The 55,463-nt window shown below is 58.1% G+C and carries 58 protein-coding genes (2 of these 58 running past the window's edge); 37 read left to right on the top strand and 21 right to left on the bottom strand.

The features are described from left to right. The 4 genes in view from WNY39_RS07085 to WNY39_RS07070 are tightly spaced (each overlapping or abutting the next) and all read right to left on the bottom strand, a layout consistent with a single transcriptional unit that may run on beyond the window. On the bottom strand, positions 1-179 hold the 5' portion of the coding sequence (locus WNY39_RS07085; RefSeq protein ID WP_342844904.1) for a hypothetical protein. 358 nt of this gene lie to the left of the window's left edge; the window shows 179 of its 537 coding nt (coding positions 1-179); the start codon lies at positions 177-179; its stop codon lies off the left edge, out of view. Next, on the bottom strand, positions 176-691 hold the full coding sequence (locus tag WNY39_RS07080) for a hypothetical protein (RefSeq protein WP_342844903.1): 516 nt from the start codon (positions 689-691) through the stop codon (positions 176-178). Before WNY39_RS07080 ends, WNY39_RS07085 begins: the two co-directional genes overlap by 4 nt. Further along, complete coding sequence (locus WNY39_RS07075) at positions 688-1,128, bottom strand: hypothetical protein (protein ID WP_342844902.1); 441 nt, start codon at positions 1,126-1,128, stop codon at positions 688-690. Before WNY39_RS07075 ends, WNY39_RS07080 begins: the two co-directional genes overlap by 4 nt. After that, entirely contained in the window at positions 1,125-2,072 is a 948-nt protein-coding gene (locus WNY39_RS07070; protein WP_342844901.1) for an aspartate carbamoyltransferase catalytic subunit, read from the bottom strand. Before WNY39_RS07070 ends, WNY39_RS07075 begins: the two co-directional genes overlap by 4 nt. 152 nt (positions 2,073-2,224) lie before the next feature. Here WNY39_RS07070 and WNY39_RS07065 point away from each other — a divergent pair, with 152 nt between their 5' ends. The 5 genes from WNY39_RS07065 (at position 2,225) to WNY39_RS07045 (ending at position 9,118) form a co-directional block, all read left to right on the top strand. Continuing rightward, on the top strand, positions 2,225-2,998 hold the full coding sequence (locus WNY39_RS07065; protein WP_342844900.1) for a uracil-DNA glycosylase: 774 nt from the start codon (positions 2,225-2,227) through the stop codon (positions 2,996-2,998). Next, entirely contained in the window at positions 2,991-3,596 is a 606-nt protein-coding gene (locus WNY39_RS07060) for a LysE family translocator (protein ID WP_342844899.1), read from the top strand. Before WNY39_RS07065 ends, WNY39_RS07060 begins: the two co-directional genes overlap by 8 nt. Continuing rightward, positions 3,593-4,135, top strand: coding sequence for a molybdenum cofactor biosynthesis protein B (gene moaB, locus WNY39_RS07055; RefSeq protein WP_342844898.1), 543 nt, complete (start codon positions 3,593-3,595; stop codon positions 4,133-4,135). The genes WNY39_RS07060 and moaB overlap by 4 nt, the downstream gene beginning before the upstream one ends. Before the next feature lie 126 nt (positions 4,136-4,261). Next, positions 4,262-5,713 carry an efflux RND transporter periplasmic adaptor subunit gene (locus WNY39_RS07050; protein WP_342844897.1) on the top strand — a complete coding sequence of 484 codons (1,452 nt, stop codon included), beginning with the start codon at positions 4,262-4,264 and terminating at the stop codon, positions 5,711-5,713. A gap of 3 nt (positions 5,714-5,716) precedes the next feature. Then, positions 5,717-9,118 (top strand): efflux RND transporter permease subunit, encoded by a 3,402-nt coding sequence (locus WNY39_RS07045; RefSeq protein ID WP_342844896.1) that lies wholly within the window; start codon positions 5,717-5,719, stop codon positions 9,116-9,118. Here WNY39_RS07045 and WNY39_RS07040 read toward each other — a convergent pair whose 3' ends face one another. Next, a complete protein-coding gene (locus WNY39_RS07040) occupies positions 9,119-9,916 on the bottom strand; it encodes a protein-disulfide reductase DsbD domain-containing protein (protein WP_342844895.1) in 798 nt (265 codons plus the stop codon). A gap of 141 nt (positions 9,917-10,057) precedes the next feature. On the opposite strand from WNY39_RS07040, the gene WNY39_RS07035 reads away from it, so the two are divergent. Further along, on the top strand, positions 10,058-10,612 hold the full coding sequence (locus WNY39_RS07035; RefSeq protein ID WP_342844894.1) for a YqgE/AlgH family protein: 555 nt from the start codon (positions 10,058-10,060) through the stop codon (positions 10,610-10,612). Here the strand turns inward: WNY39_RS07035 and WNY39_RS07030 are convergent, their stop codons facing one another. After that, positions 10,613-11,545: an L-threonylcarbamoyladenylate synthase gene (locus WNY39_RS07030; protein WP_342844893.1), complete on the bottom strand. Its 933-nt coding sequence runs from the start codon at positions 11,543-11,545 to the stop codon at positions 10,613-10,615. 156 nt (positions 11,546-11,701) lie between these two features. Between WNY39_RS07030 and WNY39_RS07025 the strand changes: the two genes are divergently transcribed. The 5 genes from WNY39_RS07025 (at position 11,702) to WNY39_RS07005 (ending at position 15,817) form a co-directional block, all read left to right on the top strand. Further along, positions 11,702-13,417: an acyl-CoA dehydrogenase gene (locus tag WNY39_RS07025; protein WP_342844892.1), complete on the top strand. Its 1,716-nt coding sequence runs from the start codon at positions 11,702-11,704 to the stop codon at positions 13,415-13,417. Next, positions 13,417-14,478, top strand: a complete 1,062-nt coding sequence (locus WNY39_RS07020) for an MBL fold metallo-hydrolase (RefSeq protein WP_342844891.1) — start codon at positions 13,417-13,419, stop codon at positions 14,476-14,478. Before WNY39_RS07025 ends, WNY39_RS07020 begins: the two co-directional genes overlap by 1 nt. After that, complete coding sequence (locus WNY39_RS07015) at positions 14,471-14,956, top strand: DUF6173 family protein (RefSeq protein WP_341233906.1); 486 nt, start codon at positions 14,471-14,473, stop codon at positions 14,954-14,956. Before WNY39_RS07020 ends, WNY39_RS07015 begins: the two co-directional genes overlap by 8 nt. A 90-nt stretch (positions 14,957-15,046) precedes the next feature. Then, a complete protein-coding gene (locus WNY39_RS07010) occupies positions 15,047-15,181 on the top strand; it encodes an aa3-type cytochrome c oxidase subunit IV (protein ID WP_341233907.1) in 135 nt (44 codons plus the stop codon). Between the two features lie 33 nt (positions 15,182-15,214). Beyond that, the gene (locus tag WNY39_RS07005) at positions 15,215-15,817 is read left to right on the top strand and encodes a hypothetical protein (protein ID WP_342844890.1); all 603 of its coding nucleotides are present in this window, start codon (positions 15,215-15,217) and stop codon (positions 15,815-15,817) included. Here WNY39_RS07005 and WNY39_RS07000 read toward each other — a convergent pair. Together WNY39_RS07000 and WNY39_RS06995 are read right to left on the bottom strand one after the other, a co-directional pair. Continuing rightward, complete coding sequence (locus tag WNY39_RS07000; protein ID WP_341234472.1) at positions 15,806-16,132, bottom strand: AzlD domain-containing protein; 327 nt, start codon at positions 16,130-16,132, stop codon at positions 15,806-15,808. The genes WNY39_RS07005 and WNY39_RS07000 overlap by 12 nt on opposite strands. Next, positions 16,132-16,851, bottom strand: a complete 720-nt coding sequence (locus tag WNY39_RS06995) for an AzlC family ABC transporter permease (protein ID WP_341233909.1) — start codon at positions 16,849-16,851, stop codon at positions 16,132-16,134. Before WNY39_RS06995 ends, WNY39_RS07000 begins: the two co-directional genes overlap by 1 nt. Positions 16,852-16,899: 48 nt before the next feature. Here WNY39_RS06995 and WNY39_RS06990 point away from each other — a divergent pair, with 48 nt between their 5' ends. The 4 genes from WNY39_RS06990 to glp are packed head-to-tail and all read left to right on the top strand — an operon-like array spanning position 16,900 to position 20,943. After that, positions 16,900-17,787, top strand: a complete 888-nt coding sequence (locus WNY39_RS06990) for a formate dehydrogenase accessory sulfurtransferase FdhD (RefSeq protein WP_342844889.1) — start codon at positions 16,900-16,902, stop codon at positions 17,785-17,787. After that, the gene (gene mobA, locus WNY39_RS06985) at positions 17,784-18,386 is read left to right on the top strand and encodes a molybdenum cofactor guanylyltransferase MobA (protein ID WP_342844888.1); all 603 of its coding nucleotides are present in this window, start codon (positions 17,784-17,786) and stop codon (positions 18,384-18,386) included. The genes WNY39_RS06990 and mobA overlap by 4 nt, the downstream gene beginning before the upstream one ends. Next, positions 18,383-18,874, top strand: a complete 492-nt coding sequence (gene mobB / locus WNY39_RS06980) for a molybdopterin-guanine dinucleotide biosynthesis protein B (protein WP_342844887.1) — start codon at positions 18,383-18,385, stop codon at positions 18,872-18,874. Before mobA ends, mobB begins: the two co-directional genes overlap by 4 nt. Further along, on the top strand, positions 18,871-20,943 hold the full coding sequence (gene glp, locus WNY39_RS06975) for a gephyrin-like molybdotransferase Glp (RefSeq protein WP_342844886.1): 2,073 nt from the start codon (positions 18,871-18,873) through the stop codon (positions 20,941-20,943). Before mobB ends, glp begins: the two co-directional genes overlap by 4 nt. A 4-nt stretch (positions 20,944-20,947) precedes the next feature. Here the strand turns inward: glp and WNY39_RS06970 are convergent, their stop codons facing one another. The 3 genes from WNY39_RS06970 to WNY39_RS06960 form a co-directional block, all read right to left on the bottom strand. Further along, positions 20,948-21,991 carry a hypothetical protein gene (locus tag WNY39_RS06970; protein ID WP_342844885.1) on the bottom strand — a complete coding sequence of 348 codons (1,044 nt, stop codon included), beginning with the start codon at positions 21,989-21,991 and terminating at the stop codon, positions 20,948-20,950. A gap of 15 nt (positions 21,992-22,006) precedes the next feature. Then, positions 22,007-22,477 (bottom strand): transcription elongation factor GreA, encoded by a 471-nt coding sequence (greA, locus tag WNY39_RS06965; RefSeq protein ID WP_341233915.1) that lies wholly within the window; start codon positions 22,475-22,477, stop codon positions 22,007-22,009. A gap of 135 nt (positions 22,478-22,612) precedes the next feature. Next, on the bottom strand, positions 22,613-22,996 hold the full coding sequence (locus WNY39_RS06960) for a VOC family protein (RefSeq protein ID WP_342844884.1): 384 nt from the start codon (positions 22,994-22,996) through the stop codon (positions 22,613-22,615). An 89-nt stretch (positions 22,997-23,085) separates the two neighbouring features. Between WNY39_RS06960 and soxR the strand changes: the two genes are divergently transcribed. From soxR to WNY39_RS06940, 4 genes are all read left to right on the top strand, one after another. Then, the gene (gene soxR, locus WNY39_RS06955) at positions 23,086-23,538 is read left to right on the top strand and encodes a redox-sensitive transcriptional activator SoxR (protein ID WP_342844883.1); all 453 of its coding nucleotides are present in this window, start codon (positions 23,086-23,088) and stop codon (positions 23,536-23,538) included. Between the two features lie 155 nt (positions 23,539-23,693). Next, positions 23,694-25,343 (top strand): electron transfer flavoprotein-ubiquinone oxidoreductase, encoded by a 1,650-nt coding sequence (locus WNY39_RS06950; RefSeq protein WP_342844882.1) that lies wholly within the window; start codon positions 23,694-23,696, stop codon positions 25,341-25,343. 160 nt (positions 25,344-25,503) lie between these two features. Then, complete coding sequence (locus WNY39_RS06945; protein WP_342844881.1) at positions 25,504-27,219, top strand: tetratricopeptide repeat protein; 1,716 nt, start codon at positions 25,504-25,506, stop codon at positions 27,217-27,219. Beyond that, positions 27,219-28,076, top strand: coding sequence for a 4-(cytidine 5'-diphospho)-2-C-methyl-D-erythritol kinase (locus WNY39_RS06940; protein WP_342844880.1), 858 nt, complete (start codon positions 27,219-27,221; stop codon positions 28,074-28,076). The genes WNY39_RS06945 and WNY39_RS06940 overlap by 1 nt, the downstream gene beginning before the upstream one ends. Here the strand turns inward: WNY39_RS06940 and WNY39_RS06935 are convergent. Continuing rightward, positions 28,069-29,067 carry a polyprenyl synthetase family protein gene (locus tag WNY39_RS06935; RefSeq protein ID WP_342844879.1) on the bottom strand — a complete coding sequence of 333 codons (999 nt, stop codon included), beginning with the start codon at positions 29,065-29,067 and terminating at the stop codon, positions 28,069-28,071. The two genes, WNY39_RS06940 and WNY39_RS06935, sit on opposite strands and share 8 nt — an antisense overlap. A 58-nt stretch (positions 29,068-29,125) precedes the next feature. Here WNY39_RS06935 and WNY39_RS06930 point away from each other — a divergent pair, with 58 nt between their 5' ends. From WNY39_RS06930 to WNY39_RS06920, 3 genes are all read left to right on the top strand, one after another. Next, positions 29,126-29,347 carry a DUF2007 domain-containing protein gene (locus WNY39_RS06930; RefSeq protein ID WP_093916049.1) on the top strand — a complete coding sequence of 74 codons (222 nt, stop codon included), beginning with the start codon at positions 29,126-29,128 and terminating at the stop codon, positions 29,345-29,347. A 4-nt stretch (positions 29,348-29,351) separates the two neighbouring features. Next, positions 29,352-30,101: a methyltransferase domain-containing protein gene (locus tag WNY39_RS06925; RefSeq protein WP_342844878.1), complete on the top strand. Its 750-nt coding sequence runs from the start codon at positions 29,352-29,354 to the stop codon at positions 30,099-30,101. Between the two features lie 111 nt (positions 30,102-30,212). Beyond that, positions 30,213-30,377, top strand: a complete 165-nt coding sequence (locus WNY39_RS06920) for a DUF465 domain-containing protein (protein WP_341233923.1) — start codon at positions 30,213-30,215, stop codon at positions 30,375-30,377. Positions 30,378-30,569: 192 nt separating this feature from the next. Here the strand turns inward: WNY39_RS06920 and WNY39_RS06915 are convergent, their stop codons facing one another. Next, entirely contained in the window at positions 30,570-31,508 is a 939-nt protein-coding gene (locus WNY39_RS06915; protein WP_342844877.1) for a transcriptional regulator GcvA, read from the bottom strand. Positions 31,509-31,617: 109 nt separating this feature from the next. Here WNY39_RS06915 and WNY39_RS06910 point away from each other — a divergent pair, with 109 nt between their 5' ends. Next, positions 31,618-31,746, top strand: coding sequence for a hypothetical protein (locus WNY39_RS06910; protein ID WP_342844876.1), 129 nt, complete (start codon positions 31,618-31,620; stop codon positions 31,744-31,746). Positions 31,747-31,810: 64 nt separating this feature from the next. Here the strand turns inward: WNY39_RS06910 and phbB are convergent, their stop codons facing one another. The 3 genes from phbB to WNY39_RS06895 form a co-directional block, all read right to left on the bottom strand. After that, positions 31,811-32,533, bottom strand: coding sequence for an acetoacetyl-CoA reductase (phbB, locus tag WNY39_RS06905; RefSeq protein ID WP_341233925.1), 723 nt, complete (start codon positions 32,531-32,533; stop codon positions 31,811-31,813). A gap of 177 nt (positions 32,534-32,710) precedes the next feature. Next, positions 32,711-33,886 carry an acetyl-CoA C-acetyltransferase gene (locus WNY39_RS06900; RefSeq protein ID WP_342844875.1) on the bottom strand — a complete coding sequence of 392 codons (1,176 nt, stop codon included), beginning with the start codon at positions 33,884-33,886 and terminating at the stop codon, positions 32,711-32,713. A 115-nt stretch (positions 33,887-34,001) separates the two neighbouring features. Next, on the bottom strand, positions 34,002-34,844 hold the full coding sequence (locus WNY39_RS06895; RefSeq protein WP_342844874.1) for an EAL domain-containing protein: 843 nt from the start codon (positions 34,842-34,844) through the stop codon (positions 34,002-34,004). 134 nt (positions 34,845-34,978) lie between these two features. On the opposite strand from WNY39_RS06895, the gene WNY39_RS06890 reads away from it, so the two are divergent. Further along, positions 34,979-35,551 (top strand): DNA-3-methyladenine glycosylase I, encoded by a 573-nt coding sequence (locus WNY39_RS06890; RefSeq protein WP_342844873.1) that lies wholly within the window; start codon positions 34,979-34,981, stop codon positions 35,549-35,551. A gap of 18 nt (positions 35,552-35,569) precedes the next feature. Here WNY39_RS06890 and WNY39_RS06885 read toward each other — a convergent pair whose 3' ends face one another. Further along, positions 35,570-36,601 (bottom strand): fatty acid desaturase, encoded by a 1,032-nt coding sequence (locus WNY39_RS06885; RefSeq protein ID WP_341233929.1) that lies wholly within the window; start codon positions 36,599-36,601, stop codon positions 35,570-35,572. Between the two features lie 397 nt (positions 36,602-36,998). On the opposite strand from WNY39_RS06885, the gene rpsD reads away from it, so the two are divergent. From rpsD to WNY39_RS06865, 4 genes are all read left to right on the top strand, one after another. After that, on the top strand, positions 36,999-37,619 hold the full coding sequence (gene rpsD, locus WNY39_RS06880) for a 30S ribosomal protein S4 (protein WP_341233930.1): 621 nt from the start codon (positions 36,999-37,001) through the stop codon (positions 37,617-37,619). A 172-nt stretch (positions 37,620-37,791) separates the two neighbouring features. Continuing rightward, positions 37,792-38,874 (top strand): histidinol-phosphate transaminase, encoded by a 1,083-nt coding sequence (gene hisC / locus WNY39_RS06875; protein ID WP_342844872.1) that lies wholly within the window; start codon positions 37,792-37,794, stop codon positions 38,872-38,874. Between the two features lies 1 nt (position 38,875). Then, a complete protein-coding gene (locus WNY39_RS06870) occupies positions 38,876-39,796 on the top strand; it encodes a prephenate/arogenate dehydrogenase family protein (RefSeq protein WP_342844871.1) in 921 nt (306 codons plus the stop codon). Continuing rightward, positions 39,793-40,566 (top strand): extensin family protein, encoded by a 774-nt coding sequence (locus WNY39_RS06865; RefSeq protein WP_342844870.1) that lies wholly within the window; start codon positions 39,793-39,795, stop codon positions 40,564-40,566. Before WNY39_RS06870 ends, WNY39_RS06865 begins: the two co-directional genes overlap by 4 nt. Before the next feature lie 2 nt (positions 40,567-40,568). Here the strand turns inward: WNY39_RS06865 and WNY39_RS06860 are convergent, their stop codons facing one another. Next, positions 40,569-41,573 (bottom strand): DUF2125 domain-containing protein, encoded by a 1,005-nt coding sequence (locus WNY39_RS06860; protein WP_342844869.1) that lies wholly within the window; start codon positions 41,571-41,573, stop codon positions 40,569-40,571. Between the two features lie 70 nt (positions 41,574-41,643). Between WNY39_RS06860 and WNY39_RS06855 the strand changes: the two genes are divergently transcribed. The 3 genes from WNY39_RS06855 (at position 41,644) to WNY39_RS06845 (ending at position 45,171) form a co-directional block, all read left to right on the top strand. Further along, positions 41,644-42,174, top strand: a complete 531-nt coding sequence (locus WNY39_RS06855) for a gamma-glutamylcyclotransferase (protein ID WP_342844868.1) — start codon at positions 41,644-41,646, stop codon at positions 42,172-42,174. Positions 42,175-42,248: 74 nt separating this feature from the next. Continuing rightward, a complete protein-coding gene (locus tag WNY39_RS06850) occupies positions 42,249-43,451 on the top strand; it encodes a biopolymer transporter ExbB (RefSeq protein ID WP_342844867.1) in 1,203 nt (400 codons plus the stop codon). 1 nt (position 43,452) lies between these two features. Next, complete coding sequence (locus WNY39_RS06845; protein ID WP_342844866.1) at positions 43,453-45,171, top strand: peptidoglycan -binding protein; 1,719 nt, start codon at positions 43,453-43,455, stop codon at positions 45,169-45,171. Between the two features lie 2 nt (positions 45,172-45,173). Here the strand turns inward: WNY39_RS06845 and WNY39_RS06840 are convergent, their stop codons facing one another. From WNY39_RS06840 to gloB, 3 genes are all read right to left on the bottom strand, one after another. After that, complete coding sequence (locus WNY39_RS06840; protein ID WP_342844865.1) at positions 45,174-46,145, bottom strand: M23 family metallopeptidase; 972 nt, start codon at positions 46,143-46,145, stop codon at positions 45,174-45,176. After that, positions 46,142-48,463: an ATP-dependent Clp protease ATP-binding subunit ClpA gene (gene clpA, locus WNY39_RS06835; protein WP_341233939.1), complete on the bottom strand. Its 2,322-nt coding sequence runs from the start codon at positions 48,461-48,463 to the stop codon at positions 46,142-46,144. Before clpA ends, WNY39_RS06840 begins: the two co-directional genes overlap by 4 nt. Positions 48,464-48,638: 175 nt before the next feature. Next, the gene (gloB, locus tag WNY39_RS06830) at positions 48,639-49,406 is read right to left on the bottom strand and encodes a hydroxyacylglutathione hydrolase (RefSeq protein ID WP_342844864.1); all 768 of its coding nucleotides are present in this window, start codon (positions 49,404-49,406) and stop codon (positions 48,639-48,641) included. 196 nt (positions 49,407-49,602) lie between these two features. Here gloB and WNY39_RS06825 point away from each other — a divergent pair, with 196 nt between their 5' ends. The 6 genes from WNY39_RS06825 to WNY39_RS06800 form a co-directional block, all read left to right on the top strand. Next, entirely contained in the window at positions 49,603-50,349 is a 747-nt protein-coding gene (locus WNY39_RS06825; RefSeq protein WP_341233941.1) for a hypothetical protein, read from the top strand. 289 nt (positions 50,350-50,638) lie between these two features. Then, positions 50,639-51,199, top strand: a complete 561-nt coding sequence (locus tag WNY39_RS06820; RefSeq protein ID WP_342844863.1) for a F0F1 ATP synthase subunit delta — start codon at positions 50,639-50,641, stop codon at positions 51,197-51,199. Continuing rightward, on the top strand, positions 51,200-52,738 hold the full coding sequence (gene atpA / locus WNY39_RS06815) for a F0F1 ATP synthase subunit alpha (RefSeq protein WP_341233943.1): 1,539 nt from the start codon (positions 51,200-51,202) through the stop codon (positions 52,736-52,738). Positions 52,739-52,752: 14 nt separating this feature from the next. After that, positions 52,753-53,631: a F0F1 ATP synthase subunit gamma gene (locus tag WNY39_RS06810; RefSeq protein WP_342844862.1), complete on the top strand. Its 879-nt coding sequence runs from the start codon at positions 52,753-52,755 to the stop codon at positions 53,629-53,631. Between the two features lie 19 nt (positions 53,632-53,650). Next, positions 53,651-55,075, top strand: a complete 1,425-nt coding sequence (gene atpD, locus WNY39_RS06805) for a F0F1 ATP synthase subunit beta (RefSeq protein WP_342844861.1) — start codon at positions 53,651-53,653, stop codon at positions 55,073-55,075. A gap of 12 nt (positions 55,076-55,087) precedes the next feature. Continuing rightward, positions 55,088-55,463: the 5' portion of a F0F1 ATP synthase subunit epsilon gene (locus tag WNY39_RS06800; protein WP_342844860.1), read on the top strand. Its footprint extends 62 nt past the window's final position; the window shows 376 of its 438 coding nt (coding positions 1-376); the start codon lies at positions 55,088-55,090; the stop codon falls past the right edge of the window.

The following is a 55,463-nucleotide window of genomic DNA, read 5'->3' as shown; positions in this document are numbered from 1 at the left end:
AGATCGGACACGGCGAACAGTTCAGCCGCGCCGGACTGCACGTCAAAGCCGACGAGATCGGAAATAACGGCCGATTTGTCATTCTCTTGCAACGTGCGGGCCATGGCATCGATAGGCCGGTTCACGGCGAACAGCCTGATCTGGCCATGCTCATGTGGGGGGATGATAAGTGTTGTCATTGTTTTGCACCTTTGTACGCGGTTGCCATCAGACTACATAAACTGGCGCTGTCCTGAACATATTCAAACCCTAGATGGGCGGCGAGGGCAGGATTGTCGTCGCGTTCCTGCCGGATAAAAAACACCGATGGCGGGCTGGTTGGTTTGACATCGGGGGCGGTCTCAAGGCGGCGGGAGAATGCTTTGACGCGGGTTTCGCCCTTTTGCAGACGAAAGAACAGCGCGCGGTGGTTTGTCAGCGCATAGCGCGTGCGCGTCAATTCAGCCCAGCGGTTTAACCCCTTAACCAGCGACAAGACGACCAAGCCAATCACAACCGCCAACACCACGGATTGCGAGACCGGAAGGCTGTTATACGTGAGTAGCGCCCCACCGGCGATCACGGTGCCCGCAGCGCCGATAAATGGTCCCAGCAATTGAAAGTTGCGCAGGGAAATACGCGGGGTGGGCCGACCGGTCCAAAGCAGCGTTTCGTCATCCTCAAGCACATTTTGCCAAAACTCATCGGTCATAGTGCTGCCTCTCGTGCGGCGGCGATCCGTGCTTTGGTCTCGCGCAGGTTCGGCACCAGCGGCAGGGTGATGCTTTGACGGTTGGGTAACCGCAAGGTGATCGACCAGAGCGACAGCTTGCCGATGGCCGCGATGTCGGTCAGCGCCAATTCCAACGGGTCGACGACATCGGGTTCATCGATGTAAAGCGCGCGGTTGGTCAGACGCCACACGGTTTTGCGGTTTGCGTACCAGATTTGAAACTCTTCAAAAATCCACATGTAAAATAGGGCGGTGATGGCCGATGCCACTGTCCAAGTCAGGACATCGAAATACGGCAGGATCGGAGAGCAGACCAGCATCGTTAAAAACATCAACACAGCTGTCCGCGACACAAATGCGCCCCACGAAATGCGCCAGCTTAGCAATTCACGCTCGTCCGAGGGCGCAGCGGTCACGCGGCCCCCTTGCGGCGGTCGCTTAGGTTTTGGGCCAAAAGATCCATTGCGGCCATGCGCACGGCGACGCCCATTTCGACCTGATCCTGAATAACGCTGCGGTTGATATCGTCAGCAAGCGTGCCGTCAATTTCAACGCCGCGGTTCATCGGGCCGGGGTGCATGACGATGGCATCTGACTTGGCGTGGGACAGCTTTTCGGCATCCAGCCCGAAGCGGTGGTAATATTCACGCTCAGACGGGATGAAACCGCCGTCCATGCGTTCTTTTTGTAGCCGGAGCATCATCACAACATCGACGTCTTTCAGACCCTCTTCCATGTCATCGAACACCTCGACGCCGAATTCGCCAATTTGCGAGGGCATCAGCGTGGGCGGGCCAATCAGACGAATGCGGTTTTCCATCTTGCCAAGCAGCATGATGTTGGACCGTGCCACGCGGCTGTGGGCGATGTCGCCACAGATGGCGATGGACAGACGGCGCAACCGGCCCTTGGCGCGGCGAATGGTCAGCGCGTCCAGCAGCGCTTGTGTGGGATGTTCGTGCCGCCCGTCGCCTGCGTTCAGCACGGCGCAGTTTACTTTTTGCGCGAGCAGATCAACGGCACCGGATTGCGGGTGGCGCACGACCAGCAGATCTGGGTGCATCGCATTCAGGGTCATCGCCGTGTCAATCAGGGTCTCGCCCTTTTTGATCGAAGACGCCTGCATCGCCATGTTCATTACATCCGCGCCAAGACGTTTGCCCGCGATCTCAAAACTCGCCTGCGTGCGGGTCGAGTTTTCAAAGAACATGTTGATCTGGGTCAGACCCTTAAGCGCATCGCTGTGCTTGTGAGGTTGTCGGTTCAGATCGGCATAAGTATCGGCCAGATCGAGCAGCGTTGTGATGTCATCTTGCGACAGCGGCTCAATACCAAGAAGATGTTGGTGTGCGAAACTCATAAGGCGACCCCACGCTATTTGTGGCGTTATAGGCGGCGGGGCGGGGCTGGGCAAGTCAACAGGCGGCCCATGTGATCGTGACCGATGAATGGATTTAAGACCATTTGGAAGTTGGGATTTTTATTAGCCACGGCAGCGCGTAAGTTGGGACCATGGAATCAGTGGAATATCATCAGGCGCTCGCGCTTTTGCATTGGCAGATCGAACTTGGCGCGACCGAGTCGATTTGTGATGCGCCCGTTAATCGCTACGAAGTGCCAGCCGCAGTGGAAAAACCGAAGGTTGCCAAGAAAGGCGATCCGCGCATTGTTCCAATGGCAGCGGGTGTTGATCCTGTAGCCGAGGCCACGCGTATCGCAGCGGCTGCCGGATCGCTGGAAGAACTGCGCGCCGCCATGGAGGGGTTCGAGCATTGCGAGTTGAAACGCGGCGCACGCAATATGGTATTCAGCGACGGGACACCGGGTGCGCGGGTGATGATTGTCGGCGAAGCACCGGGCCGTGACGAGGACCGCGAAGGCAGACCTTTTGTCGGGCGTGCTGGGCAGTTGCTGGACAAGATGCTGGCCGCGATTGACATGGGCCGGTCCCATGAAACGGCACCAGTGTATATCACCAACGTGTTGCCATGGCGGCCACCGCAGAACCGCGACCCAAAGCCAGACGAGATCGCGATGATGAAGCCGTTTCTGGCGCGGCACATCGCCTTGGCCAAGCCCGAGGTGCTGGTAATTGTCGGCAACTGGTCGGCGCAGGCCTTGCTGGGCAAGCGCGGCATCACACGGTTGCGCGGTCAATGGACCGAAGCGCTGGGCCTGCCTGCTTTGCCGATGTTTCACCCGGCATATTTGCTGCGCAGCCCTGAGTTTAAACGCGAGGCTTGGGCGGATTTGCTGGAGCTGAAGGCAAAGTTGAACCGTGGTTGATCCCCTGACGCTTTTGGCCTTCGTGCCTGCCGCCTTGGCGCTGAACCTGACGCCGGGGGCGGATATGATGTTTTGCCTCGGGCAAGGCATGCGTTTTGGCCCTAGGGCATCCGTCGCGGCGAGCGCGGGTATTTCGCTGGGCGGTATGGTGCATGTCACGCTTGCGGGGCTGGGGTTGGGCGCGCTGGTGGCTGCGGTACCTTGGGCCTTTGACGTGATCCGCTGGATTGGGGTCGCCTATCTGTTGTGGCTCGCGGCGCAGACGTTTCGCGGGGGGCGCAATACCGAAACCGGTGCCGTGCCCCCATCCGCATTTCGCGGGGCCTTGATCGTCAGCCTGACTAACCCAAAGGTGATTTTGTTCGTGTTGGCCTTTGTGCCACAATTCGTGGTGCCCGAGGCCGGACCCGTTTTGATGCAATTCCTGATCTTTGGGGCGGTGCTGTCGCTTGGCGGATTTGTGATCAACGCCTTGGTTGGTGTGTTCGCCGGTGGGGTGGGGCGCAAACTGGCCAAGGGTGGCCAAGCGCTGCGTTGGATCAGCAGTGGCATATTCGTCGCACTTGCCGCGCGGCTAGCAGTATTGGAGCGGGCATGAGCCGTATCGACGAGAGCAAAGAGTTTATCCCCGTGCGCATTGCGGTTTTAACCGTTTCAGACACGCGCGGCTTGGCGGAGGACCGGTCGGGTGATGTCTTGGCCGCGCGGATTGCCGAGGCGGGGCATGAGCTGGTACATCGCGCGATCATCCGCGATGAACGGGCCCAGATCGCGGATCAGCTGCGCGCGTGGTGCGCGGATGACTCGGTTGACGTGATTATCAGCACAGGTGGCACCGGATTGACGGGCCGCGATGTCACGGTCGAGGCGCACCGCGATGTTTACGAGAAAGAGATCGACGCGTTCGGGACAATCTTTACCATTGTGTCGATGCAAAAGATCGGCACCTCGGCGGTGCAAAGCCGCGCGACCGCCGGTGTGGCCCAAGGGACCTATCTGTTCGCGCTGCCCGGATCGCCGGGTGCGTGCAAGGACGCATGGGATGAGATCCTGCTGAAACAGTTGGATTACCGCCACAGGCCCTGCAATTTCGTCGAGATCATGCCCCGTCTGGACGAGCATCAACGGCGAAAATAGAAAAACGCCATTTTTTCTGCTCGCCGTGCGACGGAAAGCAATAGTGCATCCGTATCATAACTGTGATTTTGTATGTTTATTGGGTGGGTTACCATTGCGGCAAAGTGGTTTTGAGATCGGACAAAGATGCGTTTTCTAAGACAGAGTATGATTGGCCTGTTTCTGGCTGCGACGGCCTTGGGTCTGTTGGTGTTTGCTGCCGATATGATTGGTGGCGCTGTGCAAAAACGTATGGCCGACGCCCCGCCGCCCCAGGCCCCGCGCGAGCGGGTTTTTTCGGTTAACGTGGTCCGAGCAACGCCGAGCGATGAAATACCTGTTTTAGAGAGCTTTGGGTCGGTGCAAAGCCGTCGCCAGCTTGAGCTGAGGGCGGCTGTTGGCGGGCGTGTGGTTGAACTTGCGCCTGAATTCGAGGACGGCGGCAAGGTGCGCGCAGGTCAGGTTCTGGTCAGGCTAGACCGCGCCGATGCGCTGGCCGAGGTTGAGCGGGCCAAAAGCGATGTACAAGATGCCGAGGCAGAGGGGCGCGATGCCGCGCGGGCGTTGGAACTGGCCCGTGACGAACAAGCTGCCGCCGAGGAACAAGCAGCGTTGCGAACGCGCGCCTTTCAACGTCAAAGCGATTTGGCCGACCGCGGTGTAGGCACCGCGACTGCAACAGAAACGGCCGAGCTTGCAGCGTCCAGCGCGCGGCAGGCCGTCTTGGCGCGCCGTCAGGTCGTGACCCAGACTGAGGCGCGCATTGATCAAGCCGCCAGCCAGTTGTCGCGCAGCCGGATCGCGCTGGCCGATGCTCAGCGTCGTCTGGATGAGACAACAATTTCTGCGCCCTTTGATGGCACGTTAAGTGGTGCTTTGGTTGTGGAGGGGCGGTTGGTATCCGCCAATGAACGTCTGGCAGAGCTGATTGACCCGAATGATCTTGAGGTGTCCTTTCGTGTGTCCACCGCGCAATATGCGCGGCTGATTGATGTGGATGGTAACCTGATCAAGGCCGATCTGACCGCGACGTTGGATGTGGCCGGGCTGGACCTTGAGGCGATTGGTAAGATCACCCGCGCAAGTGCCGCAGCGGGCGAAGGGGCCAGCGGTCGGTTGATTTTTGCGACGTTGACGCAGGCACCGGGGTTCAAACCGGGTGATTTCGTGACGGTACGCATCAGCGAGCCCGAACTTCAAAACGTCATCCGGCTGCCCAGTTCGGCGCTGGATGCGCAGGCGCGTGTCTTGGTCGTGGATAGTGAAAACCGGCTTGAGGCTGTGAGTGTCGAGCTTTTGCGCCGCGTCGGGGACGAGGTATTGGTGCGCGGCGATATCGCAGGTCGTGACGTGGTCGAGGCCCGTTCGCCCTTGTTGGGCGCTGGTATCGCGGTCAAGCCGCTGCGCAAAGGGGCAGCCCCGCGCGAAGAAAACCCAATGGTCGCACTGACCGACGAACGCCGGGCCAAGCTGATTGCTTTTGTCGAGGGGAACACCCGTATGCCAGAGGCCGCCAAAGCACGTGTGCTGGCGCAACTGGCAGAGCCACAGGTGCCCGCGCAAATGGTCGAGCGTCTTGAAAGCCGGATAGGGGGATAGGCGATGGCCCGCAGCATGTCGCGTAGCACCGGGGGCATCCTGTCCTATTTTGTTCGTCACAAGACGGCGGCGAACCTGTTGCTCGTCATGCTTCTGGTGTGTGGTGCCGCTGCCGCGCCGAACATGCGGGCGCAGTTTTTTCCTGATGTGGTTATCGATAATGTCAGCGTGACCACGGTCTGGAGCGGGGCCGGGGCCGAAGACGTGGATGGGGCCATCATTCAGGTGCTGGAGCCCGCGCTTTTGACAATCGAAGGGATCGAAAGCTCTGCCGCGGCGTCGCGCGAGGGGAGCGGGACGATCACGCTGGATTTCGAGCCGGATTGGGATATGGCGCGTGCCGCTGCCGATGTGCAAACGGCCATCGACGCGATTACGACCTTGCCAGAAGACGCCGAAGACCCCGTTGTGCGCCGCGGCGTATGGCGGGACCGAGTGACCGACGTGGTTATTACCGGCCCGATCAGCCCCGAACAGCTGGGCCGTTTTGCAGATGAATTTGTCACGCGGCTGTTTGCCGAAGGGGTGACGCGCAGCACGATCCAAGGGGTCGCGTCACCGCAAACCTTGATCGAAGTGCCGTCCACCAAGCTGATCAGCTATGACATCACGATGTCGGAAATCGCCGCCGTCATCGCAGCCGAGGTTGATGCCGACCCTGCGGGCGACGTGACCGGCGCGAATGCACGGGTTCGAACGGGGACAGCCAAACGCAGCGCAGAGGCGCTTTCCGGTGTGGTTTTGCGGACGAATGCGGATGGGTCGGCCTTGACCGTTGGCGATGTCGCGCGGGTGATCGAAAAAGGGTCCGACCGCGACGTGGGATATTTCGTGGGGCAGGATCCTGCGATTTCGGTGCGTATTGACCGGTCGGATCGGGGCGATGCCATTGGCATTCAACGTAGCGTCGAAGACGTCGCTGCCGAGATGGCTGTGATGCTGCCCCAAGGTGTCACGATCGAGCTGATACGCACCCGCGCAGAGGCCATTACCGGCCGTCTTGATCTGTTGATCGACAATGGGCTGGTGGGCTTGGCGCTGGTGGTGGGGCTGCTGTTTTTGTTCCTGAACGCGCGCACGGCGTTTTGGGTCGCGGCGGGTATTCCTGCGTCGATGGCTGCCGCAATTGCGCTGATGTATGCGGGTGGGATCACGATCAATATGATCTCGCTTTTTGGGCTGATCATCACCTTGGGGATCGTCGTTGATGATGCCATCGTGGTCGGCGAACACGCCGATTACCGGCACAAGGAACTGGGCGAAAGCCCGTTGGTCGCGGCAGAAAACGCCGCGCGCCGCATGGCGCTGCCGGTGTTTGCGGCGACCATGACGACGATCATTGCGTTCTTTGGCCTGCTGGCCGTGGGGGGACGTTTCGGTAGTTTGATCGGCGATATCCCCTTAACCGTGATTGCGGTTTTGGCGGCGTCCTTGGTCGAATGCTTTTTGATCCTGCCCAACCACATGGCCCATGCCATGGCCGCCGGGGCCAAGGAACATTGGTACGATCTGCCCAGCCGCGTGGTAAACAAGGGCTTCCTGTGGGCGCGCAAAACCCTGTTCCGACCCTTTATGGCGGGGGTGATTGCTGCCCGCTATGTGGTGTTGGCGGGCGTGATGGCGGTGCTGGCCTCGCAAGTCGCGCTGTTCATCCAAGGCGATGTGCAATGGCGGTTCTTTAACGCACCGGAGCGCGGGTCGGTCACCGGTAACTTTGCCATGGTCGAAGGGGCCACCCGCGAAGACACCTTGGACATGATGCGCGAGATGCAGCGCGCGACAGAAAGCTTGGGCCAAGAATACGCCGAACGCTATGGCACGAACCCGATTGATTATGTGATTGCACAAGTTGGCGGGAATGCGGGCCGGGGGTTGGACGGGGCCGATAGCAAAGACGCCGATCTGCTGGGCGGTATTTCGATTGAATTGATTGACGCCGATCTGCGCCCATATTCCAGCTTTGCTTTTGTGGCCGAACTGCAAGACGCGGTTGTAAGCCACCCCTTGGCCGAAACGGTCAGCTTTCGTGGGTGGCGGTCTGGTCCCGGCGGTGATGCGCTGGATGTGCAGTTTTATGGGGCCGAGACGGATGTTTTAAAAGCCGCGTCAGAAGACCTGCAAAACGCCCTGCGCCGCTATCCCGAGGTGAGCGCGGTGCAAGATAATCTGGCATACGATAAAGAGGAGTTGATCCTTGATCTGACGGCGCAGGGGCAATCGCTTGGCTTTACCATCGACACCCTTGGCCGCGCGCTGCGCAACCGCTTGGGCGGGATCGAGGCGGCAACATATCCCGACGGGCCGCGGTCTGCGACGATCCGGGTCGAACTGCCCGAGGGCGAATTGACGGCTGATTTCCTCGACCGTACCCAGATGCGCACGCCGAACGGCCAATACGTGCCGCTTGCCGATATTGTGAGCGTGGAGCGGCGCACAGGGTTCAGCACAGTGCGCCGCGAAAACGGGATCAGATTGATTTCGGTAACGGGTGATATTTCCGAGGATGATCCAGCCCGCGCAACCGAGATTACGACTGCCTTGCAAGAAGAAATCCTGCCGACCATCGCGTCAGAGCGGCAGGTTGAATTCCGCATTAGCGGTCTGAGCGAGCAGGAAAACACATTTCTATCCGACGCTTTGACCGGGCTGATATTGGTGCTGACGGGCATTTATCTGGTGTTGTGCTGGGTGTTTGGCAGCTGGACACGCCCCTTGGTGGTGATGTCGATTATTCCCTTCGGACTGGTCGGCACCATCTATGGCCATGCGGTCTGGGATGTACCGCTGAGCATGTTCACCGTTGTGGGTTTGTTGGGGATGACGGGGATTATCATCAACGATTCCATCGTTTTGATCGGCACGATTGACGAATACGGCGAAACGCGCGGCGTGATCCCTTCGATCATCGATGGGGCGTCTGATCGGTTGCGGCCCGTGATGCTGACGACGCTGACCACCGTTTTGGGGATGGCCCCGCTGCTGTATGAGCAAAGCCAACAGGCGCAGTTCCTGAAACCGACGGTGATCACGCTGGTGTACGGATTGGGCTTCGGGATGTTCTTGGTGCTGCTTGTGGTGCCTGCGTTGATTGCTGCGCAGCATGACATTTCGCGGCAGGTGCGGGCGATGCGGCGCGGTCTGGGCGCGCGGGCTCCGGGTTTGCGCCTTGGTCTGATGGCGCTTTGGGCGGTGATGATTGGCTGGGCGGCGCTGACACTGGGCTGGGCCGGTTGGCAAGGCAGCTTGCATCCAGTGCTGTTGTCACTGGCACCGGGAATGGCTGCCATGTCACCGCTTACGGCCGCATTGATCCTGTTTATTGGGGGCGCAGCGGTATTGTCGTTGGGCGGGTATGTCGTTGGTGCTATCGTCTTTGCAGCGTCCCAGCGGAAACGCGCCGCCTGATCAGCCGGGCGTGCAGCCCTGAATATCGACCGCATGCTTGCTGCCCAAAACCGTCATGCGAATATGCGCGCGGTTCAGGGCAATTGGCCCACCGGTCGAGTGGGCGACATCAACCTTGGACGTAAGGGTGTTGCCGTGCCGTGTTGTGTCCGCTTCGCTGACCCATAAATCAGGGTGCCCGGTCTCAATCACGACCAGCTCTGGCCCGCCTGTGTTTGGCAGGGTAATAGTTGTTTCCAGCTCAAGATCGCCGTCAACAAAGCGGATTGCGCAGGTGGCTTTGGCCACGCGAGCCTCTTTCGCGGTGTAGGGACGCTGGGCAAGGGATGCGGCAATCGCAGGTTCTGCGCGGGTTGCGTCTGTGTCGATCACGCCGTCCAGATGTAATTGCGCTGGCACGCAGACATCAAGACACACACCCATATCGATTGTTGTCTTCAGGTGGACGGGCGCACCTTTCGTCGGAAGGGTGATAACCAGCGGAAGGACGACCTGATCCTTATACCCAATCGTTGTCAGGTTTTCCTCGCGAAACACGGTTGGGGTTGGCCATTCCACGGCGACGGCCGACAGGTTCTTTGATCCGGCCCAATCGAAATGCGGCGGAATGCCCATATCACCGGGCGCGCGCCAATAGGTTTTCCACCCCGGGGCCATCGTCATGCGGATTGCCGCAACGCGGTTGCCGTCGGGCCGGACCCAGCCTTGCAGGATCTCACCCTTGATAACATCCATGGCGGATGCCGGAAGCGGGGCAAGCAAAGCAGAGAGGATCAGCGGGATCAGTGTTCTTTTCATCCGCCTTTCATGGGCCAAAGGCGGATGCCTGCCAAGTCACTATTGTATTATGAAACGTTACAACGTGGCGGGGTTGAAAGGAACGGGACCACAGGCCATGCTGATCGGGCAGTATATTATGGGGGATGAAAGAGGATGGAAATGGACCTTACGGGGCAATTGCTGGTGGCGATGCCTGGTATGGGCGACCCACGGTTTGATCATTCTGTCATCTTTATTTGCTCCCATTCTGCCGAGGGGGCGATGGGGCTGATCGTCAACAAGCCTGCCCCTGATCTGAAACTTACAGATGTTTTGGACAAGCTTAGCGATGTTGAATTTAACGATACATCAGGGCTGGGCGTGCATTTTGGCGGCCCGGTCGAGACGTCGCGCGGTTTTGTTTTGCACAGCTCTGAATACCAATCGGTGTTGCACACCCTGAACGTCGCAGACGGGTTCGGGATGACGGCCACTTTGGACGTGCTAGAGGATATCGCCCGCGGCAAGGGACCTGCAAAGGCGTTGTTGATGTTGGGCTATGCCGGTTGGGGCGAAAACCAGCTTGAGAACGAGATCGCCCAAAATGGCTGGCTGACCTGCGATGCCAAGCGCGAGATCGTGTTCGATCTGCCGGACGCAGATAAATGGGCGGCGGCATTGTCTTCGCTGGGGATTGATCCGCTGGGCCTAAGTTCGGCAGCGGGCCGTGCATAGCTAGCGCGGTGCAGCGGCGCGGCGCAGGCGGTCATTGATGGCCCTGCCAAGCCCGTGATCGGGAATGGGGGCGACAGCGATGGGTTTGTCCATCGCATCCAGCGCATGCAAATAATCGAATAGATTGGCAGCCGCTTGGGTCAGGTCACCGCTGGGCGACAGGTTCAGGTCGCCGGAAACTTCGCCGAAACCCAGTAGAACCTCGCCGTCCACAGCCGTTTGCGCGTTCAGGCGGACGTGGGCGGCGGGGGCGTAATGCGATGTCATTTGCCCCGGTGCGATAATCTCTGCCCCATCGGCGACGTCAATCTGCATGCCAAGGGCGGCTTCGATCGCCTCAATAGGCAGGCCGCCCGCACGTAGCAGAATGGGTGTGTCTTGGGTCAGCCCGACGATGGTGCTTTCAAGCCCGACGGCACAAGGACCGTCATCAACAACAGCGTCAATAAGCCCGTCCAGGCCAGCCATCACATGGGCGGCGGTCGTTGCACTGATGCGTCCCGACGGGTTCGCGGATGGTGCCGCGATGGGCCCGTCAAACGCTTGCAAGATCGCATGGGATGTCGGGTGCGCGGGCACACGCAGGGCAACACTGTCGAGCCCCGCCGTGACGAGCGAGGACAATCCGTGATTGCCAGTCAATGGCAAAACCAGCGTCAGCGGGCCGGGCCAAAACGCGGTTGCAAGGATTTCAGCGTTGTCGGACCAGATGCCATAGCGCTGCGCGTCTTCAGCCCGTGCCAGATGCACGATCAGCGGGTTAAAGCTGGGTCTTCCTTTTGCCTCATAAATGCGGGCCACTGCGGTGCCATTGCGGGCGTCGGCGGCCAGCCCGTAAACCGTTTCGGTCGGCAGCGCGACCAATCCGCCAGCGGCCAGAATCGTGGCGGCGCGGACGATCCCTTGGGGGTCAGGCTGCAGTATATAGGTCATCTGTTCGCTCGAAGCCTTTGTGACGCTGTGTTTCGGGTTGCGGTGGCGGGCCAGTCACAGCATCCTTGCGTAACTGCCCCCGGTTTTATGTTTGAGGGCTTATCAGGTCGATGCTCTATTTGCCAAGCAGACGCGCACGCCCAAGGAGGAAATACGATGCCATACCGCGCCCCCGTCGAGGATTACAATTTTCTATTCAACCATATTGTCGGGCTTGAGGACGTGCGTGCCACCGACAAGTTTGCAGAGGCCACAGATGATGTGACCCGTGCGATTTTGGAAGAGGCGGGCAAGCTGTGCAACGATGTGATGGCCCCCTTGCAAACCCCTGGTGATTTGCACCCGGCCAAGCTGGAAAACGGCGTGGTGCGCACATCGCCCGGATATGGGGAAGGTTTCAAGGCCATCGCGGAAGGCGGTTGGATCGGTATAAGCGCAGATCCTGAATACGGTGGCATGGGCCTGCCGTTGACCATGGCCAGCGCGGTGAACGAGATGATGAGCGGTGCCTGTCTGTCGCTGCAATTGGCCCCGTTGATGAGCCAAGGGCAGATCGAAGCGCTAGAGCATCACGCCAGCGACGCGATCAAAGAGCTGTATTTGCCCAAGCTGATCAGCGGCGAATGGACGGGTACAATGAACCTGACCGAACCGCAGGCCGGATCGGACGTGGGGGCGCTATCCTCCAAGGCTGAAGACAACGGCGACGGGACATTCAGCATCTCGGGCCAAAAGATTTACATCAGCTGGGGCGACAATGATTTCGCCGAAAATATCTGCCATCTGGTGCTGGCGCGTCTGCCCGGTGCCCCAGCGGGCACCAAGGGGATCAGCCTGTTTTTGGTACCTAAGTTTCTGCCGAACGAAGATGGCAGTCTGGGCGCGCGAAACAGCCTCCAAGTCGTCAGTCTTGAGCACAAGATGGGCCTGCACGGATCGCCCACATGTGTGATGCAGTATGACAAGGCTGTCGGTTGGTTGGTTGGCCCGGAACAGGGCGGTATGGCGGCGATGTTTACCATGATGAACAACGCGCGGCTTGGTGTTGGTGAGCAAGGGATCGGCGTTGCCGAAGCGGCCTATCAACATGCGCTGTCCTATGCGCTGGACCGTAAGCAGGGCAAAAACATCCGGCCGGACGGGTCTGGCACCATCGTTGATCACGCGGACGTGCGCCGCATGCTGATGACGATGAAGGCCGAAACCTTTGCCGCGCGGGCCATCGCGGCCAGCTGTGCGGTGGCCATCGACATGACCAACGCCACCGGCGAGGCGGAGTGGAAGTCGCGCGCTGCCTTTCTGACCCCGATCACCAAAGCGTTCGGAACGGACGTCGGTATCGACGTGGCGCAGATGGGTGTGCAGGTGCATGGCGGCATGGGCGTGATCGAAGAAACCGGCGCGGCGCAGTTCTGCCGTGATGTCCGCGTGACGGCCATCTACGAGGGGACCAATGGCATTCAAGCGATGGATCTGGTCGCGCGCAAGATGATGGATGGCGGCGAGGCGGCGAACCGTTTGATGGACGAGATTGAAACCCACGCCGAGGCGGCGCGCGATGCGTTCCCCAACATGGCCGATGCGGTTTGGCAGGCGACTGAAACGCTGCGCGAGGCCACAGAATGGTTGGTCGCCCAAGACGACATGGACACGCGTTTTGCTGGGGCCGTGCCATATCTTCGCGCTTTTGCGCGCGTGTTGGGGGGGCATTTGCACCTCAAGGCGGCCTTGGCTGACAAGGGCGGCCCGCGCGAAAAACTGGCACGGTTCTACATCCTGCGCCTGTTGCCGGAACATGCGGGTCTGCTGGTGCATGCGCAGTCGGGTGCAGATGACCTGTTTGCCTTGACCACAGATGAATTGGCCGCCTGATGACTGACATGAAACCTGTGGGCTTGCGCTATCCTTGGGATACGCCGCCCGCCCATGACGAAGCGATCGAGGTCGCGCCCGGCGTTCTTTGGCTGCGGTTGCCGCTGCCGATGAAGCTGGACCATGTGAATGTCTATGCCTTTGACGAAGGCGACAGTTGGACCATCATCGACACCGGGTTTTCATCCAAGAAAGCCAAGGCAATCTGGGCTGATCTGATGGCAGGCCCCCTTGGGGGTAAGCCCATTTCGCGCGTGATTGTCACCCATCACCACCCCGATCACATCGGGTTGGCAGGGTGGTTTCAGACGGAACACGGGGCAGAGCTGGTCACCACGCGTACGGCTTGGCTGACGGCGCGCATGTTGACCTTGGACGCCCAAGAAACCCCGGCGGCCGAGACGTTGGCATTCTATAAAATGTCCGGAATGGATCGTGATCTGTACGACAAACGCGCGTCCGAGCGGCCCTTCAACTTTGCCGATATCGTTGATCCGCTGCCCTTGGGCTTTACCCGGATCAAGCAGGACGACCAAATCACCATCGGCGGGCGCGTTTTTGACGTGCATATGGGCAATGGCCATGCGCCCGAACACGCGACGTTCTGGAGCAGGGATGACAATTTGGTCATTGCGGGCGATCAGATTTTGTCGTCGATCAGCCCCAATGTCGGTGTCTATGCCACAGAACCTATGGCCGATCCGATTGGCGAATGGCTGGAGGCCTGCGAACGGCTTGCCCCGATGAGCCGTGAAGATCATCTGGTGCTTGGCGGGCACAAGCTGCCGTTCACCGGATTGCCCACGCGTATGCGCCAGCTGATCGATAACCATCACGGTGCGTTGAAACGGTTGGTCAAATATATCGATACGCCGAAATCCGCCTCGGAATGCTTTCCGACCTTGTTCAAACGCAAGATCGGCGAAGGTGAATATGGTCTGGCACTGGTCGAGGCCGTCGCACATCTAAGTCATCTGTATCAAACCGGTCTTGCCACGCGGGAATTGCGGGCAGAAGATGGGGCTTGGGTGTATCAGGCAACGGAACAAGCCAATGGATGATCTGATCAGAACCGCAGCCGAGGCCGCCGAAGCGGATGCCTTGCCGCGCGTGCACGAGGTGCATTGCGATGAAACGCAACGCAATGCCGCCCAGCAAACGGTGCCAAAGGGCATGACAGACACGCCTGCGTCCAAGAAATCCCCTGCGCAATGGGCTTACGAGCGGGTCGTACTGTACCTCAAGAACTTTGAAGAGCAGCTGGACGGGGACCAAGAGGTTGCAATGGGGTTCACAGGCGGCGACGCCGGCGTCTTGCGGATCGAAGGGATGGGGTATTTCGATCCCGATATTGTCACCTTTTACGGTCAGGACGGCGGAGGTGGACGGATGCAATTGGTGCAACACGTCAGCCAGTTGAACGTCGCCTTGCGTGCCTTGCCCAAGGCCAAGCCCGAAAAGCCCGCGAATCGGATCGGCTTTCGCTTGGTCGAGGATATCGAAGCTGATGCAGCCCTGACGCAGAGAAAAAACACGTAAGATCGTGTTCTTTGATATCGTGACATGCCCGCGCGAATGCAGTAACCACGTTTTCAAATTGGAACGAACACCAGTCAAAGGATTACGCAAATGGCCAAACACGAACACGGCTCCATGGATACAACGTCACAGGAAAAGACCTTTGACAACTTCATGAACTGGGTAAAATGGTCATCGATTGTGATCATTGCTATCCTCGTCTTTTTGGCACTTTTCGCCCGCTAAGACCTTAGGCTCTTACCCGACAGGACGATAACTATGCGTATTTGGATGGCACTGGCCTGTGTCGCAATCGTTGCGGCATGTGCGAACGATACCGGCATTGACAACTCACCGGCCGAAGTTGCCGCTGCAGCCTATTCTGCGCCGGGCCCGAAATCACTGACATTGCTGACCATGGTGAACAACCGCTCGGGCGGCGGCGCGCACACGGCGTTGCTGGTGAACGGGTCGCAGCAGGTGATCTTTGATCCGGCGGGGTCGTTTCGCGACCCACGGGTGATTGAACGGGGGGATGTGCTCTATGGTATGTCGCCGAACTGGGTCGAGGCCTATAAATCCTCGCACGCGCGTAAAACCCACCACGTGCGCAGTCAGACCGTCCAGGTGACCGAACAGCAGGCCGAACAGGTTCTAAAAGCGGTAATGACAAACGGGCAGGTCCCCGCGGCCTATTGCGCCAGCGCGACATCCAGCTTGCTGTCGGACGTGCCGGGTTTCGAAGAAATCGGCAAAACCTACTATCCCGCCAAGTTGTCCGAGAGATTTGCGGCGCTGCCGAATGTCACCACGACGCAATATTATGAAAATGACGCAGGTCACGTGCTTGATGGTGTGCAGGCGGCGCTGTTAGCCGAGTAACCAAAGCAATCCATATAGCGTGGCACCGCCGCTTATAATCGCCAGCAATACGTTCTTGGTGATGATCCCCACAGTCAGCGCAACCGCAGCCGCTGCAAAGCGCGCGGGGTCGAACTGCCCGCCTGTTGCGGCAGGGGCGAACACTTGTGGGACCACCAAGGCTGGCAGGATGGCGACGGCTGTATAACGCAGATGGCGCAACAGCCATGCGGGCATCTCGCGGTCACCCACCAATCCGGTAAAGACAAAGCGCAAGCCAAAGCTGCCGATGCCAAGGGCGATGATCACAAACCACAATGTCCCCTTGTCGATCATCATGCTGCGCCCTCCGACCGGCGATCAAGCCAAAGTTCGGTTTGCGCACCGGCCATCATGCCGACCATCCCCGCCACGATCAGACCCAGCGAATAAGGCATGCCCGCCGTTGCCAACGATGCAACTGACGCGACCAATGCGGCCATCACATGTGCGGGTGTGCGGAACATCGGCGCGATCATCGCCAGAAATGTGATGGGCAGGGCGAAATCCAACGCCCAGCTGTCGGGGATCTGGGCCCCCACCAAGGCACCGATCAGCGTGAACAAATACCAAAGCGGTACAATCGGTGTCACGCAGCCAAAGAAATACGACATCCGCTGCGGCACGGTCATGTCCGGTTGTTTTTCGTATTGGGCCATCGAACAGACATAGGATTGATCGACCGTCAGATAGGCCGCAAAGGCACGTTGCCACAGCGGTGCTGCACCGATGTAGGGCGTCAGGGACGCGGAATACATCGCCATGCGCAAGTTCACCGCAAGCGCCGAGGCCAAAACAATCGCTGTCGGTGCGTGTTCCTGCATCAGTTGCAGCGCGGTAAACTGTGCGGCACCCGCGATCACGACGACGGAAAAGGCGAGCGTTTCGAACACGCTCAGACCTGCCTCGGTCGCGAGAATGCCGAACAGGGATGAAAATGGAATGATCACCAAAACAAACGGGGCCGCATCGGCCAGGCCCTTGCGGAAGGCCGATTTCGTGGTGGTGATGGACATGCTTTACCCCTAGGCTATCCTCATATCCTTAGCCGTGGTCCGAAGGGGATGCAATTGCCTGTAAACAGTGACACCGACACCTATCTGATCGCCCCGCAGCCGGGGGCACCGCGCCTGACCCGTTCCGTCAAAGGGCGCGACCACACCGGGGCGGAATTGACCATCAATGTTGTCGAAGAACGCCCGCTCACGATCTTTCTGAATGCGCAGGAAATCGTGACGGCAATGACCATCGGCGACTATCCTGAATATCTGGCGCTTGGGTTCCTGCGCAATCAGGGCATGTTGCGCGACGGAGAGGAAATTACCCGCGTTGATTACGACGAGGACCTTGAGGTCGTCGTGGTTCGCACCGCCCGCAAAACCGATTACGAAGACAAGATGCGCAAGAAAACCCGCACCAGCGGTTGCGCCGTTGGCACGGTGTTTGGCGATATGATGGAGGGGCTGGAGGGCGTTATCCTGCCCGCCACACCGGTCCATACCTCGTGGCTTTACCGTCTGAGCGCGCAGATCAACCGCACCCCCAGCCTGTATCTTGAAGCGGGTGCCATTCATGGAACGATTCTGTGTCAGGGTGATAAGCCCTTGGTTTATATGGAGGATGTCGGTCGTCATAACGCCGTCGATAAGATCGCTGGTTGGATGCTGTCTGAGAACGTGCGCGCCGATGACAAGATCCTTTATACCACGGGGCGTCTAACCTCAGAGATGGTGATCAAGACCGCGATGATGGGTATTCCGGTGTTGGCGTCGCGGTCCGGATTTACGGCTTGGGGCGTCGAGATCGCAAATCAGGTTGGTCTGACATTGATCGGGCGGATGAAGGGCAAACGGTTTATCTGCCTTGCCGGAGAAGACCGCCTTGTGCGCGACGCTGACCCTGATTTGGTGGTGGATGAACCCAAACGGGCAGGGCGGAAGGGATCGGAATGAAACAACCACTTGGGGTTATTCTGGCTGGTGGGCAGGCCACGCGCATGGGCGGCGGCGACAAGGGGTTGCTGACGCTGGGCGGTCGTACATTGCTGTCTCATGTGGTTGAACGCCTGTCGCCGCAGGTGGCGGAACTGGCGTTGAATGCCAATGGCGATGCGGCGCGGTTTGACGCGCTTAATCTGACGGTTCTGCCTGACAGTATCGACGGCTTTGTCGGCCCCTTGGCGGGTGTCCTTGCGGGGATGGATTGGGCCGCTGAACGCGGGGCCGATACCATCGTCACCGCCGCTGCGGATACGCCTTTTTTCCCGGGCGATTTAGTGCCACGGTTGCTGCTGGCCAGCGAGGGGATGACACATCCGCTGGTTCTGGCCGCGACGCCAGATGCGACACGTGGAACTGCGCGACACCCGACGTTCGGTCTCTGGCCCGTTGCATTGCGCGACGATCTGCGCGCGGCACTGAATGGCGGGCTGCGCAAAGTGGTGATGTGGACCCAACAACACGAGGGGCGCGAGGCATTGTTCCCCCACGAGGCTGCATTTTTCAACGTCAACACACCCGATGATCTGAAAACAGCCGAGGGCATGCTATGAGGGTTTACGGCGTCACGGGGTGGAAAAACGCAGGTAAAACGGGGTTGATGGAACGGTTGGTCGCCGAGATTACCGCGCGTGGGTTCAGCGTGTCGACGGTTAAACACGCGCACCACACGTTCGAGGTGGATCATCCGGGTAAGGACAGCCACCGCCACCGCGTCGCCGGTGCCCGCGAGGTCCTGCTGGCCTCGCGCAACCGCGTCGCCTTGATGCACGAGTTGCGTGACGAGGAGGAGCCGACGCTGGAGGCGCTGCTGGCGCGGCTAAGCCCCGTCGATCTGGTGTTGATCGAAGGCTATAAACGCGACGCACACCCCAAGATCGAAGCGCACCGGACTGAGCCGGGCAACCCTTTGATCGCGCCGGATGATGACACCATCAAAGCCGTTGCTAGCGACACCCCACTTGCGTTGGACCGCCCGGTTTTTGATTTGAATGATACCGTCGCGATTGCTGATTTCATTTTGGCCGAGGTCGGGTTGTGACCGGGTTCGATACATTTGTGGTGATCGATTGGTCGGGCGGCAATGATACCGGTGCCAACCCGCGCAAGGATGCGATATGGGCCGGTGTGACCCGCAACGGGCAGTCTCAAGACCCTGTGTATTTGCGCAACAGAAGCGTGGCCGAGGCGTGGATCGTTGATTTGATCCGGGCCGAGCTTGAGGCAGAGCGCCGTGTGATGATCGGCTTTGATTTTCCCTTTGGCTATCCCGCCGGTTTTGCAGAGGCTTTGACCGGTTATACTGACCCCCTTGTGCTTTGGGATTGGTTCGAGGCGCGGATCGAGGATAGCCCCAAAACCAACAACCGCTTTGATCTGGCGGCTGAGATGAACCTTGGGCTTGGCGATGGGGCCGGCCCGTTTTGGTTCAACGGTTTACCCAACCGCGATATTCCCGGTTTGCCGCGCACAAAGGATGGGTATGCGAACCAGTTTCCTGAGAAGCGGCAGGCGGAAACCCGGGCCAAAGGCTCGTTTTCCTGCTGGCAGATGGGCGGCGTGGGGGCCGTCGGATCGCAGGTATTCATGGGCTTGCCGGTACTGTCGCGCTTGCGCAAACGGTTTCATGGGCAGGTCAACGTATGGCCCTTTGAGCAGCTGAAACGCCCTGTGGCATTTGTTGAGGTCTGGCCATCGCTGACGGTTGGCGGTGCACCCGCTGACATGATCAAGGACGCGTGGCAGGTTCAAGAACTGGCGCGTCAGATGAGCGGCTTATCAGATGCGGCATTGACCGAAATATTAGATGTATATGCTCCCGAAGAAGGCTGGATTTTCGGCTTGGGTTTCGAGGACCGTATGAAATCCGCCCCTCCGCTGCGTAATGACTGCTTTGCGCTGCCGCCGGGTGTGCATTGGACGCCTGTGGACGAGGCGCTGTCGTTGCTGAAAGCCCGATTGTCGCCAGTGGTGTCGGTTGAAACCGTGCCGCTTGGTGCCGCGTTGGGGCGCGTCGTTGCGCAAGACGTGGCCGCTAAACGCGCGAATCCGCCGCTGCCAAACACGGCTGTTGATGGCTATGGTTTTGCTGGTGGGCGGGGCGATGGACCGCACGAACTGCCCTTGGCGGATGGTCGTGCCGCGGCGGGGGATGCGCCGGGAAGTGTGCCAGCAGGGCAGGCGATCCGTATCCTGACGGGTGCCGCGCTGCCCACAGGCGTTGATACCGTCGTGCTGCAAGAGGACGTCCGGGTCGAGGGTGGTGCCGTGTTGTTTAACGGCCCGATCAAGCAGGGGGCTAACACCCGCAAGGCGGGCGAGGATGTTGACCAAGGCCACGTTGTTACGCGCGCCGGACGGCGGGTTACAGCGGCCGACTTGGCGCTTATGGCGGCGACGGGAAATGATACGCTGGAGGTCTACCAGCCGCTGCGGGTTGGTGTTATTTCAACGGGTGACGAGATCGTGGAGCCGGGTGCTGCCGCATCTGACGGGCAGATTTATGACGCCAACCGACCGATGCTTTTGGCGCTGGCCCAGCAGTTTGGGCATAGAGCCGTTGATCTCGGCCATGTCGGCGATGACCGTGCAGCATTGCGCGGGCGCCTGAACGGAGCCAAAGGCCAAGTGGATGCGATTTTGACCAGCGGCGGCGCCTCTGCGGGGGACGAGGATCACGTATCTGCCCTGCTGAAAGAGGCCGGGGCCCTGTCGCTTTGGCGGGTGGCGGTGAAACCGGGCCGGCCCTTGGCGTTGGGCATGTGGCAGGGCATGCCGGTCTTTGGCCTGCCGGGTAATCCGGTCGCTGCGATGGTGTGTACGTTGATCTTTGCGCGGCCTGCGTTGTCCGTGATGGCGGGGCAAGAATGGACCACACCGCAAGGGTTCGACGTGCCTGCGGCTTTTGAAAAGCGCAAAAAACCGGGCCGCCGTGAATTCTTGCGCGCGCGGATGCGCGACGGTCGGGTCGAGGTCTTCGCCTCAGAAGGGTCGGGCCGGATCAGCGGGCTAAGCTGGGCGGAAGGTTTGGTGGAATTGCCTGACGCAGCGGTGCATGTGCGCCCGGGCGATATGGTGCGGTATATCCCTTACGGATCATTCGGGATTTAGGGCGCTAGTCAAACGTACCGGCCACACGGCCCAACAACATGAACGCACGCGCCGTGCGGGTTTCGGCAAGCGCCGAGATTTCACCGTCGGATGCCTGTGCCTCGAACCCGGAAAAGACGCGATCAAAGCGGCGCAAGAAATGATGTGCTGCATCGCGAAAAATCGGGTCTTGTTTCATCCGCGCATTGGTCAGGGCAAGGGATGAACGGTCGCGCACCCCGCCAAGGGCCGCGATGGTGCGCCCGCGCGCGCCTTGGGCAAATTCGCGCCAGACTTCAGGACGGGCGCGGTCTGGGTGCAAGTCGTCCATGTAAATGCCATCATGGCTGAGCAAGGTCAGCACGTCTTGGGCGGCTTGGACCAATTGCGATGCATTGCGGTCTTTCAAGGCTTTGCGCAGGGCGGTGAAGCCTTCGGTATCCTCTGCCGTTTCAGGGAAGTTCAGCGCGCGAATGAAATCATCATGGGACAGTGCTGGCACCATATCGCTGGCTTGGGTGCCAAGCGCCAAGGTCGGTTGATCATCTGACTGTGCTGGCGCGGCGACGGGGGCCGTCGCGCGTGGGGGTGCATCGCGGCGGGTTTGGAATGTGGCAAGGGCCGTTTCGGTCTTACGCGCGGCGGCGGCGATTTCGTCCAGCTTGCGGGTGACCGATGCATCTGTCTCAAAGGTTTTGCCGTGCTGCTGGGCAATATACGCTTGGCGGATGGCATCGATTGCGGCCTGCAAGCGCTGGCTTTCTGTACGCATCACACGGCTGGCACGCGCGGCGGTGGCCGCGACCCAAATCATCGCAAGCGGCATGAAAATGGCCAAGGTGGTCATCACGAACCGTAGGCCGCGATCACCGGTGTCCGGTGCGGTGTCAGACGGTTGCGTCAAAAAGAAGATGCCACAGCCCAACAGCCACAGGACACTCAGCGCAATGGCAATGACTTCGATGCTGGAAATCGCTTGGTCATTCGGACGTGAATAGACGCCAAAAGGGGTCGAGCGCGCGGGTTGGCGCTGCGACTTTGGGGGGGTGGCAGGCGTGGTATCGGTCATGTCGATTGCCCCGGATCAAGCGTAAATGATCTTGAGTACCTCATACGATTTTTCGCCCCCCGGTGTACGCACCGTGACGCTGTCGCCTTCTTCTTTGCCGATCAGCGCACGCGCAATGGGGGATTTGATGTTCAAAAGACCCTTTTCAATGTTGGCCTCGTATTCACCAACAATCTGATAGGTTTTTTCTTCATCGGTGTCTTCGTCCACCAATGTGACCTTGGCACCAAACTTGATAGAGCCGGACATTTTCGATGGATCAATAACATCCGCCAGCGAAATCGCGCCTTCAAGCTCTTTCACGCGGCCCTCGATAAAGGACTGTTTTTCCTTGGCGGAGTGGTATTCGGCGTTTTCGGACAGATCACCATGTTCGCGCGCTTCGGCAATCGCCTTGATGATTGCAGGACGTTCAATCGTCTTCAGGTGCTTTAGTTCAGTTTCCAAAGCAGTGTGACCGGCGCGGGTCATCGGGATTTTTTCCATTGTGGTCGTCCACGCAATGAGGGTCACAGCCCCGGAGCGGATCCGAGGGTGCAACCGATTTAAATTAGCCCTTACCTGACCTAAACTGGCGCGTGATTGCAAGGGCCGAGTGCGCGTAGCTGCGCCAATGCGCGCTTATTCACCGTATTCAACTAGCTCGTATTCGATCCCGTCATTGTCGTGAAAGTAAAACCGCCGCCCTGGCTCATAGTCGGCATGGTTGGTCGTTTCGAATCCTTGCGCTTTTACGGCGGCCTCTGCTGTGTCCAAATCATCGACGACCACGCCGATATGATTAAGTCCCCCGATTGTCGTATAGCTGCTTGGGGCTGATTTCAGCCCCTCTTTCGGGGTGTAAAGCGCGATATACTGGTCCTGCGTGCCGACATGGACGCTGCGGCCCCCGGCAATCGCATCGCCTTGCCAGCGGACCTGCCATCCGAAAATTAAAAGCATCCAGGCGGCGGTGTCGTCGGGGTTTTTTACAGTGATATTTGCGTGTTCAATCTGAGCTGACATGGTGGGTCTTTCTTTGTTGTTGTGTTGACCCTGTTGTTTCTAATTTCTAAACCTAACTTTAGGTCAAGGGTTTTTTTACGAGGGAAATTATGGCTGTAAATGATGGGTTATCTATTGGTGCGCTGGCGCGGCGCACGGGGCTGGCCGTGTCGGCTATCCGCTATTACGAGGCACAAGGGCTGATCAAGCCGTGGCGTAATGCGGGCGGGCAACGGCGGTTTGAACGTGCGGATTTGCGGCGGCTAAGCTTTGTGATGATTGCACAGCAGTTTGGTTTTACCCTGCCGCAGATTAAAACTGAGCTTGATCGTTTGCCGGGTGGACGTACCCCGACCAAGGCAGATTGGGCGCGGATCAGCCAATCCTTTCGCGCAGGACTGGACCAGCGGATTGCCACATTGACCCGTCTGCGCGATGATTTGGATGGCTGTATCGGCTGTGGCTGTCTAAGCCTCAAGGCCTGTGCAATCTATAACCCCAAGGATAAAGCGGGCGAAAACGGCCAAGGGCCGCGCTATCTGATGGGGGATCCGCGGGTCTGATCCATTTCGCGTTGCGAAACATTATGACGGCTGGCGCATTATATTGTTACGAAACTGTCGCGACCCTTCATTTTAACGTCGTGTCGCGATTGCAAAGCAAGCCGTGCTGGTTTAGCCAAATCCAAACCCATTTTCTGCCCGAAGAGGAGCCCCAAATGGCCGAAGTTGAACGCGAAGCAATGGAATATGACGTCGTTATTGTTGGCGCTGGTCCTGCAGGCCTGTCAGCCGCGATCCGTCTGAAACAGCTGGATGCTGACTGCAACGTGGTTGTGCTGGAAAAGGGCTCCGAAGTCGGGGCGCATATCCTGTCGGGTGCCGTATTGGACCCAATCGGTCTGGACGCATTGATGCCGGACTGGAAAGAAAAAGGCGCGCCGATCAAGACCAAGGTCAAGGAAGACAACTTTTACATGCTGGGCGAGGCGGGTAAAATCCGCGTGCCGAACTTCCCCATGCCGCCGCTGATGAACAACCACGGCAACTATATCGTGTCGATGGCGAACGTTTGTCGCTGGATGGCCGTGCAAGCCGAAGAAATGGGCGTCGAAATTTTCCCCGGCATGTCCTGTTCCGAACTGGTTTATGGCGAGAATGGCGAGATCAAAGGCGTTGTTGCTGGTGAGTTTGGGATCAACCCCGATGGCACCAAAGGCGACAATTACGAACCCGGCATGGAACTGCACGGTAAGTACGTGTTCCTGTCCGAAGGTGTGCGGGGCAGCCTGTCCAAGCAGGTGATTGCGAAATACGATCTGGATGCCGGTAAAGAGCCGCAGAAATACGGCCTTGGCATGAAAGAAATCTGGGAAATCGACCCGGCCAAGCACAAAGAAGGCACCGTAACGCACACGATGGGCTGGCCTTTGAACAAGAATGCCGGCGGTGGTTCGTTCATCTACCACATTGAAAACAATCAGGTCTATGTCGGCTTCGTTGTGCACTTGGGGTACAAAAACCCGCATGTGTTCCCCTATATGGAATTCCAGCGTTTCAAACATCACCCGATGGTCGCCGAGCTGCTGAAAGGTGGCAAACGCGTAGCATATGGCGCGCGCGCGATCACCGAAGGTGGCTATCAGTCGATGCCCAAGATGGTCGCACCCGGTGTGGCGCTGCTGGGGTGCTCCGTGGGTATGGTCAACGTGCCGCGCATCAAGGGCAACCACAACGCGATGCTGTCCGGCAAGGCGGCCGCCGAAGCCGCATTTGCGGCGATCCAGGCGGGGCGTTCCGGTGACGAACTGTCCGACTACGAACAAGACGTGCGCAGCGGCGAGATTGGCAAAGACCTGAAAAAGGTTCGCAACGTCAAACCATTGTGGAGCAAATATGGCCTGATGACATCGCTCGCCGTGGGCGGGTTCGACATGTGGACCAACACGTTGGGCTTTTCCCTGCTCGGGACCATTGGCCACGGAAAATCGGACGCCGAGGCGACCGAGAAAGCCAGTAAGCACAAAAAGATCGACTATCCCAAGCCCGATGGCAAATTGTCTTTTGACCGTCTGACCAACGTGGCGTTCTCATTCACGAACCACGATGAAAACCAGCCAGCGCATTTGACGCTCAAAGACCCGTCCATACCGGTTGATGTGAACCTGCCGGAATATGCAGGCCCATCTGCGCGCTATTGCCCCGCAGGCGTGTACGAATTCGTCGAGGAAGAGGGCAAGGACCCGCGTTTTGTCATCAACTTCCAAAACTGTGTGCATTGTAAAACCTGCGACATCAAAGACCCGTCGCAGAATATCGTTTGGACCACGCCACAAGGCGGCGACGGCCCGAATTATCCAAACATGTAAACCAATCTCTAACGTAATGATGAAAAGGCGTGCTTCGGCGCGCCTTTTTGCCTTTGAAAAGGGCCGATTGTCGCTCACGCCTGCGTGCGCCGCCGTGGGGTGCCATTGCGCCTGAGGGTGAACGTGATAGCGTTAAACAAACAAGATAAGGCCTGAATATATGATCCGTAATCTGTTGTTTTCTGCCAGCGTCGTTGCGTTGGGCGTAACGGGTGCCCTGCCTGCCTACGCGCAATCGGTGTCGGGTGCGTATCTGGCCGGTCGTCATGCCGCTGTGCGCAGCGATTTTGCCGAAGCCGCCGATTATTATGGCCGTGCGCTGGCGCGTGACAGCATGAACGTCGAACTGCTGGAAAGCACGATCCTTGCCTATCTGTCTTTGGGTGACATCGCCAAAGCGGTTCCCTTGGCCAAGGTGCTGGCGGCAAACAATCAGACCTCTCAGGTCGCGCATCTGGTGACCACAGCCGACAATGCGCAAAGGGGTAATTACGAAGAGTTGCTGGCGCAGACCGGCGACAGCGCGGGCATTGGCCCTTGGGTCGATGGGCTGGTCAAGGCGTGGGCTTACGTTGGCAAGGGCGACATGACCCAAGCCGTGGCCGAGTTTGACAGCCTAAGCCGCGAACCCGGGATGCAGGGTTTTGTGATGTATCACAAAGCGCTTGCGCTGGCGTCGGTCGGTGATTTTGAAGGGGCCGAGCGTATCTTTGCCTCGAACGAGGCAGGGGCCGCAGGGAATACCCGCCGCGGGGTGATCGCGCGCGCCGAAATTTTGGGTCAGCTTGATCGCAACGCCGAGGCGCTTGCGCTTTTGAACTCCAGTTTCCGGGGGAGTACGGACCCCGAGCTTGAAGCACTGATTTCGGCGCTTGAGAGCGGGGAGCCGGTCAAGTTCACGCAAATCAATGATGCCAAAGCGGGCATCGCCGAGGTGTTCTTTACCTTTGCTGCGGTGTTGCGCAGTGAATCGGCAGGCGACCATTATGTGCTGCTGTACGCGCGGATCGCGCGCTATCTGAACCCTGATCACATCGACGCGTTGTTGCTGACGGCCGATTTGCTTGAAAGCCTTGGGCAATATGATCTTGCGATTGCCGAGCTTGCAAATGTCCCCGCCAGTGATCCGGCATATCACGCGGCTGAACTGGGCCGCGCGGCGGCTTTGCGGCGATCGGGTAAACCCGGTCGCGCGATTGAGGTCCTGCAACAATTGACGCGCAGCCATGGTGAACTGCCTTCTGTGCATTCGGCCCTTGGCGACGCGCTGCGCGCAGAAGACAAGTTCGACGAGGCGATTGCAGCCTACGATATGGCGATCACCAAGACGTCAGAGACAAACCCGCAACGTTGGGTTCTGCTCTATGCGCGCGGCATTTCTGAAGAACGCAGTGGTGATCTGGACGACGCCGAGGCAGATTTCCGCGCTGCGCTGGCAATCAACCCCGACCAGCCGCAGGTGTTGAATTATCTGGGCTATTCCCTTGTTGAGCAGGGGCGCAATCTGGACGAGGCGCTGAACATGATCGAGCGCGCTGTCGCGGCAAGCCCGGGATCGGGGTACATTGTCGATTCACTTGGATGGGTTCTATATCGTTTGGGCCGCTATGAAGAGGCCGTGTCGCAGATGGAGCGGGCGGTTGAGTTGGTCGCTGTGGATCCTGTGGTGAACGACCATCTGGGGGATGTCTATTGGGCCGTTGGGCGTGAACGCGAGGCTGAATTCCAATGGCGTCGGGCGTTGTCCTTTGTCGATCCGCAAGACACCGACAGCGAGGCAGACCCCGACCGTATGCGCCGCAAGCTTGAGATCGGTTTGGACGCCGTTCTCGCCGAAGAGGGCGCAGACCCGTTGACCAAGGTTTCGGCGGACTGATGCGCACAAACAGTGCCGCATTTGGTTCGGCTGTATCCGAGCCAGCTTGGGCCAAGATCAACCTGACACTACATGTGACCGGCCAGCGATCCGACGGGTATCACCTGTTGGACAGTCTGGTTGTGCGCGCTGCCGTTGGTGACACGCTGAGCGTTGCCCCCTCATCCGAATTGGAGCTGTTTGTCGACGGCCCCTATGCCGACGCGGCCCCCTTGGATGACCGCAACCTTGTCATCCGCGCGGCGCGGCTGCTTGACCCTGATGGTACGCGGGGCGCGCGGCTGCTGTTGACCAAGGTGTTACCGGCGGCAGCAGGCATTGGCGGCGGGTCAGCGGACGCGGCGACCGCGCTAAAGCTGCTGAGCCATCACTGGGACGTTCCGGTGCCAAAGGATGTCGCCAGCTTGGGCGCTGATGTGCCGGTCTGCTTGCACGATGCCCCCCAGCGGATGCGCGGCGTCGGAGAGATGCTGACACCAGTGCCGCCGTTACCGCCCTGCTGGCTGGTTCTGGTAAACCCGAATAAATCCGTATCAACGCCCGATGTCTTTAAACGGTTGGTATCACGGCACAACGAGCCGATGCCCGACGACATTCCAGCCTTTGATTCCGCGCAAGGGTTTGCCGTGTGGCTGTCGACGCAGCGCAACGATCTGGAACAGGCCGCGCAAAGCGTTGTGCCTGACATCGCCGCCTGCCTTGCCGCGCTGGATGACGCGCTGCTGGCGCGGATGTCGGGATCGGGCGCGACCTGTTTTGGCCTATACGCAAGCGAACAGGCCGCAAACCACGCCGCAGGCCGGATTGACCATGCGCATCCCGGCTGGTGGGTGACCGCCGCCGAAGTCCTTAGGTGAGACGCGCCACAACATAGTCGGCAAGGTCATGCAGCATTCCACGCAGCGGGTGATCGGGCAGGGCGTGCAAAGCGTCCTTGGCCTGTGCCGCCCACGCCATCGCGTCGGCGCGGGTTGCCGATAGCGTGCCATGCTTGTTCAGCAGGGACAGCGCGTGGTCCAGATCGCCGTCTTCCTGACGCCCTTTTTCAATCGTACGGGTCCAGAAGGCGCGTTCTTCAGCGTCTGCTTTTGCAATGGCCTTGATCACGGGAAGGGTCAGCTTGCGTTCGCGGAAATCGTCACCGACGTTCTTGCCGATCGTATTGGCGTCGCCTTGATAATCCAGCAGGTCATCTGCGATTTGAAAGGCGATGCCCAAGGCATCACCATAATCATACAGCGCCTTGATCTGGGCAGCAGGGGCACCTGCCATAACGCCGCCAACCTCGGTTGCCGCCGAAAACAGGGCAGCGGTTTTCCCGCGCACGACTTTCAGATAGACGGATTCGTCAGTGGCAAGGTTCTGCGCGGCTGTCAGCTGTAGCACCTCGCCCTCGGCGATGGTCGCGGATGCATTGGACAGGATCGCAAGCACGCGCATGTTGTTGGTTTCGGTCATCAACTGGAAACTGCGCGCAAACAGATAGTCGCCCACCAGCACCGATGATTTGTTGTCCCACAGCAGGTTCGCCGTGGGGCGCCCGCGTCGCTGGCCGCTTTCGTCGACAACATCATCATGCAGCAATGTGGCGGTGTGAATAAACTCAACCGTGGCGGCTAGGTGGATGTGATAGGGGCCGTCATAGCCACAGATATGGGCCGCGGCCAAGGTCAGCATGGGGCGCAGACGTTTGCCGCCTGCCTCGACCAGATGCGCGGTTACTTCGGGAATTCGGGGCGCATGTTCGGACGCCATGCGATCGCGGATCAGTTCGTTGACCGCTGCCATGTCGGCAGCAAGATAGCTGGCCATCTGGTCATGCGGTTTTTGACTTGCGTCGTTCTTCATTTACATGACCCCATCTGAAGGCTCGACAATCTTGCGCGATTGCACTTACATCTCTGTTATGAAGGAACTTTTGCGCACGACCGACCCGACGATCATTGCTTTTGCCAGCGCCCTTCTTCAGGGCGAGGATATAGACTGCTTTCCTTTGGACGTAAATATGAGCGTGCTTGAAGGCGGTATCGGGATTTTCCCGCGCAGGTTAATGGTTCACGAGGATAAGCACAGCGCGGCCCTGCGGGTGCTGCGGGATAACGATATTCCCACCGGTTTGCCTGACTGACCCCGTGCAAAGCTTTCACACCGATGAATTGACCCATGATGCCTTTTTAGGCGGTAAAGTGCAACTTTGGCAGCCGCGCAAAGGGTATCGGGCGGGCGTCGACCCCGTTCTGCTGGCGGCAACTGTCCCAGCGACACCCGGTCAACGTGTGCTAGAGCTGGGCTGCGGTGTCGGGGCTGCGTCACTTTGTCTTGGGGCGCGGGTGCCGGGCCTATCCCTGACAGGGGTCGAGGTTCAGCCAGCCTATGCCGAATTGGCGCGCCGCAATCATTCGGAGTTCGAGGTGATCGAGGCCGATCTTGCTACGCTGCCCCTCTCGCTGCGGCAGCGGCAGTTTGATCACGTATTGGCGAACCCGCCCTATTTTGACCGTGCTGCATCTATCGCCTCGCAGGACAGCGCACGCGAAACCGCATTGGGTGAACAAACCCCGCTGGCCAAATGGGTCGAAATCGCAGCCAAAAGGCTGGCCCCGAAAGGGCAGGCGCATTTCATCCATCGGGCGGAACGGCTTCCTGATCTGATCCGCGCCTTGCCACATGACATGGGCAGCATCGAGGTGCTGCCGATTGCCCCGCGCATCGGACGTATGGCCGAGCTGATTATCCTACGCGCACGTAAATCGGGCCGTGGGGCTTTTCGGCTTTGTGCGCCTTTGATCATGCATGAAGGGGCAGCGCATGTTTCTGATGGCGACAGCTATGTCCCCGCGATCCGCGCGGTTCTACGCGAAGGCGCGGCGCTGCCATTCTAGGCATCAACCAGCCGATAAATCGACTTGTTCGTAAACTTGCTGCGCCGCCGCGTGACAGGTGATTTTTTTCGTGGTTCACTCGTAGGACGCAACCCAACAAAGGAGAGTTAAGTGGCATTTGACGCACATCTTGAAGCTTTGAAGCGGAAACACATGGCGGTAAGCAACGCTGTAGAGGAGGCACAACGCGCGCCGGGCATCGACGATCTGAAAGTTGCGACGATGAAGAAAGAAAAGCTTCGATTAAAAGAAGAAATTGTCAGACTAACCGCTTAAAAACTTAAGCCAGACTTACCACAGCTGGCGCGCGCCGAGAATAGAGCGCCGCCAGCGATCAGGCAGCCACCCATCAGGTGGCATCACCGCATTTATCATTCACATCATTGGCTGAAGGAACGGGGTTTTTGGGCCAGTCTCGCGATATTTTGCGCATAAGGACGGCCCGCTAAGAGAGCCAAAACATTCACGTTATCCGGGTGGTCGCGCGATGATCGGCATAGCATCTGCGACGTCCGATGTCTTGCTGATCTCGTCTATCATCCATTGCCTGAAGGCCACGATTTGGGGGCGGTCTTGGGCTGACTTGGGGCATAGAAACCAGAACCGCGCACCGGTGGCCAGCGCGGCGTTATAGGGCGCGACCAGCCTGCCTTCAACCAGATCCTTGATGACCAGCGCACGCCGTCCCATGACCACGCCGACGCCTGCGAGCGCTGCGTCTGTTGCATGGTCCGCTTGCGAAAACCTTGGCCCTAGTGCATTCGGCGGGGCAAGGCCCATCGCCGCGAACCAGGTGTTCCAGTCCACCGGCGGATCGAGAAACGCAATCGAATCATCTACGATCAAGGGGGCGTTCCGCAGGCTTGCCGGTGTCGGATACCGCGCGGCCATCTCCGGGGTCATGACCGGCGTCACCCATTCATCAGCGAGGGGCAACGCATAGAGGTCTGGATCAACGGAGGACCCGAACCGGATCGCCACATCTATATTGTCACGTGCCAGGTCCACTTTGCGCAGGGATGCAGAAAACCTTAGCTCAATCTCTGGATGGGCTTGGGCAAAGTCAAAAAGCCGTGGTGCCAGCCATTTTGCCGTAAATGCAGGGCCAGCGGTCACCGTAAGCGATTGATGGTCTTGGGTGCGCTGTGCGGCGCGCCACGCGGCGGCCAGCGTTTGAAACCCGTCCGTGGCCCCCGGGGCGAGGGCAATGCCTGCCTCCGTCAGCTCGACAGCGCGGTTGAGGCGCCTAAAAAGCGGGGCACCGAAATGTGACTCAAGCGATTTGATCTGAAAGCTTAGCGCGGCTGGCGTGACGTTCAGTTCTGCCGCCGCAGTTGCGAAAGACAGGTGTCTTGCAGCGGCTTCAAAAGCGCGCAACGCGGTTAATGGTGGCAGGCGGTCAGTCACATCAATTCAATTTTTCTTAAGTGAAGCAAAGAAAGTCTCGTTTGTACGAAGGACAGTATAGGACCATATTAAGGAAAGAACAGAAATTCTTGATTTCAGGAGGCTGACAATGATCGAAGCGACAACAAACCGCGCAGCACGTAATGCAATGGAAATGGCACACCGCGAACGGGCGCGTGCAACACTTGAGTTTTGGGGGTGGCTGTTCAGGTCGGCTGATAAAACCAGAACTATCTAAAAAGAACGCAAAAAGGCCAGCGCATCGCAGCGCTGGCCTTTCGCATAATATCGAAGCGGTCACATTACGTTAGGTACTGCGCGCCGTTCGCTGTGATGGTGGAGCCGTTGATAAAGCTGGCGTCATCTGAGGCCAAGAACACAACCGCGCGTGCGATGTCTTCTGGCTCACCCAATCGGCCGGCCGGGATCTGCGCAATAATCGATTCGCGCACTTTTTCAGGGACGGCCATAACCATGTCCGTGGCGATATAGCCCGGACAGATTGCGTTGGCGGTAATGCCGGCGCGCGCGCCTTCCTGTGCAAGGGATTTCACAATGCCCAGATCACCCGCCTTGGTCGCGGCATAGTTTACTTGTGCAAACTGACCCTTTTGCCCGTTGATCGAGCTGATGACCACGATACGACCGAACTTGCGTTCCCGCATGCCGGGCCAGATCGGATGAATGGTGTTGAACACGCCGGTCAGGTTGGTGTCGATCACTTGATGCCATTGTTCCGGTGTCATTTTATGAAACGGTGCGTCGCGCGTGATGCCAGCGTTGGCAACGACAACTTCAATCGGGCCAAGGTCCGCTTCGACCTGTGCAATGCCTGCCTTGGAGGCGTCATAATCCGCGACGTCCCATTTATAGGTCTTGATACCGGTGCTTTCGGTGAATTTTGAAGCGGCTTCATCATTGCCAGCATAGGTGGCAGCGACGTTATATCCGGCATCCTTGAGTGCGGTTGAAATGGCGGCCCCGATTCCTCGGCTACCTCCGGTCACAAGTGCGACACGTGACATGGTTATCCTTTCCCTTGCGGCAATGTTATTTCGTTTGCGATAACAATTTCGTAATTTTATTACGTGCTGAATTGATAGGACATCACATACAGGCTTTGCAACCGTTTTGGCCGGGATTTGGGAAATGATTTAGATGGGATGTGCACGGCGCGTGGGGATGCGCCGTGCCAGTGTTTATTAGGGGCGTTCAAGACACATCGCGACGCCCATGCCGCCACCGATGCACAAGGTGGCAAGACCCTTTTTCGCACCGCGACGCTGCATTTCGAACAGCAGGGTGTTAAGGATTCGCGCACCGGAAGCGCCGATAGGATGGCCAATCGCAATGGCACCGCCATTCACGTTGACGATTTCCGGATCCCAGCCCATGTCCTTGTTGACGGCGCAGGCTTGCGCGGCAAAGGCTTCGTTCGCCTCGACAAGGTCCAGATCCTCTGGCTTCCAGCCCGCTTTTTCGAGCGCTTTGCGGGATGCGTAGATGGGGCCGGCACCCATGATGCTTGGGTCCAGACCAACGGTTGCGTAAGACGCAATGCGCGCCAAGGGGGTGATGCCACGCTTTTCAGCGTTGTCCGCAGACATCAGCAGGGTACCAGCGGCACCATCGTTCAGACCCGAGGCGTTCGCCGCAGTTACCGAACCGTCCTTGGTGAAAGCGGGACGCAGTTTTTGCATCGCTTCCATCGACGCACCGTGCCGAATGTATTCATCGCTATCGACGACGGTTTCGCCTTTGCGTGTTTTGATCGTATAGGCCACGATCTCATCCGCGAATTTACCGGCTTTTTGCGCGGCTTCGGCCTTGTTCTGGGAACGGACGGCGAATTCGTCTTGTTGATCGCGGCTGATTTGCCACTTTTCTGCGACGTTTTCAGCGGTTTGGCCCATGTGGTAGCCGTTGAAAGCGTCCCACAGACCGTCTTTGATCATCGTATCAATGAACTGCAGATCGCCCATTTTTTGGCCGGGACGCAGGTTTTGTGCGTGGGGGCTCATCGACATGTTTTCCTGGCCACCGGCGGCCACGATATCGGCGTCGCCCAGTTGAATGTGCTGCGCGGCCAAGGCAACAGCGCGAAGGCCGGAGCCGCACACCTGGTTGATGGACCAAGCAGCGGATTCGATGGGCAGGCCCGCGTTCACGTGTGCCTGACGCGCCGGGTTTTGCCCCTGTGCTGCGGTGAGAACCTGACCCAGAATGGTTTCGGACACTTCAGATGCGTCAATCCCTGCGCGTGCCACAATCTCTTTCAAGACGGCCGCGCCCATCTCGTGGGCTGGTGTGTTTGCAAAAGATCCGTTGAAGCTGCCTACGGCTGTACGCGCCGCGGATGCGATGACAACATTCGTCATGTGTATTTCCTCAGGTTATTGACCAAAGGGGTACCTCTCGCAGAGCATCTGCGATCCCCTAGCCTTCTACGGTCTGATATACTGCATCGCAGCACAAGCGGCAATCTTGACGTGTTTAACCTGATTTTTCGGCTTCGGGATTGATCGCCCAATAGGGCCGTGTGGTTGGCCCGCCGAACAGATACCCTTGCTGGCAATCGACCCCTAACTGTCGCAACGCCTCGGAATCGTCCTCGTTTTCGACCTGTTCTGCGACCGTCACCATGTCAAAGTTCTCGGCAATCGATACCATCACCGTGATCAATGCACGGTTTTCGGCGTTTTTAGAGATTCCGCGCGTGAACTGTCCGTCAATTTTCAGGATGTCAAAGTAAAGCTCTTTGAAATAGCGGATGGCAGTATAGCCGGAGCCGAAGTTATCCAAGGCAAAGCAAACACCCTGATCCTGCATACGGTTGATAAAATCTGCGACAAGTTCCGGCATGAGCATTACCGATTGTTCGCTCATCTCAAGGATCAGGCGTTCGCCGATTGTGGGGTCGCGCGCTAGCCACCTGTTCATCATGCTGGTCCAGGCCCTGAACCCGATCGACCGCGCAGACATGTTGATTGAAACGCGCAAATTCGGGTTGTGTTGCAGTGCCATCATTCCGGCGCGCAGGGATAGAACATCGATTTCCCGGCCAAGCTGGGTTGTTTCGACGATTGGCATAAAGTCGCGCGCTGGAATAACGCGGCCGGTTGCATCCAGCAAACGAATGAGCCCTTCGTAAAATGCGATGCTTTTGCTCGTCACGTCGCGTATGACGGGCTGATACGCCATCAACGTCTGCTTGTGTTCGACCGCCTCTCGCACCATCGAGATCGTCGTTTTATCGCGCTGTGTCACCGCATATTGCAGCGGATTTTCCCCACCCCGGGGGAGGTTGGCGAAGCGATGTTTGGACCGCTGTTGCACGTAGCAGGTTCCTTTGCCCTAGGTTCAGGGGCGTTAGTGCATGATATTTTCATAAGAGCGGGTTAAACGACGAATGAGAGTATATTTTTACAGATAACAGCCAAGCTGGTGTTGCCAGTTGGAAAAGGATGAAGATGCAGCGTTGCGATTGGGCCGGGCCGGAACAAATCTACCTTGATTATCATGACACTGATTGGGGTGTGCCTGAATATGATAGCCGTGTGCTGTGGGAAAAACTGGTGCTGGACGGGTTTCAGGCGGGGCTTAGCTGGATCACGATCCTTAAAAAACGAGAGAACTTTCGCGAGGCCTTTGCCGGGTTTGACCCCAATGTGATCGCAGATTGGGGCGAGGCCGAGGTTGAAACATTACTGCAAAACCCCGGAATCATCCGCCACCGTGGCAAGATCGAAGCGACGATCACCAATGCCCGAGTTTGGCAGAAGATCGAAGCGCGCGAAGGGTTTGATACGTATCTGTGGAACTACGTCGGCGGGTCGCCTTTGCAAAACCGTTTTGCGTCTCAGGCCGACGTCCCGCCTTCAACAGCGCTGTCCGCGCAGATATCAAAGGACCTAAAGAAAGAAGGCTTCAAATTCTGCGGCCCCACAATCGTCTATGCGTTTATGGAGGCCGTGGGCATGGTGAACGATCATTTGGTTACCTGCCACCGACACGACGTGGTCGCGTCGATGACCAAGGAATAACGCGAAGCCTTAACCGCGTTATTTTGCTTTTCTGGCCTGCGCAAATGACAGCAGCCTTTTGCTGCTTTCATCCCACAAATGCAGGCGCGCGTTTGCAAAGCTTTCCCGCAATGTCAGGGTGTTGATCTGCGCCAACGCGTTATGATCGCGCAACACTTCGGGCAGGCGATAAAAGGGAATGCGGCTGTACAGGTGGTGCACGTGATGGATGCCGATATTCGCGCTAAGCCATTGCAAGGGGGCAGGAAGCTTGTAGTGGGAACTGCCGTTCAGCGCCGCCTCGTGAATGTCCCATGTGGGGTCGACATCCCATAGGGTGGTTTCGAACTGGTGCTGAACGTAAAACAGCCAGACGCCAGCGGTCGCCGCCAAAAGGGTCGTGGGCAGGAAAATCAGCAAGATTGGTTTGATGCCGCCAAAGTAGAAAACGATCGACAGCGCAACAAGGATTGCCGCGTTGGTGCACATTGCGCTGACCCAATAGCGGGCATGTTTGGTCAGCCCCATGGGAACCCGTTGTTGGATGAAGAACAGGTACAGCGGGCCCAAGCCAAACAGCACGAGCGGGTGACGATACAGGCGGTAGTACAAGCGCTTTTTCGGGGTAAGCGCGCGATATTCGGCAACAGTAAGGGTGTCGATATCACCAATGCCACGGCGTGTTAGATTGCCTGACGTACTGTGATGCATCGAATGCGAACGTTTCCAGACATCATATGGTGTCAAAGTCAGAACGCCCAGAACACGGCCCAGCCAGTCGCTCAGGGACCGGTTTGAATAAAAGGCATAGTGGCCGCAATCATGTTGAATTGCGAACAGGCGCAGCAAAAACGCCGCGTTGCAGACCGAGATAGCGAGGGTCAGCCAAGGCGTGATGGACAGTGATGCCCACGCCAAAGACCACAACGCGATAAATGGCACGACCGTTACCGCGAGCTCGAAAGTGCTTCTTACAGCATCGGGATCACGGTAGTTCGAAAGGACCTTGATCCAGTCGCGCGCCGGAATGGCGTTCGCGGATTGCCCGAAAACTTTGGAATCGTCGTTCATATGCCTGCTTTTCTTATTATTTTCCCCGCCGCCTTGATAAACGAATGTGCGATTTAGACAACGCATAAAAACTGGGCGTAGATACGGTGCAGCCCCAAGGGATACCCATTGCTACTTTGGCGCGGTAGCGGGGCAGTCCCTAACGCCGGCGACCGTAAGGGCTATTTGGCTAATACATCGTTAATTTGATGGTAAATCGGGTCGATTGGGGCGGGCGGGTACGTCAAAGTTGCCTTTGGCCCCATATTCAAACTTCTCGCATTGACTCCGCGCTGAACCCTCGTATAAGCGCGGCTTCATTGGTGTTGGTGGACCCTGCAAGGGGAACCCTGTCAGGCTTTATGCCAGAGGACAACGCCCTTTACCGCCCGCAAGGGCCATAAAAAGGAGAACAGCCGTGACTAAACGCACCGCTGCCAAGCACAAAATTGACCGCCGCATGGGCGAAAACATCTGGGGCCGTCCTAAATCCCCAGTAAACCGTCGCGAATATGGCCCCGGCCAGCACGGTCAGCGCCGCAAGGGCAAGATTTCCGACTTCGGTATCCAGCTGCGCGCCAAGCAGAAGCTCAAGGGCTACTACGGCGACCTGACCGAAAAGCAATTCCGCCGCATCTACGGTGAAGCCGAGCGTGTAAAAGGCGATACAGGTGAAAACCTGATTGGTCTGCTCGAGCGTCGCTTGGACGCGGTTGTGTACCGTGCCAAGTTCGTTGCGACTGTTTTCGCTGCGCGCCAGTTCGTGAACCACGGCCACGTCAAAGTTAACGGCAAGAAGGTTAACATTCCTTCCTACCGCGTAAAAGAAGGCGACGTGATCGAAGTACGTGATCGTTCCAAGCAGATGACAGCATTGCTGGAAGCCACTCAACTGGCCGAACGTGATGTTCCTGATTACATGGACGTCGATCATTCCAAAATGACAGCAACATTCGTGCGCACCCCAACTTTGGGCGATGTACCTTACCCTGTCGTGATGGAACCGAACCTCGTGGTCGAATTCTACGCGAAGAACTAAGGTTCCTCGCATATCTATTGCCAAGGGGCCGCGCTGGAGAATACCGGCGCGGCCCTTTTCCGTTTGATCAAGGTGCAGGCGTCGGGCATATCCCAAGTGACGCAGGGCCAACATCATAGGTGGCGCTGATTAGGGCGCGGGTCTATGGTCCGCCCGACAGGAGATTTAACAGATGACAACCGCAATTCGTCCGCAGCCCGGCATTATGGACATCGACCTTTACCAAGGCGGGGCGTCGCATGTGGATGGGCTTGATAACGTGATCAAGCTTAGCTCGAATGAAAACCCCTTGGGGCCATCCGAGGCCGCGATCAAGGCGTTCCGCGACGCGTCCTATGATTTGCATCGCTACCCCACGTCTGACCACAGCCGCCTGCGTCAGGCGATTGCAGCGGTTCACGGGCTAGACGCCGATCGCATTATTTGTGGTGCCGGTTCGGACGAGATCATTGCCTTTCTCTGTCAGGCGTATTCCGGCGAAGGCACAGAGGTGCTGCACACTGAACACGGGTTCGGCATGTACCGCATTTCCGCCCTCGCGAACGGGGCGACGCCGGTCGAGGTTAAGGAAAACGAACGCGTCACAGATGTGGATGCGTTGCTGGCGGGCTGTACCGACAAAACCCGGCTGGTGTTCATCGCCAACCCGAACAACCCGACGGGCACAATGATCGGCCTAAGCGAGATTGAGCGGCTGGCGAATGGCATTCCAAAAAAGGCCATTCTGGTGCTTGACGGTGCCTATGCCGAATATGTCGAAGGGTACGATGGCGGTGCGGCGCTTGTGAATGCCCATGAAAACATCGTGATGACGCGGACGTTTTCCAAGCTTTACGGCCTGGGCGGTTTGCGCGTTGGCTGGGGCTATGGCCCTGCGCATATCATTGAGGTGCTGAACCGTGTGCGGGGTCCCTTTAACCTGTCCCAAGCCGCGGTGAACGCCGCCGAAGCCGCGATAAAGGATGTCGATTATGCAGACCACTGCCGGATCGAGAATGCGCGGTGGCGAAACTGGATGGCGGATGCTTTGGCTGAAATTGGCGTGCCGTCGGATGTTTCTTGCGCCAACTTCATCCTCGCGCGGTTCAAATCAAAATCAGAGGCCGAAGCCTGTGATGAGTACCTGAAAACCCAAGGGCTCATCGTGCGTCGCGTGGCAGGCTACAAACTGCCAACCTGTCTGCGGATTACCGTTGGCGATGAAAGCGCATGCCGCCGTGTCGTCCATGCCATCCGCCAGTTTAAGGGCGATTGATATGCCTGTGATTTACAACAAAGTCGCCCTGATCGGGCTGGGCCTGATCGCGTCCTCAATGTTTTGGGGGATGAAACGCGCGGGGCTTGCCGGCACCGTATCGGGCTTTGCTCGCAGTGCTGAAACCCGCGACACCGCGCGTGAAATTGGCCTGTGTGACGAGGTCTGCGATTCTATTGCCAAGACCGTCGAAGATGCCGATCTGGTCGTGCTCTGTGTTCCGGTAGGTGTCATGGGATCTGTCGCGGCCGAGATGGCTGGATTTTTGAAACCGGGCTGTACGGTCACCGATGTGGGATCGGTCAAGGCGGATGTCATTGCGCAAGTCGGGCCGCTTTTGCCCGAGGGCGTGCATTTCATTCCGGCACACCCTTTGGCGGGGACAGAACATTCCGGCCCGCGCAGCGGTTTTGCCGAACTATTCGACAACCGCTGGTGCCTCTTGGTGCCGGTTCCGGACAGCAACGCCAATGCGGTGTCACGCTTGCGCAACCTTTGGGAAGGTCTGGGTGCCAACGTCGAAGAAATGGATGCCGAGCATCATGACCTTGTCTTGGCAGTTACCAGCCATGCGCCACACCTGATCGCCTACACGATGGTAGGCGTCGCCGACGACTTGCGTCGCGTGACAGATAGCGAAGTCATCAAATATTCTGCCGCTGGTTTTCGGGATTTCACCCGGATCGCGGCGTCTGATCCGACGATGTGGCGTGATGTGTTCCTCACGAACAAGGACGCGACGCTTGAAGTTTTGGGGCGCTTCACGGAAGAACTCTTTGCCCTGCAACGTGCCATTCGCACGGGGGATGGCGACCATCTGCACGCTTATTTTACCCGCACACGTGCCATCCGTCGCGGTATCATTGAGGCGGGGCAAGATACGGACGCCCCGAACTTTGGTCGCCAGCCGGCCAAGAAATGATCCGCTGGGCATGTATATGCCTTTTGCTGTCTGGTGCAGCCGTGGCAGGGCCAGACCGATCGCTGCGCCCTGTGCTGCGCGGACATATACTGACGCTTGAGGCATCTGGCAGTATCCGGCCCAACCTGCGCGCTGATGTGGCTGAAACCGTAATCACGCGTGATAACGGGATCGTGGTATCGCTGCGGCCCAACTTGCGCAGCAGACGCGTTGAAAAACAGGCCCAAACGCAGCGCGCATTGCTGGCCAAAGGGGCGGTGTGCGGTGATATCGCAATTCAAGGCAAGGCAATTGGCCGTGTGAAACCCAAGCTCAGAGGCTGCGGGGTGGACAATGCCGTACAGGTCGAATCGGTTTCGGGCGTCAGGCTAAGCCAAGCGGCAGTGATGGATTGCACCACAGCAACGGCCCTTAAGGGGTGGATCGAAGGATCGGCCAAGCCCGCCTTTGCTAAAAAGGGTGGGTTGCGGGGGTTGCGTGTGGCCGCGCATTACGCCTGCCGGACGCGGAACAATCTTCCGGGCGGCAAGATATCGGAACACGGGCGCGGCCGCGCGATTGATATTTCAGCGTTCCAACTGCACAGCGGGGCTGAGGTGACGGTTCTGAACGGCTGGAATGCTGCCCGAAGCAGGAAAGCAATGCGGCGCGTTCACAAGGGGGCCTGCGGGCCATTCGGCACCGTTCTAGGCCCGAACGCCGACCGGTTTCATCAGGACCATTTCCATTTCGACACGGCGCGCTATCGCAACGGCTCTTACTGCCGGTAACCCTAGCGCAGGATTACGCGGGGCGCGCGGCCCAGCGGAATGAACCCCATCGACATGCGCCCCTCTTGAAAGCTGAGCGTCAGGTCGAGGCCCGTTGTCTTGCCCGTCATTTGCGCCAGCCCTTTTAGCATTTGTTCGGCCTGTGGGCGCATATTAGGCGGCAAGTATCCGGCACTTTCCACCATATTCAGCAGGGCGGGCCAGTTCTCGGCCTTCACGGACAGCTCGCCCCCGATGAGCCCGTCTTCGTTCACGGTCAAATCACCCGTGGCCAGAATTTCGATGTCGCCCCAAGTGACATGCGCGCGCTTTAGATCAATCACGCGAGGCTGAGGGCGGCGGCGCTCAAGCGCGCGACGGTCCCAAATGCTGTCAAAGGTGACTGTCAGATCGGCAGCGAATGCGTCAAATGTCGCTGGCCAGTCTTCGGGTAACCCCACAAAACTGCGCGAAGACGTGCCGGGGGCAAGGTTGTCTGCGTTCACATTCAGCGCGTAAACCGGCGTGTTGGCCGCCTGCTGGATCATCGTCAAATCAATCGTATCCGCTGCGACGATGCTGTCTGATCCCTTATCCAGCGACCATGCGCCACCGGACAAGCCTAGGCTTTCCAACTGCAGCGACGTGCCGGGGCGCAGACGCAAATCAGCGACGGCCTTTTTCGCGGTCAAGGTGGCGCGCAAATTGGGGTTGGCCAAGGTAATCGGCGTTTCCGGCAGCGCCACGGTGACATATCCGGGCCAATAGGTCGGCGTTGAAATATCCAGCCGGTCCATGCTGACCGCGACGCCCGTGGTAGGGTCCGCAACAGCGACATCGTTCAACCGGCTGTGCAAGCGCAGGGGAAAGCCCAGTTTTTGCACATCTTTAACGTCAGCCTGCCAGCCCAAGCTGCGGCGCGCATCCAGCCATTTGACAATGCCACGCTGCATACCGGCAGAGGCAATCGCCCACCACCCGCACCAGATAACAGCGACAACAACGAGAATTCCGACCAGCTTGCCCATGGCGACAAAAACCTTATTAACACGACAGATAAACCCGCTTTAACCATGCGGGAGACAAAGGACCAGTAGGATGGAAATGTGGGTGTTCGGATACGGCAGTTTGCTGTGGAAACCGGGGTTTGACGTGGCGGAAAGCGTGATCGGCCGCCTGCCGGGATATGCCCGGTCGTTTTGCATGCGCTCGATCCACCATCGCGGCACGGTTGATCATCCGGGCTTGGTGCTGGCGCTTGATGCGATGACGGGCAGGGCGTGCGATGGCATGGCGCTGCGCGTCGCACCGGGGCAAGAGGCGCAGACGCTTGAATACCTGCGCGAACGCGAACTGATCTCCTCGGCCTATGTGGAGAAAACCCTTGATGTTCAGCTAACGGACGGACGCAGTGTGGCAGCGGTGGTCTATGTGATCGATGCGGATCATGACCAGTATTGCGGCGGCATGCCCTTGGAAGAACAGGCGCAAATCATCACAACTGCTGTGGGGGGGATGGGCCCTAATACCGAATATTTGTTCAACACGGCCAGCCACCTGACGCAAATCGGGCTGCATGACGCGTCGCTCGAGTGGTTGCACAACCGTGTGAAGCAGCTTTGCGCATAAATCCTTGGCATAATGGTCGGGGTTGGGTGTAAGGTGCCACAATAGAAGCACAAAAGTGTCAGGATCAATGAGGCATGGCGCAGTCAGACCGCGAGTCTAAACCACAATTTTCCCAGCCGGTACGGCAGATTACGTTGATGCTGATCGCACTGGGGCTGACCGGGGCGGGTGCGTTTTTGGCACTGCCCAGCGTCTTGCCCATCTTTGCCGCAAACCCCTATCTGAACGGCGTCATTATCGCGGTGTTTTTCATCGGTGTGATCGCTTGTTTCTATCAGGTGCTGCAGCTGATCGGATCGGTGCGCTGGATCGAAAACTTTGCCTCGGACGCGCCGGACCCTGATACGGTTGCCCCGCAACTGCTGGCCCCGCTTGCATCGCTTTTGCGCACACGCGGCGCGCGGATGCAGGTAAACGCGACATCGACCCGATCGATCCTGGATTCGGTCAGCACCCGCATCGACGAGGCGCGGGAAATTACGCGCTACATCGTCAACATGTTGATCTTCCTTGGCCTTTTGGGGACATTTTACGGATTGGCGACGACTGTTCCGGCGGTGGTTGAAACCATTCGCAGCCTCGCCCCGCAAGAGGGCGACGGCAGCACCGATATGTTCGCGCGGCTGATGACCGGACTTGAATCGCAACTGGGCGGCATGGGCGTTGCCTTTGGGTCGTCCTTGCTGGGCTTGGCGGGGTCGCTGGTTGTTGGGCTGCTCGAACTATTTGCAGGACACGGCCAAAACCGGTTCTATCAAGAGCTGGAAGACTGGCTAAGCTCGATCACTAGGATCGGTTTTTCAGCCGGGGAAGACGGCCCGTCAGATCAAGGTGCGGTCGCAGGTGTGTTGGACCACATTACCGAACAGATGGACACGTTCCGAGAACTGATCGGCCAGTCGACAGAAAGCCAGATGGCTTTGAACACGCGTCTAGGGATGCTTGCCACGGCCGTTGGGGCGCTGACGGAACGCAATACGCAGGGCGACGTAACCAACGACAGCCTTGACCGGATCGCCAAAGGCCAAGAACGCATGATCGCAGTGCTGGAGGGGCAAGAAACCGACGATCAGGTTGATGCCGAAAGCCGCATGCGCCTGCGGTCGATCGACGTTCAGATGCTGCGGATACTCGAGGAAATCTCGGCCGGGCGGCAAGAAACGATGGCCGAGCTGCGCAAAGATATCTCCTTGCTGGCCAAGGCGCTTTCCGCACCGCGCGCCCCAGAACCACGCCGTATGCGCAGCCCGGATAAGCCCACGTCCGAGGACAGCTAGGATGGCGCTTTCCCGACGCTCAGGATCACGGTTTCAATCCTCCATCTGGCCGGGGTTTGTCGATGCGATGACCGGGCTTTTGCTGGTGCTGATGTTTGTTTTAACCATCTTTATGGTGCTGCAAGCGGTGCAAACCCAGCGGATCAGCGGACAGGAAGACGAATTGAACTCCCTCTCGGGTGAGGTCGCGGCGCTTGCGCAAGCCCTTGGGATGGAACGCCAGACCAGTGCAGATCTTGAGGCACGGGTGGGGGCGTTGAACGCGTCGCTTACATCGGCGCAGGATCGGGCGGCAGAGCAGGCGGCGTTGATCGCATCGCTGACCTCAACGGCGCAAGCGCAGGCCGCGCAGTTGCAAGATGCGCAGGCACAGATCACGTCGTTCGAGGCACAGGTAGCGAGTTTACTGTCGCAACGCGACGACGCGCAGGCCCGTGTTACCTCGCTTGAAGACGAGCAAGCCGATTTGCTTAGCGCGCAAGAGGCGCTCAACCTTGCTTTGGCTCAGGCGCGCAGCGAAACAGATGCGCAGGCCGAAGCCGCACGGCTGGCCGCCGCGCGCCGCGAGGCGCTGGATGCACTGGTCGCCGATCTGCGCGCCCGCAACGCCCAAGTGCAGTCGCAACTGGCCAGTGCGGAAAAGGCCAATGCCGCAGCCCTCGCGCAAGCCGAAGCGGACCGTCTGGCAACCGTTGATGCACTGTCAGATGCTGAAGCCGCCAAGCTGGCAGAGGCCGCAGCGGCAGAGCTGCTGCGGGCCAAGTTGCAGGATGCGGATGCAGAGCTAACCGCCATGACCCTCGCGCTTGAGGCGCAGCGCAAAGATGCCGAAGACACCTTGACGCTGTTGGCCGCAGCCCGTGCCGCCGAGGCCGAATTGACTGCGCAGCTAGACGCGTCCGAAGCGGCGCGACAGGAGGCCGCTGCACAGACCGCCGCGCAAATGACAGATGCAGAAAAGCGGGCCGCACTTTTGGCGGTGGCGCGGACTGCGTTGACCGAGGAGCAAGAGATCAGCGCCAAGGCGCAGCGTCAGACGGAATTGTTGAACCAGCAGGTCGCGTCCTTGCGCGGCCAGTTGGGTGAATTGCAGGCCTTGTTGGATGATGCCGTGGCGCGCGATGCCGCGAAAGAGGTGCAGTTGCAGTCGCTGGGGTCAGACCTGAACACGGCATTGGCCCGCGTCGCCGCCGAAGAACGCCGCCGCGCGGAGCTGGAAGCCGCTGAACGCAAGCGCCTGGAGGCAGAAACGAAAAACCTTGAGCAGTATCGATCAGAGTTTTTTGGCCGTCTGCGCAATCTATTGGGCAATCAGGCTGGCGTGCGTATCGAAGGGGACAGATTTGTATTCTCGTCCGAGGTGCTATTCCCGCCCGGGGCCGCCACGCTGTCGGACGATGGCCGGAACGAAATTGCCAAGGTCGCAAACATCCTGCGCAATGTGGCGTCAGAGATACCACCCGAGATCGACTGGGTTATTCGCGTGGATGGCCACACGGACAATCAACCGCTTTCCGGGCTGGGAGAGTTCGAGGACAACTGGGAACTTAGCCAAGCGCGCGCGCTGTCTGTGGTGAAATACATGATCAACTTTCTAGGGATATCGCCTGACCGGCTAGCGGCAAACGGGTTCGGGCAATACCAGCCTGTTGCGACCGGTGATACAGAAGAAGCCCGCGCACAAAATCGCCGGATCGAGCTGAAGTTTACCGAAAAATAGAATTACCGGACGTCGATTTGGACAGTCTTGTGACCCAGGGTATCTGTGCCGCGCATCAGGATCACTTCGCCGCTATAGCTGCCTATGGGCCAAGGTTTGCCCCGGCGCTTTTTACCGATAGCGCGAAAGGATTGCGCCTGCGTCTTGGTCAATGTGACGTCATCCGCGATCACCACGCCTTGGGGGCCGGTGATCGACAGTTTTAGGATGTCGCCGGGTTGGCTGCCAAACAGATACCCCCAAATCACCAAGGCGGGTGCGTCGGTCGGCAGTGTCTGCGCATCGACTGTACCGGCTTTGATGTCATCAAACGTAGGGATTTCCCGCGCAAATCCGGCACCGATCAAACCGCCAGGGCGATAGTCTGGGCGATCCTTCCACAGGTTGCTGTCGCCCGGGGTGGCGCAGGTCGTGATGCCATCGGGGTCAAAGGGATCAATCACCTTACCATCTTTGCGCACGGACAGGTGCAGATGCGGGAATGCCGCCTTGCCGGATTGGCCTACAAAGCCCAATTCCTGCCCCTGCCACAGCTTTTGGCCGGGTTTGACAATCACCGAGCCCTTTTTCAGGTGGCAATATTGGGTTTCCCATCCGTCACCGTGGTCGATAACCACGCCGTTTCCGCATTCACGACCAGCAATGTCATCTGCATGGGCCGCGGAATAGCTGACATCATCCATACTGTCCCGCACGCCTTTAACCCGTCCAGCGGCGGTGGCTAAAACGCGGATGTTGCGCGCAATGTCGCGGCGGCTGGTCAGGGCAAAATCAGTGCCTTTGTGACCGTTATAGCTGAGCGTGGAACAGGTGAAATCCGACGCGATGGGCGACGGGTCGCTGTCGACATATTGCTGGATATAGCAGTCAGAGGCCAAATCGCAGTCGATGGGGGAGGAAAGCAAAAAGGCCTCTGCCAGCACGGGGCTGGCAGAGGCCATGGCGAGGCTGAGCGCCGCGCCAGTTAGCTTCATTCTGCCGTTAAGAGCGGCGGCTTGTTTCCTGTCAGCTTGGGGTTTTCTGCCCCCAGAACCGTCAGGTCCAACTCACCCTTCTTGACGCCAACTTTGACGACGCCACCCTTGGCCAGTTTGCCGAACAGCAATTCCTCGGCCAGAGGCTTTTTGATGTATTCTTGGATCACGCGGCCCAAAGGACGTGCACCCATTTTCGCATCATAGCCTTTGTCGCCCAGCCATTCAGCGGCTTTGGTCGACAGCTCAATCGTGACATTGCGGTCCATCAATTGTGCTTCAAGCTGCAGAACAAACTTTTCGACCACACGCATGATGACTTCTTTGGGCAGTGGCGCAAAGCTGATCACGGCATCCAGACGGTTGCGGAATTCTGGCGTGAACGTGCGCTCAATCGCGGCAGTGTCCTCTCCGGTGCGGCGATCACGGCCAAAGCCGATTGCCTCTTTCGCTTGTTCGGAGGCACCCGCGTTCGAGGTCATGATCAGCACGACATTGCGGAAATCCACCGTCCGGCCATTGTGATCGGTCAGTTTGCCGTGATCCATCACCTGCAACAGGATGTTGTAGACGTCCGGGTGTGCTTTCTCCATCTCGTCAAGCAGCAGCACGCAATGCGGGTGTTGATCGACGCCATCGGTCAGCATGCCGCCCTGATCAAACCCGACATAGCCGGGAGGTGCACCAATCAACCGCGAAACGGCGTGCTTTTCCATGTATTCAGACATGTCAAAGCGCAGCAGTTCCACACCTAGGGTGTCGGCCAATTGTTTTGCGACCTCGGTTTTACCGACGCCGGTTGGACCTGCGAACAGGTAGTTGCCGATGGGCTTTTCCGGTTCGCGCAGACCCGCACGGGCCAGCTTGATCGCTGACGCCAACGCATCAATCGCTTTGTCTTGACCGAACACAACACGCTTAAGTGAGGCTTCGAGATCCTTGAGGACGACAACATCGTCTTTCGACACGTTCTTGGGCGGGATGCGGGCGATTTTGGCGACCACAGCCTCGACCTCTTTCGTGCCGATTGTCTTGCGCCGCTTTGAGGCGACAACGAGATGTTGTGCTGCCCCGGCTTCGTCGATCACATCAATGGCCGAATCCGGCAATTTGCGGTCGTTGATATAACGGTGCGCCAGTTCCACAGAGGTACGGATCGCATCGGCAGTGTATTTGACCGAATGGTGATCCTCGAAGTAAGGCTTGATACCGCGCAGAATTTTAACCGCATCTTCGACGGACGGCTCGTTTACGTCGATCTTTTGGAAACGACGTGCAAGGGCGCGGTCTTTCTCAAAATGTTGGCGGAATTCTTTGTAGGTAGTTGACCCCATGGTGCGCAGTTTGCCGCCCGCAAGCGCAGGTTTCAGCAAGTTAGACGCATCCATTGCGCCGCCTGATGTAGCACCAGCACCGATGACGGTGTGAATTTCGTCGATGAACAACACAGCGTTTTTGTGCTCTTCAAGCTCGGTTACGACGGCTTTCAGGCGTTCCTCGAAATCACCGCGATAGCGTGTGCCGGCCAACAGTGCCCCCATGTCGAGGGAATAGATCGTGGTTTCGGCAAGCACTTCGGGTGTTTCGCCCGCAACGATTTTGCGCGCCAGACCTTCGGCGATGGCTGTTTTACCAACGCCCGGATCACCCACCAAAAGCGGGTTGTTCTTGCGGCGGCGGCACAGCACCTGAATGCACCGCTCGACTTCGGCTTCGCGGCCGATCAGCGGGTCGATATCGCCTTCACGCGATTTGGCATTCAAGTCCACGCAATATTTCTCAAGCGCGGTTTCTTTCTTGTCGCCGTCAGTCACGCCTTGGGTTTCTTCCTCGTGCTCGGGCGCACCAGAGACAGAGCGTGGTTCACCGAATGCAGGGTCTTTGGCCACGCCATGGGCGATGAAATTCACCGCATCATAGCGGGTCATATCCTGCTCTTGCAGGAAGTAGGCGGCGTTGCTTTCGCGTTCGGCAAAGATCGCGACAAGCACGTTCGCGCCGGTCACTTCGGTGCGGCCTGAAGATTGCACATGGATCGCGGCGCGCTGAATAACCCGCTGGAACGCAGCGGTTGGCACGGCCTCGGAACCGTCAATATCGGTCACCAGATTGCTCAGGTCCTCGTCAACAAATTCAACGAGGGTTTCGCGCAGTTCCGTCATGTTGACCGAACAGGCTTTCATGACTTGAACCGCATCTGGTTCATCAATCAGGGCCAGAAGCAAATGTTCAAGCGTTGCAAACTCGTGCTTGCGCGCGTTTGCCAGCGCCAAAGCGGAGTGGATGGCTTGTTCTAAAGTAGACGAGAATGAAGGCACGGGCGTGCTCCTTTTCGATCTGTGTCGGTTCGGTGCCTATGGGATAGGCGTACCTGAGCCGAACATGGCCTCATAGTATTAGAGTTTGGTTGATCATGGCAAAGCTTCAAGGCTTTTTTGTAGTATTCTCGTCACAATTAACGTGAACGGGTGGTTTTGACCATGATTGCGGCGCTCAGAACCTGTCTTTGCGGGCGCGAATTTCAGCAAACACATCAGTGTCGGTGGCGTTTACCATTCCCAGTTGTGCGCGAATGCCCGGATCGGCGGGGCGCAAAAACGGATTGGTTTGAAGTTCCGTTGAAAGCGTCGAGGGCACCGTCGGCACGCCATCCTTGCGCGCCTGATCGATTTCTCTTGAACGAGATATAAGTGCCTGATTTTCAGGATCAACCGTTAACGCAAATTTTGCGTTCGATTGGGTGTACTCGTGACCTGAGCAAACAGTGGTATCCGAGGGCAGTTTCATCAGCTTTTGCATGCTGCCCCACATCTGCGCGGGCGTGCCTTCGAACAAGCGGCCACAGCCAAGCGCCATCAGGCTATCGGCGGTAAAGACGCATTTCGCATCAGGGACATAAAACGCGATATGCCCGACCGTGTGGCCCGATACATCCATCACCTGCACGTCATGGCCTGCGAACTGGAAGGTTTCACCATCGTTGAGCGCGTGATCCAGCGCAGGCAGACGATGTTCATCTGCTTTGGCCCCCAGAATACGCGCGGGGTGTTCGGCGGTCAGATCAGGTACCCCTTGGATGTGGTCCGGGTGGTGGTGGGTCAGCCAGATCTCGGACAGCGTCCAGCCCAGCTCCTTTAACTTGGCCGAGATGGGGGCCGCTTCGGGCACGTCGATCAGCGCGACTTGCCCGCTGTCTTGGTCGCGCAACAGAAAGGCATAATTGTCCGACAGGCAGGGAATGGTCACAAGATCGAATAGCATGGGGTGGCTCCTGTCTGGGTGGTTTAGTTAATAGTAGCTGCCGCAGACCGGGGGGCAAGGGGATAACGGGCGATCCGGCGGCAAGGGCCGGTGTGTCCTGTCTAGGTAGAAATGAGATCGGGGAGGCCATGTCTCTTTTGCAAATGAACGGTTCGGGCTAAGGTCCGACCATCGGTTCCGGCAAAAGGCTCGCCTCATGCATCTTGATGTACAAGATTTGCGCAACTTTTATTATCGTAGCGCGCTTGGCCGTGCCGCGCAGTTCTCGTTGCGCAGCCGTATGCTTGAGCTGTGGCCCGAAGCGAAGGGTCAGACCGTTGTGGGTTTCGGTTTTGCCGCCCCGTTGCTACGGCCCTATCTGGCGGATGCGCGCAGGGTCATGACCCTTATGCCCGGCCCGCAGGGGGTGATGCCATGGCCGGCTGGAATGGCAAACACATCTGTCCTGACTGAAGAGACGCTTTGGCCGATCGAGACAGGCCACGTGGACAAGCTGGTTTTGCTGCACGGGCTTGAGACATCGGACAGGCAGGGTGATTTGCTGGAAGAATGCTGGCGCGTTCTGGGGCCGGGGGGCAGGGCGCTGTTTATCGTGCCCAACCGTGCGGGCCTGTGGGCGCGGCGTGATCTTACGCCGTTTGGCTATGGGCGGCCCTATTCGCCTGGCCAGCTTGAGACACAGTTGCGCAAACACCAGTTTCTGCCAGAACGCCAATTAGGTGCACTCTATCAAATGCCGTCACCGCGGCGTATCTGGATGCGATCCGGCAAACTGTTCGAGAAAGTCGGCAGACATGTCCCCACAATGATGGCGGGGGGCGCTGTCATGGTCGAGGTCACAAAGCTGGTTTATCCACCCAAGGGTAAAGTCGAACGTCGCGCTGCGCGCCGGTCTATCCGCGTGCTGGAAGGGGTCGGGTCGCCAATCGTTAAACCGGTGTAAGAAATACACGTACTGGTTAAAGGGCTGGCTAGAATCGTTTCCAAATGGTTAATGGTGCTGCACCCTTGTGGATAGGGCGGTTTGACACGGGTCAAAGCGTCGCAGTTCATGAGGGCGCTAAGAATAAGGGGCGGTTTCCGGTCAGAACCTCACTATACTGTGTTGCGGGGCGCAAACCTGTCTGCTACATCGGCCCTGATTTTGACGTCTTGGGTTAATTCAAGCCGCGCCAACACCCCGGTGACGCGAGTTATTCGCATATCCGGCACTGACGTACGAGAGGATGGACGTGTCCGAAACAGCATCGATCTCTACAGGTATCGCAAAGCGCTATGCGACTGCCGTGTATGAACTGGCCTCTGAGGCCAAAACCCTTCCACAGATTGAAAAAGATCTTGATGCGCTGCAAGCCTCTTTGGCTGACAGCGAAGATTTCCGGGACCTGATCCATTCGCCGATCTACACGCGCGAACAGCAGGCTTCCTCGATCAGCGCCATCGCCAAAAAGATGGGCCTGTCTGATACAATGTCTAAAACGCTAGAGCTCATGGCAAACAAGCGTCGCTTGTTCGTTATGCCCCAGCTGATCCAGAACCTGCGCGAGATCATCGCGGTGGAAAAGGGCGAAGTCACCGCTGATGTGATTTCGGCCAAGGCGCTTACCAAAGCGCAATCTGATAAATTGTCCAAGTCGCTTGCTGCGACAACCGGCAAAAAAGTAACGTTGAATGCGACCGTTGATGAATCCCTCATCGGTGGTCTTATCGTCAAAGTGGGCTCTAAGATGATCGACACGTCGATCCGCGCAAAGCTCAATTCCCTCCAGAATGTAATGAAAGAGGTCGGATAAATGGGTATCCAAGCTGCAGAAATTTCTGCGATCCTTAAGGACCAGATCAAGAACTTTGGTCAAGAAGCAGAAGTCGCCGAAGTTGGCCGCGTTCTGTCCGTTGGCGATGGTATCGCTCGTGTATATGGCCTGGACAACGTCCAAGCCGGCGAGATGGTCGAATTCCCCGGTGGCATCATGGGCATGGCCCTGAACCTTGAAACCGACAACGTTGGTGTTGTTATTTTCGGTTCTGACCGTGACATCAAAGAAGGCGACACAGTCAAGCGCACCAACTCCATCGTGGACGTGCCAATCGGCAACGGCCTGCTGGGTCGTGTTGTTGACGGTCTGGGTAACCCCATTGACGGCAAAGGCCCCATCGCATCCACCGAGCGTGGCCTTGCAGATGTTAAAGCCCCCGGCATTATCCCACGTAAATCGGTTCACGAACCAATGGCGACAGGCCTCAAGTCTGTTGACGCGATGATCCCTGTTGGCCGTGGCCAGCGCGAATTGATCATTGGTGACCGCCAAACCGGTAAAACAGCTGTCGCACTTGACGCGATCCTGAACCAACAGCAAGTCAACGCCGCCGCTGGCGACGACGAGAGCAAGAAAATGTACTGCGTGTACGTTGCGATCGGTCAAAAGCGTTCGACTGTTGCCCAGCTTGTTAAAAAGCTCGAAGAAACCGGCGCGATTGAATATTCCATCGTTGTTGCCGCAACCGCGTCCGAGCCTGCACCAATGCAGTACCTCGCACCTTACTCTGCGACAGCCATGGCGGAATTCTTCCGCGACAACGGCCGCCACGCTTTGATCATCTATGATGACTTGTCCAAGCAGGCTGTTTCTTATCGTCAAATGTCCCTGCTGCTGCGTCGTCCACCCGGCCGCGAAGCGTACCCAGGTGACGTTTTCTATCTTCACTCCCGGTTGCTTGAGCGTTCCGCCAAGCTGGGCGATGCGGCTGGTAACGGCTCGTTGACAGCTCTGCCGATCATTGAAACTCAAGGCGGCGACGTTTCGGCGTTTATTCCAACCAACGTGATTTCGATCACCGACGGTCAGATCTTCCTTGAAACCGAACTGTTCTACCAAGGCATCCGCCCTGCTGTGAACACCGGTCTGTCGGTTTCGCGCGTTGGCTCCTCGGCTCAAACCAAAGCAATGTCTTCTGTTGCTGGTCCGGTTAAACTGTCCTTGGCTCAGTACCGCGAAATGGCGGCCTTTGCTCAGTTCGGTTCCGACCTTGATGCGTCCACCCAGCAGTTGCTGGCCCGTGGTGCACGTCTGACAGAACTGATGAAGCAGCCGCAGTACTCCCCTCTGACCAACGCCGAGATCGTCTGCGTTATCTATGCGGGTACAAAGGGTTTCCTTGACAAAATCGACGTTAAAGAAGTCGGCCGCTTTGAAGCTGGTCTGCTGGCGCACCTGCGCAGCAAGCACGCTGATCTGATGAAAGACATCACTGAAAACGATCGCAAGGTTAAGGATGAGCTGGAAGACAAGATCAAAGCTGCCATCGAATCTTTCGCCGCTGACTTCGCTTAAGGGAGGGAAGGCAGATGCCAAACCTCAAGGACCTAAAAAATCGGATCGCGTCGGTGAAAAACACCCGCAAGATCACGAAAGCCATGCAAATGGTTGCCGCGGCGAAACTTCGCCGCGCGCAGGAAGCTGCCGAGCAGTCACGCCCCTACACAGAGCGTTTTAACGCTGTGATGTCGCGGCTGGCCGCGTCGGTAGGTGGATCGGATTCCGCGCCCAAACTGCTTAGCGGTACAGGCCAGAATAAGGTACACCTGCTGGTGGTCATGACCGCAGAGCGCGGTTTGTGCGGTGGTTTCAACGCCAACATCGCAAAGCTTGCCAAAATCCATGCCCGCCGCCTGATCGGCGAGGGCAAGGAAGTCAAAATCTTGACTGTTGGTAAAAAGGGCCGCGACAGCATTCGTCGCGAGTTCGCCAAAAACATCGTGGGTCACGTTGACCTGACCGAAGTCAAGCGTATCGGTTATGCCGACGCGCAAGGCATCGCAAAAGATGTGCTTGGTCGCTTTGACGCGGGTGAATTTGATGTCGCAACGATCTTTTACGCAAAGTTCGTGAACGTCGTCAGCCAGACCCCAACGGCGCAGCAGATTATCCCTGCCTCCTTCGACACCGAAGAAGGCGCGGACGAGGCGACAACACTGTTCGATTACGAGCCCAGCGAAGAGGCCATCTTGGCCGATCTGCTGCCGCGCGGTGTCGCAACAGCGATCTTCTCGGCTCTGCTGGAAAACGCGGCTTCTGAACAGGGCGCGCGGATGTCCGCAATGGACAACGCGACACGTAACGCCGGTGAGATGATCGATGATCTCACCATCGAATATAACCGTTCCCGTCAGGCCGTCATCACCAACGAGCTGATCGAAATCATTTCCGGCGCGGAAGCGCTGTAAGGTATTGGAGAAAAACGACATGGCAAATGCAGTCGGCAAAATTACACAAGTCATCGGCGCCGTCGTCGATGTGCAGTTCGAGGATCACCTGCCAGAGATCCTTAACGCTGTAGTAACAGACAACCACGGCAGAAAGCTGATCCTCGAAGTGGCTCAGCACCTTGGCGAAAACACAGTCCGCACCATCGCGATGGACGCGACCGAAGGTCTTGTTCGTGGCCAAAAGGTTGAAGACACGGGTCTGCCGATCACGATCCCAGTGGGCAACGCCACTTTGGGCCGTATCATGAACGTTGTGGGCGAGCCCATCGACGAAAAAGGCGAGATCAAGTCGGACGATCGCCGCTCGATCCACGCGGACGCGCCCGAGTTCTCCGAGCAGTCCACAACATCCGAAGTTCTGGAAACAGGCATCAAAGTTATCGACCTTTTGGCCCCATACGCCAAAGGTGGTAAAATTGGTCTGTTCGGTGGTGCCGGCGTTGGCAAAACCGTTCTGATTATGGAACTGATCAACAACATCGCCAAAGTGCACTCTGGCTACTCGGTTTTTGCCGGTGTGGGCGAGCGTACACGTGAAGGTAACGACCTTTACCACGAGATGATCGAATCCAACGTTATCAACCCTGATGACCTTGAGAAATCGCAAGTGGCGCTGGTTTACGGCCAGATGAACGAGCCTCCAGGTGCGCGTATGCGTGTTGCTTTGACAGGTCTGACATTGGCCGAACAGTTCCGTGACCAATCCGGTACAGACGTTCTGTTCTTCGTCGACAACATCTTCCGCTTTACCCAAGCCGGTTCCGAAGTTTCGGCTCTGCTTGGCCGTATTCCTTCGGCGGTTGGCTACCAGCCAACACTGGCAACCGACATGGGTGCGATGCAAGAACGTATTACATCGACCAAAGCCGGTTCGATTACATCGGTGCAAGCCGTTTACGTTCCTGCGGATGACCTTACCGACCCTGCGCCTGCGACATCGTTTGCGCACCTTGACGCCACAACCGTTCTTGACCGTTCGATCTCGGAAAAGGGTATCTACCCTGCCGTTGATCCACTTGGTTCGACATCGCGCTTGATGGATCCATCCATCGTTGGCGAAGAGCACTATAACGTTGCGCGTGAAGTTCAGGGTGTCTTGCAGAAGTACAAGTCGCTTCAGGACATCATTGCGATCCTCGGCATGGACGAATTGTCGGAAGACGACAAACTGGCCGTGGCCCGTGCACGCAAGATCGAACGTTTCCTCAGCCAGCCTTTCGACGTTGCCAAAGTATTCACCGGCGCCGACGGCAAGCAGGTTCCTTTGGAAGAAACAATCCAGTCGTTCAAGGCTGTTGTTTCGGGTGAATACGATCACCTGCCCGAAGGTGCCTTCTACATGGTTGGCGGCATCGAAGAAGTGAAGGCGAAAGCCGAGAAAATGGCGGCAGACGCCGCTTAAGGAGCGCTGAAAATGGCAGACACAATGCAATTCGACCTCGTTTCGCCAGAGCGGCGGCTGGCCTCGATGCAGGTGACGGCCGTTCAGATTCCTGGGTCCGATGGGGACATGACAGCAATGCCTGATCATGCCCCCACCATCACCACGTTGCGCCCCGGTGTGCTGCGTGTTGAGGGCCCCGGAGGTGCTACGGACTATGTTGTGACCGGCGGTTTTGCCGAAATCTCAGCCAGTGGCGTGTCGGTTCTTGCCGAACGTGCCGTGCCCAAGGGTGACATGACCCAAGAGCATCTGGACGAGATGATGGAAGAAGCCAAAACAATGTACGCGACGGCGAAAGACAACTTTGTCAACGAGCCGGGCCCTGTTGATGACGCAGCCAAGCTGT

Source organism: Sulfitobacter sp. AS59, assembly GCF_038899995.1.
Lineage (GTDB): Bacteria > Pseudomonadota > Alphaproteobacteria > Rhodobacterales > Rhodobacteraceae > Sulfitobacter.
This window is presented reverse-complemented; position numbering and strand designations above follow the sequence as displayed.

Bases quoted from the DNA above. Each gene is read 5' to 3' on its own strand.
- WNY39_RS06860 (WP_342844869.1), bottom strand. From the start codon at position 41,573: ATGGGCAAGCTGGTCGGAATTCTCGTTGTTGTCGCTGTTATCTGGTGC.
- WNY39_RS07030 (WP_342844893.1), bottom strand. From the start codon at position 11,545: ATGACCTATATACTGCAGCCTGACCCCCAAGGGATCGTCCGCGCCGCC.
- WNY39_RS06900 (WP_342844875.1), bottom strand. From the start codon at position 33,886: ATGACGAATGTTGTCATCGCATCCGCGGCGCGTACAGCCGTAGGCAGC.
- WNY39_RS06960 (WP_342844884.1), bottom strand. From the start codon at position 22,996: ATGTCAGCTCAGATTGAACACGCAAATATCACTGTAAAAAACCCCGAC.
- WNY39_RS06870 (WP_342844871.1), top strand. From the start codon at position 38,876: ATGCCTGTGATTTACAACAAAGTCGCCCTGATCGGGCTGGGCCTGATC.
- hisC (WP_342844872.1), top strand. From the start codon at position 37,792: ATGACAACCGCAATTCGTCCGCAGCCCGGCATTATGGACATCGACCTT.
- WNY39_RS06825 (WP_341233941.1), top strand. From the start codon at position 49,603: ATGCATCTTGATGTACAAGATTTGCGCAACTTTTATTATCGTAGCGCG.
- WNY39_RS06845 (WP_342844866.1), top strand. From the start codon at position 43,453: ATGGCGCTTTCCCGACGCTCAGGATCACGGTTTCAATCCTCCATCTGG.
- WNY39_RS06810 (WP_342844862.1), top strand. From the start codon at position 52,753: ATGCCAAACCTCAAGGACCTAAAAAATCGGATCGCGTCGGTGAAAAAC.
- WNY39_RS06935 (WP_342844879.1), bottom strand. From the start codon at position 29,067: ATGAAGAACGACGCAAGTCAAAAACCGCATGACCAGATGGCCAGCTAT.
- WNY39_RS07070 (WP_342844901.1), bottom strand. From the start codon at position 2,072: ATGAGTTTCGCACACCAACATCTTCTTGGTATTGAGCCGCTGTCGCAA.
- WNY39_RS07005 (WP_342844890.1), top strand. From the start codon at position 15,215: ATGCGTATTTGGATGGCACTGGCCTGTGTCGCAATCGTTGCGGCATGT.
- mobA (WP_342844888.1), top strand. From the start codon at position 17,784: ATGAAACAACCACTTGGGGTTATTCTGGCTGGTGGGCAGGCCACGCGC.
- WNY39_RS06910 (WP_342844876.1), top strand. From the start codon at position 31,618: ATGATCGAAGCGACAACAAACCGCGCAGCACGTAATGCAATGGAAATG.
- WNY39_RS07065 (WP_342844900.1), top strand. From the start codon at position 2,225: ATGGAATCAGTGGAATATCATCAGGCGCTCGCGCTTTTGCATTGGCAG.
- WNY39_RS07050 (WP_342844897.1), top strand. From the start codon at position 4,262: ATGCGTTTTCTAAGACAGAGTATGATTGGCCTGTTTCTGGCTGCGACG.
- soxR (WP_342844883.1), top strand. From the start codon at position 23,086: ATGGCTGTAAATGATGGGTTATCTATTGGTGCGCTGGCGCGGCGCACG.
- WNY39_RS07045 (WP_342844896.1), top strand. From the start codon at position 5,717: ATGGCCCGCAGCATGTCGCGTAGCACCGGGGGCATCCTGTCCTATTTT.
- WNY39_RS06885 (WP_341233929.1), bottom strand. From the start codon at position 36,601: ATGAACGACGATTCCAAAGTTTTCGGGCAATCCGCGAACGCCATTCCG.
- WNY39_RS06950 (WP_342844882.1), top strand. From the start codon at position 23,694: ATGGCCGAAGTTGAACGCGAAGCAATGGAATATGACGTCGTTATTGTT.
- mobB (WP_342844887.1), top strand. From the start codon at position 18,383: ATGAGGGTTTACGGCGTCACGGGGTGGAAAAACGCAGGTAAAACGGGG.
- WNY39_RS06990 (WP_342844889.1), top strand. From the start codon at position 16,900: ATGCAATTGCCTGTAAACAGTGACACCGACACCTATCTGATCGCCCCG.
- WNY39_RS06940 (WP_342844880.1), top strand. From the start codon at position 27,219: ATGCGCACAAACAGTGCCGCATTTGGTTCGGCTGTATCCGAGCCAGCT.
- moaB (WP_342844898.1), top strand. From the start codon at position 3,593: ATGAGCCGTATCGACGAGAGCAAAGAGTTTATCCCCGTGCGCATTGCG.
- gloB (WP_342844864.1), bottom strand. From the start codon at position 49,406: ATGCTATTCGATCTTGTGACCATTCCCTGCCTGTCGGACAATTATGCC.
- atpA (WP_341233943.1), top strand. From the start codon at position 51,200: ATGGGTATCCAAGCTGCAGAAATTTCTGCGATCCTTAAGGACCAGATC.
- WNY39_RS07025 (WP_342844892.1), top strand. From the start codon at position 11,702: ATGCCATACCGCGCCCCCGTCGAGGATTACAATTTTCTATTCAACCAT.
- atpD (WP_342844861.1), top strand. From the start codon at position 53,651: ATGGCAAATGCAGTCGGCAAAATTACACAAGTCATCGGCGCCGTCGTC.
- WNY39_RS06930 (WP_093916049.1), top strand. From the start codon at position 29,126: ATGAAGGAACTTTTGCGCACGACCGACCCGACGATCATTGCTTTTGCC.
- WNY39_RS06890 (WP_342844873.1), top strand. From the start codon at position 34,979: ATGCAGCGTTGCGATTGGGCCGGGCCGGAACAAATCTACCTTGATTAT.
- WNY39_RS07010 (WP_341233907.1), top strand. From the start codon at position 15,047: ATGGCCAAACACGAACACGGCTCCATGGATACAACGTCACAGGAAAAG.
- WNY39_RS06850 (WP_342844867.1), top strand. From the start codon at position 42,249: ATGGCGCAGTCAGACCGCGAGTCTAAACCACAATTTTCCCAGCCGGTA.
- WNY39_RS07015 (WP_341233906.1), top strand. From the start codon at position 14,471: ATGGATGATCTGATCAGAACCGCAGCCGAGGCCGCCGAAGCGGATGCC.
- WNY39_RS06995 (WP_341233909.1), bottom strand. From the start codon at position 16,851: ATGTCCATCACCACCACGAAATCGGCCTTCCGCAAGGGCCTGGCCGAT.
- WNY39_RS06945 (WP_342844881.1), top strand. From the start codon at position 25,504: ATGATCCGTAATCTGTTGTTTTCTGCCAGCGTCGTTGCGTTGGGCGTA.
- WNY39_RS07080 (WP_342844903.1), bottom strand. From the start codon at position 691: ATGACCGATGAGTTTTGGCAAAATGTGCTTGAGGATGACGAAACGCTG.
- WNY39_RS07020 (WP_342844891.1), top strand. From the start codon at position 13,417: ATGACTGACATGAAACCTGTGGGCTTGCGCTATCCTTGGGATACGCCG.
- phbB (WP_341233925.1), bottom strand. From the start codon at position 32,533: ATGTCACGTGTCGCACTTGTGACCGGAGGTAGCCGAGGAATCGGGGCC.
- WNY39_RS06970 (WP_342844885.1), bottom strand. From the start codon at position 21,991: ATGACCGATACCACGCCTGCCACCCCCCCAAAGTCGCAGCGCCAACCC.
- WNY39_RS06855 (WP_342844868.1), top strand. From the start codon at position 41,644: ATGGAAATGTGGGTGTTCGGATACGGCAGTTTGCTGTGGAAACCGGGG.
- WNY39_RS07000 (WP_341234472.1), bottom strand. From the start codon at position 16,132: ATGATCGACAAGGGGACATTGTGGTTTGTGATCATCGCCCTTGGCATC.
- WNY39_RS06865 (WP_342844870.1), top strand. From the start codon at position 39,793: ATGATCCGCTGGGCATGTATATGCCTTTTGCTGTCTGGTGCAGCCGTG.
- greA (WP_341233915.1), bottom strand. From the start codon at position 22,477: ATGGAAAAAATCCCGATGACCCGCGCCGGTCACACTGCTTTGGAAACT.
- WNY39_RS07035 (WP_342844894.1), top strand. From the start codon at position 10,058: ATGGACCTTACGGGGCAATTGCTGGTGGCGATGCCTGGTATGGGCGAC.
- WNY39_RS07040 (WP_342844895.1), bottom strand. From the start codon at position 9,916: ATGAAAAGAACACTGATCCCGCTGATCCTCTCTGCTTTGCTTGCCCCG.
- WNY39_RS06840 (WP_342844865.1), bottom strand. From the start codon at position 46,145: ATGAAGCTAACTGGCGCGGCGCTCAGCCTCGCCATGGCCTCTGCCAGC.